58 protein-coding genes (2 of these 58 only partly in view) are annotated in these 56180 nt (G+C 62.2%); 28 read left to right on the forward strand and 30 right to left on the reverse strand.

From position 1 onward, the window contains the following. Window positions 1–260, reverse strand: partial view of a hypothetical protein gene (locus ACSW29_RS21940; RefSeq protein ID WP_448278282.1) — the beginning only. Its footprint begins 271 nt before the window's first position; only the first 260 of its 531 coding nucleotides appear in the window; it begins with the start codon at window positions 258–260; its stop codon lies beyond the left edge, outside the window. Between the two features lie 89 nt (window positions 261–349). On the opposite strand from ACSW29_RS21940, the gene ACSW29_RS21945 reads away from it, so the two are divergent. The 4 genes from ACSW29_RS21945 to ACSW29_RS21960 all read left to right on the forward strand — a co-directional run bounded on the left by ACSW29_RS21945 (window position 350) and on the right by ACSW29_RS21960 (window position 2240). Continuing rightward, window positions 350–673: a hypothetical protein gene (locus ACSW29_RS21945; RefSeq protein WP_243580680.1), complete on the forward strand. Its 324-nt coding sequence runs from the start codon at window positions 350–352 to the stop codon at window positions 671–673. A gap of 108 nt (window positions 674–781) precedes the next feature. Continuing rightward, window positions 782–1102, forward strand: a complete 321-nt coding sequence (locus ACSW29_RS21950; protein WP_042922007.1) for a hypothetical protein — start codon at window positions 782–784, stop codon at window positions 1100–1102. A gap of 105 nt (window positions 1103–1207) precedes the next feature. Beyond that, window positions 1208–1933: a hypothetical protein gene (locus ACSW29_RS21955; RefSeq protein WP_448278283.1), complete on the forward strand. Its 726-nt coding sequence runs from the start codon at window positions 1208–1210 to the stop codon at window positions 1931–1933. Window positions 1934–2021: 88 nt separating this feature from the next. After that, complete coding sequence (locus ACSW29_RS21960; RefSeq protein ID WP_147307978.1) at window positions 2022–2240, forward strand: hypothetical protein; 219 nt, start codon at window positions 2022–2024, stop codon at window positions 2238–2240. A gap of 48 nt (window positions 2241–2288) precedes the next feature. On the opposite strand, the gene ACSW29_RS21965 is transcribed toward ACSW29_RS21960, so the two are convergent. Both ACSW29_RS21965 and ACSW29_RS21970 read right to left on the reverse strand, forming a co-directional pair. Beyond that, complete coding sequence (locus ACSW29_RS21965; RefSeq protein WP_448278284.1) at window positions 2289–3407, reverse strand: hypothetical protein; 1119 nt, start codon at window positions 3405–3407, stop codon at window positions 2289–2291. 97 nt (window positions 3408–3504) lie between these two features. Beyond that, window positions 3505–4053 (reverse strand): recombinase family protein, encoded by a 549-nt coding sequence (locus ACSW29_RS21970; protein WP_448278285.1) that lies wholly within the window; start codon window positions 4051–4053, stop codon window positions 3505–3507. A gap of 205 nt (window positions 4054–4258) precedes the next feature. Between ACSW29_RS21970 and ACSW29_RS21975 the strand changes: the two genes are divergently transcribed. Beyond that, on the forward strand, window positions 4259–5413 hold the full coding sequence (locus ACSW29_RS21975) for an IS30 family transposase (protein WP_448276230.1): 1155 nt from the start codon (window positions 4259–4261) through the stop codon (window positions 5411–5413). A gap of 608 nt (window positions 5414–6021) precedes the next feature. Here ACSW29_RS21975 and ACSW29_RS21980 read toward each other — a convergent pair. Next, on the reverse strand, window positions 6022–6264 hold the full coding sequence (locus ACSW29_RS21980) for a hypothetical protein (RefSeq protein ID WP_448278286.1): 243 nt from the start codon (window positions 6262–6264) through the stop codon (window positions 6022–6024). 33 nt (window positions 6265–6297) lie between these two features. On the opposite strand from ACSW29_RS21980, the gene ACSW29_RS21985 reads away from it, so the two are divergent. From ACSW29_RS21985 to ACSW29_RS21995, 3 genes are all read left to right on the forward strand, one after another. Beyond that, a complete protein-coding gene (locus ACSW29_RS21985; RefSeq protein WP_448278287.1) occupies window positions 6298–7257 on the forward strand; it encodes a pentapeptide repeat-containing protein in 960 nt (319 codons plus the stop codon). A 519-nt stretch (window positions 7258–7776) separates the two neighbouring features. Then, on the forward strand, window positions 7777–8793 hold the full coding sequence (locus tag ACSW29_RS21990) for a hypothetical protein (protein ID WP_448278288.1): 1017 nt from the start codon (window positions 7777–7779) through the stop codon (window positions 8791–8793). A 182-nt stretch (window positions 8794–8975) separates the two neighbouring features. After that, window positions 8976–10205 carry a hypothetical protein gene (locus tag ACSW29_RS21995; protein WP_448278289.1) on the forward strand — a complete coding sequence of 410 codons (1230 nt, stop codon included), beginning with the start codon at window positions 8976–8978 and terminating at the stop codon, window positions 10203–10205. A 64-nt stretch (window positions 10206–10269) separates the two neighbouring features. Here ACSW29_RS21995 and ACSW29_RS22000 read toward each other — a convergent pair whose 3' ends face one another. The 3 genes from ACSW29_RS22000 to ACSW29_RS22010 form a co-directional block, all read right to left on the reverse strand. Further along, window positions 10270–10647: a hypothetical protein gene (locus tag ACSW29_RS22000; protein ID WP_448278290.1), complete on the reverse strand. Its 378-nt coding sequence runs from the start codon at window positions 10645–10647 to the stop codon at window positions 10270–10272. 220 nt (window positions 10648–10867) lie between these two features. Then, complete coding sequence (locus ACSW29_RS22005) at window positions 10868–11032, reverse strand: hypothetical protein (protein ID WP_448278291.1); 165 nt, start codon at window positions 11030–11032, stop codon at window positions 10868–10870. A 7-nt stretch (window positions 11033–11039) separates the two neighbouring features. Beyond that, window positions 11040–11390, reverse strand: a complete 351-nt coding sequence (locus tag ACSW29_RS22010; protein ID WP_448278292.1) for a hypothetical protein — start codon at window positions 11388–11390, stop codon at window positions 11040–11042. A 202-nt stretch (window positions 11391–11592) separates the two neighbouring features. Here ACSW29_RS22010 and ACSW29_RS22015 point away from each other — a divergent pair, with 202 nt between their 5' ends. Both ACSW29_RS22015 and ACSW29_RS22020 read left to right on the forward strand, forming a co-directional pair. Next, window positions 11593–12408 (forward strand): hypothetical protein, encoded by an 816-nt coding sequence (locus ACSW29_RS22015; protein ID WP_448278293.1) that lies wholly within the window; start codon window positions 11593–11595, stop codon window positions 12406–12408. 140 nt (window positions 12409–12548) lie between these two features. Continuing rightward, window positions 12549–12740 carry a hypothetical protein gene (locus ACSW29_RS22020; protein ID WP_448278294.1) on the forward strand — a complete coding sequence of 64 codons (192 nt, stop codon included), beginning with the start codon at window positions 12549–12551 and terminating at the stop codon, window positions 12738–12740. 38 nt (window positions 12741–12778) lie between these two features. Here the strand turns inward: ACSW29_RS22020 and ACSW29_RS22025 are convergent, their stop codons facing one another. Continuing rightward, window positions 12779–13438 (reverse strand): hypothetical protein, encoded by a 660-nt coding sequence (locus ACSW29_RS22025; RefSeq protein WP_448278295.1) that lies wholly within the window; start codon window positions 13436–13438, stop codon window positions 12779–12781. A 77-nt stretch (window positions 13439–13515) separates the two neighbouring features. Beyond that, entirely contained in the window at window positions 13516–13887 is a 372-nt protein-coding gene (locus ACSW29_RS22030; RefSeq protein WP_448278296.1) for a hypothetical protein, read from the reverse strand. 415 nt (window positions 13888–14302) lie between these two features. On the opposite strand from ACSW29_RS22030, the gene ACSW29_RS22035 reads away from it, so the two are divergent. From ACSW29_RS22035 to ACSW29_RS22050, 4 genes are all read left to right on the forward strand, one after another. After that, window positions 14303–14455: a hypothetical protein gene (locus ACSW29_RS22035; RefSeq protein WP_448278297.1), complete on the forward strand. Its 153-nt coding sequence runs from the start codon at window positions 14303–14305 to the stop codon at window positions 14453–14455. 55 nt (window positions 14456–14510) lie between these two features. After that, a complete protein-coding gene (locus ACSW29_RS22040) occupies window positions 14511–14897 on the forward strand; it encodes a hypothetical protein (protein WP_042921978.1) in 387 nt (128 codons plus the stop codon). Window positions 14898–15054: 157 nt separating this feature from the next. Next, window positions 15055–17298 (forward strand): AAA family ATPase, encoded by a 2244-nt coding sequence (locus ACSW29_RS22045; RefSeq protein ID WP_448278298.1) that lies wholly within the window; start codon window positions 15055–15057, stop codon window positions 17296–17298. A gap of 120 nt (window positions 17299–17418) precedes the next feature. Next, on the forward strand, window positions 17419–21654 hold the full coding sequence (locus ACSW29_RS22050) for a hypothetical protein (RefSeq protein ID WP_448278299.1): 4236 nt from the start codon (window positions 17419–17421) through the stop codon (window positions 21652–21654). 88 nt (window positions 21655–21742) lie between these two features. Here ACSW29_RS22050 and ACSW29_RS22055 read toward each other — a convergent pair whose 3' ends face one another. Beyond that, a complete protein-coding gene (locus tag ACSW29_RS22055; protein ID WP_448278300.1) occupies window positions 21743–22441 on the reverse strand; it encodes a DUF6338 family protein in 699 nt (232 codons plus the stop codon). 632 nt (window positions 22442–23073) lie between these two features. Between ACSW29_RS22055 and ACSW29_RS22060 the strand changes: the two genes are divergently transcribed. Both ACSW29_RS22060 and ACSW29_RS22065 read left to right on the forward strand, forming a co-directional pair. Further along, complete coding sequence (locus ACSW29_RS22060) at window positions 23074–23382, forward strand: hypothetical protein (RefSeq protein ID WP_448278301.1); 309 nt, start codon at window positions 23074–23076, stop codon at window positions 23380–23382. Between the two features lie 203 nt (window positions 23383–23585). Beyond that, window positions 23586–24017: a hypothetical protein gene (locus ACSW29_RS22065; protein WP_448278302.1), complete on the forward strand. Its 432-nt coding sequence runs from the start codon at window positions 23586–23588 to the stop codon at window positions 24015–24017. Window positions 24018–24025: 8 nt separating this feature from the next. On the opposite strand, the gene ACSW29_RS22070 is transcribed toward ACSW29_RS22065, so the two are convergent. The 4 genes from ACSW29_RS22070 to ACSW29_RS22085 all read right to left on the reverse strand — a co-directional run bounded on the left by ACSW29_RS22070 (window position 24026) and on the right by ACSW29_RS22085 (window position 28144). Beyond that, window positions 24026–24601 carry a hypothetical protein gene (locus ACSW29_RS22070; protein ID WP_448278303.1) on the reverse strand — a complete coding sequence of 192 codons (576 nt, stop codon included), beginning with the start codon at window positions 24599–24601 and terminating at the stop codon, window positions 24026–24028. Window positions 24602–24715: 114 nt separating this feature from the next. After that, entirely contained in the window at window positions 24716–25591 is an 876-nt protein-coding gene (locus ACSW29_RS22075; protein WP_448278304.1) for a DUF4913 domain-containing protein, read from the reverse strand. Between the two features lie 6 nt (window positions 25592–25597). Then, complete coding sequence (locus tag ACSW29_RS22080) at window positions 25598–27481, reverse strand: type IV secretory system conjugative DNA transfer family protein (RefSeq protein WP_448278305.1); 1884 nt, start codon at window positions 27479–27481, stop codon at window positions 25598–25600. Between the two features lie 69 nt (window positions 27482–27550). Then, window positions 27551–28144 (reverse strand): hypothetical protein, encoded by a 594-nt coding sequence (locus tag ACSW29_RS22085; protein ID WP_448278306.1) that lies wholly within the window; start codon window positions 28142–28144, stop codon window positions 27551–27553. A gap of 331 nt (window positions 28145–28475) precedes the next feature. Between ACSW29_RS22085 and ACSW29_RS22090 the strand changes: the two genes are divergently transcribed. Next, complete coding sequence (locus tag ACSW29_RS22090) at window positions 28476–29003, forward strand: SRPBCC domain-containing protein (protein ID WP_448278307.1); 528 nt, start codon at window positions 28476–28478, stop codon at window positions 29001–29003. 4 nt (window positions 29004–29007) lie between these two features. On the opposite strand, the gene ACSW29_RS22095 is transcribed toward ACSW29_RS22090, so the two are convergent. The 4 genes from ACSW29_RS22095 to ACSW29_RS22110 all read right to left on the reverse strand — a co-directional run bounded on the left by ACSW29_RS22095 (window position 29008) and on the right by ACSW29_RS22110 (window position 32388). Beyond that, window positions 29008–30408 (reverse strand): DUF2252 domain-containing protein, encoded by a 1401-nt coding sequence (locus tag ACSW29_RS22095; RefSeq protein WP_448278308.1) that lies wholly within the window; start codon window positions 30406–30408, stop codon window positions 29008–29010. Window positions 30409–30439: 31 nt separating this feature from the next. Further along, window positions 30440–30859, reverse strand: coding sequence for a DUF1622 domain-containing protein (locus ACSW29_RS22100; RefSeq protein WP_230815516.1), 420 nt, complete (start codon window positions 30857–30859; stop codon window positions 30440–30442). A gap of 51 nt (window positions 30860–30910) precedes the next feature. Continuing rightward, the gene (locus tag ACSW29_RS22105; protein WP_448278309.1) at window positions 30911–31942 is read right to left on the reverse strand and encodes an ABC transporter substrate-binding protein; all 1032 of its coding nucleotides are present in this window, start codon (window positions 31940–31942) and stop codon (window positions 30911–30913) included. 101 nt (window positions 31943–32043) lie between these two features. Then, a complete protein-coding gene (locus tag ACSW29_RS22110) occupies window positions 32044–32388 on the reverse strand; it encodes a zinc ribbon domain-containing protein YjdM (RefSeq protein ID WP_448278310.1) in 345 nt (114 codons plus the stop codon). Between the two features lie 113 nt (window positions 32389–32501). Here ACSW29_RS22110 and ACSW29_RS22115 point away from each other — a divergent pair, with 113 nt between their 5' ends. The 4 genes from ACSW29_RS22115 (at window position 32502) to ACSW29_RS22130 (ending at window position 36285) form a co-directional block, all read left to right on the forward strand. Then, window positions 32502–33131: a TetR/AcrR family transcriptional regulator gene (locus ACSW29_RS22115; RefSeq protein ID WP_448278311.1), complete on the forward strand. Its 630-nt coding sequence runs from the start codon at window positions 32502–32504 to the stop codon at window positions 33129–33131. A 32-nt stretch (window positions 33132–33163) separates the two neighbouring features. Further along, entirely contained in the window at window positions 33164–34735 is a 1572-nt protein-coding gene (locus ACSW29_RS22120; protein ID WP_448278312.1) for an MDR family MFS transporter, read from the forward strand. A gap of 17 nt (window positions 34736–34752) precedes the next feature. After that, the gene (locus ACSW29_RS22125; RefSeq protein WP_448278313.1) at window positions 34753–35346 is read left to right on the forward strand and encodes a CHAP domain-containing protein; all 594 of its coding nucleotides are present in this window, start codon (window positions 34753–34755) and stop codon (window positions 35344–35346) included. A gap of 210 nt (window positions 35347–35556) precedes the next feature. Further along, window positions 35557–36285, forward strand: a complete 729-nt coding sequence (locus ACSW29_RS22130) for an HD domain-containing protein (protein ID WP_448278314.1) — start codon at window positions 35557–35559, stop codon at window positions 36283–36285. Here ACSW29_RS22130 and ACSW29_RS22135 read toward each other — a convergent pair whose 3' ends face one another. After that, window positions 36286–36657, reverse strand: coding sequence for a cupin domain-containing protein (locus ACSW29_RS22135; protein WP_230815509.1), 372 nt, complete (start codon window positions 36655–36657; stop codon window positions 36286–36288). A 91-nt stretch (window positions 36658–36748) separates the two neighbouring features. On the opposite strand from ACSW29_RS22135, the gene ACSW29_RS22140 reads away from it, so the two are divergent. Then, window positions 36749–37567, forward strand: a complete 819-nt coding sequence (locus tag ACSW29_RS22140; protein ID WP_448278315.1) for an AraC family transcriptional regulator — start codon at window positions 36749–36751, stop codon at window positions 37565–37567. 95 nt (window positions 37568–37662) lie between these two features. On the opposite strand, the gene ACSW29_RS22145 is transcribed toward ACSW29_RS22140, so the two are convergent. Together ACSW29_RS22145 and ACSW29_RS22150 are read right to left on the reverse strand one after the other, a co-directional pair. Further along, the gene (locus tag ACSW29_RS22145; RefSeq protein WP_317827945.1) at window positions 37663–38286 is read right to left on the reverse strand and encodes a hypothetical protein; all 624 of its coding nucleotides are present in this window, start codon (window positions 38284–38286) and stop codon (window positions 37663–37665) included. Then, window positions 38283–39338, reverse strand: a complete 1056-nt coding sequence (locus ACSW29_RS22150; protein WP_317827944.1) for a LacI family DNA-binding transcriptional regulator — start codon at window positions 39336–39338, stop codon at window positions 38283–38285. The genes ACSW29_RS22145 and ACSW29_RS22150 overlap by 4 nt, the downstream gene beginning before the upstream one ends. Window positions 39339–39408: 70 nt before the next feature. Here ACSW29_RS22150 and ACSW29_RS22155 point away from each other — a divergent pair, with 70 nt between their 5' ends. Then, window positions 39409–40638, forward strand: a complete 1230-nt coding sequence (locus tag ACSW29_RS22155; protein ID WP_317827943.1) for an MFS transporter — start codon at window positions 39409–39411, stop codon at window positions 40636–40638. Here the strand turns inward: ACSW29_RS22155 and ACSW29_RS22160 are convergent. The 4 genes from ACSW29_RS22160 to ACSW29_RS22175 are packed head-to-tail and all read right to left on the reverse strand — an operon-like array spanning window position 40599 to window position 46341. Beyond that, window positions 40599–41267 (reverse strand): class I SAM-dependent methyltransferase, encoded by a 669-nt coding sequence (locus tag ACSW29_RS22160; RefSeq protein WP_317827942.1) that lies wholly within the window; start codon window positions 41265–41267, stop codon window positions 40599–40601. The genes ACSW29_RS22155 and ACSW29_RS22160 overlap by 40 nt on opposite strands. 36 nt (window positions 41268–41303) lie before the next feature. Further along, a complete protein-coding gene (locus tag ACSW29_RS22165) occupies window positions 41304–43847 on the reverse strand; it encodes a polynucleotide kinase-phosphatase (protein ID WP_317827941.1) in 2544 nt (847 codons plus the stop codon). After that, on the reverse strand, window positions 43844–45265 hold the full coding sequence (locus tag ACSW29_RS22170; protein WP_448278546.1) for a 3' terminal RNA ribose 2'-O-methyltransferase Hen1: 1422 nt from the start codon (window positions 45263–45265) through the stop codon (window positions 43844–43846). The genes ACSW29_RS22165 and ACSW29_RS22170 overlap by 4 nt, the downstream gene beginning before the upstream one ends. Before the next feature lie 38 nt (window positions 45266–45303). Then, window positions 45304–46341: an Rv2578c family radical SAM protein gene (locus tag ACSW29_RS22175; protein ID WP_317827940.1), complete on the reverse strand. Its 1038-nt coding sequence runs from the start codon at window positions 46339–46341 to the stop codon at window positions 45304–45306. A 98-nt stretch (window positions 46342–46439) separates the two neighbouring features. Here ACSW29_RS22175 and ACSW29_RS22180 point away from each other — a divergent pair, with 98 nt between their 5' ends. From ACSW29_RS22180 to ACSW29_RS22195, 4 genes are read left to right on the forward strand one after another with little or no spacing between them, the layout of a single operon-like run. Continuing rightward, window positions 46440–46805, forward strand: coding sequence for a RidA family protein (locus ACSW29_RS22180; RefSeq protein WP_230815501.1), 366 nt, complete (start codon window positions 46440–46442; stop codon window positions 46803–46805). A 54-nt stretch (window positions 46806–46859) separates the two neighbouring features. Then, entirely contained in the window at window positions 46860–47744 is an 885-nt protein-coding gene (locus ACSW29_RS22185; protein ID WP_347873108.1) for a DUF5995 family protein, read from the forward strand. Window positions 47745–47794: 50 nt separating this feature from the next. Beyond that, on the forward strand, window positions 47795–49228 hold the full coding sequence (locus ACSW29_RS22190; RefSeq protein WP_347872687.1) for a putative nucleotidyltransferase substrate binding domain-containing protein: 1434 nt from the start codon (window positions 47795–47797) through the stop codon (window positions 49226–49228). After that, a complete protein-coding gene (locus tag ACSW29_RS22195; RefSeq protein WP_448278316.1) occupies window positions 49225–50007 on the forward strand; it encodes a Fic/DOC family protein in 783 nt (260 codons plus the stop codon). Before ACSW29_RS22190 ends, ACSW29_RS22195 begins: the two co-directional genes overlap by 4 nt. On the opposite strand, the gene ACSW29_RS22200 is transcribed toward ACSW29_RS22195, so the two are convergent. The 5 genes from ACSW29_RS22200 to ACSW29_RS22220 all read right to left on the reverse strand — a co-directional run bounded on the left by ACSW29_RS22200 (window position 49985) and on the right by ACSW29_RS22220 (window position 55477). Beyond that, entirely contained in the window at window positions 49985–50350 is a 366-nt protein-coding gene (locus ACSW29_RS22200; protein ID WP_448278317.1) for an AraC family ligand binding domain-containing protein, read from the reverse strand. The genes ACSW29_RS22195 and ACSW29_RS22200 overlap by 23 nt on opposite strands. A gap of 102 nt (window positions 50351–50452) precedes the next feature. Beyond that, window positions 50453–52435 (reverse strand): 5-oxoprolinase/urea amidolyase family protein, encoded by a 1983-nt coding sequence (locus tag ACSW29_RS22205; protein ID WP_448278318.1) that lies wholly within the window; start codon window positions 52433–52435, stop codon window positions 50453–50455. Next, window positions 52432–53085 (reverse strand): urea amidolyase associated protein UAAP2, encoded by a 654-nt coding sequence (locus tag ACSW29_RS22210; protein WP_347872683.1) that lies wholly within the window; start codon window positions 53083–53085, stop codon window positions 52432–52434. Before ACSW29_RS22210 ends, ACSW29_RS22205 begins: the two co-directional genes overlap by 4 nt. Next, entirely contained in the window at window positions 53082–53915 is an 834-nt protein-coding gene (locus ACSW29_RS22215) for an urea amidolyase associated protein UAAP1 (RefSeq protein WP_448278319.1), read from the reverse strand. The genes ACSW29_RS22210 and ACSW29_RS22215 overlap by 4 nt, the downstream gene beginning before the upstream one ends. Window positions 53916–53917: 2 nt before the next feature. Then, the gene (locus ACSW29_RS22220; protein ID WP_230815494.1) at window positions 53918–55477 is read right to left on the reverse strand and encodes an amino acid permease; all 1560 of its coding nucleotides are present in this window, start codon (window positions 55475–55477) and stop codon (window positions 53918–53920) included. A 197-nt stretch (window positions 55478–55674) separates the two neighbouring features. Here ACSW29_RS22220 and ACSW29_RS22225 point away from each other — a divergent pair, with 197 nt between their 5' ends. Beyond that, a protein-coding gene (locus ACSW29_RS22225) for a TetR/AcrR family transcriptional regulator (protein WP_448278320.1) crosses the window boundary here: on the forward strand, window positions 55675–56180 show its 5' portion. Its footprint extends 226 nt past the window's final position; the window shows 506 of its 732 coding nt (coding positions 1–506); its start codon is at window positions 55675–55677; its stop codon lies beyond the right edge, outside the window.

Consider the following 56180-nt stretch of genomic DNA (forward strand, 5'->3'; position numbering starts at 1 on the left):
CACCCGTTGCTCACCACGAGGTCAGCGGACTCTCCATCGGCAGAGGGAACGGGCGTGGCCGTCGACGGCAATGCCGCGAGACGCCCGACCGTCGCCTTACTCGAATCGAGCATCGAGGCAGTCTCCCGGATGGAAACACCGCTCGCGAGCAGCACTTTGATTGCCTGCATCAGCACGACATCGCTCGCTTCTTTCGCCTGGCGGGCGGCCTGCTTCGAGGTCGACACTGCATCGGAAGCGGCTTTGAACAGCTGATTCATACCGCAACCTTACCCAAAGACGGGACGCGCAGGACCATTGAAAGCCCGGTGTGTCCCACAAGTAGGACGTTATGGGCTACTGTGGGGACATGAAAGGTAACGAACCTGCTCAACTCGACCTGTTCGACTTTCCCTCCGACGCCGATCCCGCACTCGAAGAGTTCCTCGCAGACGCCGAGACCATCCCCGCTGCGTGCGTGTGCGACAAACACGTGGGACGCATCATCTGGCTGAACAGGGCCTGCCGGATCCAGAACTGGTGCACCGAAGACGACGGGTACACCGGTCGTGCAGTCCGCATCGAAGCAATCGCCCTCGACGACAACAGCTCTCACATAGGACGTTTCCTACTGGGTAGACCGCATTCCGTCGGTCACGGAAACACCCTGACTCTCAAGCGAGAAGAACGGTGAACAACACGGTGGGCCGCTCCGCCCGCACTCTCACAACAGAACCCACATCTGTCGTAGGTGTGCCGCACAATGAGCCGACACACTCATACACAGTGCGGGGGAACGAACATGAGCATCCTGATCATCGGCGTAGTGGTCCTGGTGGCCTGGAAAATCGGATCATTCGTCGCCAGATTCCTCGGCGGTCTGCTCATCATTCTCACCATCGCCGGGCTCATCTGGGGCGGCCCCCACTTCGGGGAGATGAACGCACCGTTGGCCCTGGCAGTGGGGCTGGGCCTGTGGTTGTTCGGACACTGGTTGTTCGCAGTCAAGCACAAGGGATGGCGCAGCTCGCTCGCTCTTCGAGTTTTCAGCCTGCCTATCTTGCGCCTTCTCGCACCCGTTCCCACCAACCACATCCCTGCCCAGCCTGCCTGGGTCGACTGAGAACCGATCGACGAGCGTTGCCCCGACCACCAACCTCAGAGCACCTCAAGTCATGCCGACTACCAAACCATTGAGAAATCGCACGGAACCAGGGGGTTCACCACCATGAGCACAACACCTAAGCGCTATGTCATCGTCGATGTCGAGGGCCGCGTATGCCCCGACCAACGCAAAAGCGCCCGCGAAACCATCGACTACCGTGCCGCACGCGCACTCAATACCCAAGCCACGGGACGTACACGCTTCGGACGCACAGTCCGAACAGCACTCGCAGCCGACGGCCTCGACAACCTCATCAGGCACGCAAATCTCGACACCAAACTGTCCTGGCCCCTCTCGATCTACGAAGTCAGCGGCGACAAGGAAACCGGCGTCCCGCGCGACCCCGGACTGCGACGACTCGACGGCATCAACGTCCACCGCGAGATCCGCGCTGCCGAACTCTTCGGGCACCAAGGCTCCGACGTTGTCGACCTCATCGAAAAGCTCTACTACACAGACGACTTCGAACTAGCCAATGCGGCAGCAGCGAAGAAGTTCGACACCTTCTCCAACATTCTGGTCGAACTCCGGCCCGCGCATACCGAAGCAAAAGGCAAACTCATTTCGGCGGCCGTACAAGCTGGACTGCTCGACGAGATGCTGCTCGCGAACAAGCTCGCATCTCGGGCCGCGGGGTTACCCGTCAACTTCTTCGACACATTGACCGGATACCCGCTCACCGACATCGGTTGCGCCGCAGCAGCGATTGTCGTCTGCGATCACATCAGTGCAGCCGAACACTCAACGCTCACCGCGCCATTGAGTGCAACTCTCGCCGGGCGCCGATGATCGCGGCCCTCGGGACCTCGACGAACCGGCCAGCGTGATGGCTAAACGCGCGTCAGATATGCCGAGGTTCGCAGGTCAGGGACGTGCAATGCAAATCGAAGGGTCCGTGGCAATCCTGATTGCCGTGGCGATTTCCGGTGTTGCCCTGGCTGTAGCCGGCCCCACAAATCCTATCGGTTTCATCTTCATGACAGTCGGGGCCGCGATCGCTCTCGCTGGGGTGTACCGCGTCTGGCGTGGAACAACTTTCCAAGTCCTCGAAGAGCGAATCGGACCCAGCCTGTTCGACCCGGAGCGGTGGGACTGAACTGGAAGAAATGGAAGGAGGAACGAATTTCCTCCTTCCATTCGTCTTTTAGTCCTCGTTCTCCGTAAATTCGAGCATGACTGAAATCTCAGCAATAGACAGGTATATTGCTGACGATTCCATTTCTATCGATCCGTGAACCCAACGCGCAAAGGTTATAAGGACTCCCGCAAATCGACGAACAAACATATGTGCCCGCTCAGGATCGTCAGGGAATGCGCTTTCTTTTCCGTAGTATTCGCAAATAATGGTCAGGAGTATCCGAATTCGGTCCAAGCATCCAGGATGTGAATCCTCTGGAACGGAGGTCCATTCGTCTCGGAAATGTGCAATTGTTATGAGGGACAATACGGCGCCACAGATACCGCCGGTCACCCCTAGAGGGTCGCGGCTTCCGTTGAAGTAACCAGACATGAGAAGCGTTGCGAGCAAGTCTGCATTGATCTCGTCGCGCTGCTTGGATGACATGTCCCGGATCTCCTGGCCTACCGAGCTGGCTTTCGTCAGATCCCTTAGGGTTGTCACAACCTCCCGATCCTTCCTGGAGGTGACGTCACGCACTATGTGGTGGCTGAATTCGTGCGCGATCGTCCAGGTCTCTGCCCCGGAAATCGCACTTTCGAAAGCTTCCTTGAAATTAGCATCAGGGAAGACCATCAAGTCGTTTCCCTTCAAGGAAAGAATGCCGCCATACTTGAAGTCTTCGATACTTTGATCGAAGTGATCGCGCATTCCGGTCCATAACCGCCGTGATTCTTCTTCGGAAATCGTTTTCGCAAAATCGAGGGCCGTTATAAACCTGCCGTACATTGCCGCGTATGCGCTGAGAACTGCCGTGTATTCGTGCGATATGGCTATCATGCCGCCACGGAGATTTGTTTTAGATTCGGCCATATCCTCGTTTCGGTATGTGCGTCCTGCATAGATGTTTTTCGCTCGGGCTCGCCACTTGGGGTTCGACATCTTGACGAGCATCTTCATGGTGTTGTGTAGTTCTGGGCAGTTCGATCGACTGTCTGGAGCGCACGGTTTCCAGTTCAAAAACTCACTTGGAATCTTTCCGCCTGACTCTTTTTCGAGTTCCAGCATCTTGGGATTCGCCCAGTAGCTTATCTGCGGCTCACGGGTCTGAGCAAAAAACAGTCCACGAGAATTTTTGAGCTCCATGATGTGACGATCTTTCCGTGAGTAGGACGGCAGATTGCGACGCTACATCACAGAGACGACTGACGTTTCGTGTTCCGAAGTCCTGTGCACAAACCGTCTAGACGAGGTTGCGGTACAGGGTTGATCGAGCGACTCCGAGAGTTTCGGCAATGGAGGTCATCGAGACGCCAGCACCTTTCATCTTGCGTGCGATCGCCTTCTGCTTGTCATCGAGTACGGGCGGACGGCCCCCGGTGCGTCCCTGCCTTTTGGCTGCTTCCAGACCTGCAAAGGTTCTCTCCCTCAGGAGATTGCGCTCGAACTCGGCGAGCGCTCCGAAGATGGTGAAGATCAGCCGGCCACCGGAAGTGGTGGTGTTGATTTCTTCGGTGAGTGAGGTGAACCCGACGCCGATCGATTCGAGGTGGGCAACCGTTTCGAGCAAGTGGGGAAGGCTTCGCCCGAGTCGGTCCAAGCGCCACACTGCGAGGGTGTCGCCAGGGCGAAGGTACTCGATGACTGCGGCCAGCTGCGGGCGATCGTCTTTGGAACCGGACGCGACATCGGTCCAAATCTTGTAACAGCCCGCGGCCGTCAGAGCGTCCGTCTGCAGAGTCGGGTTCTGGTCGGCGGTCGAGACCCTGGCGTACCCCAAAAGTGTGCTCACAAGGGCACAGTGTCGCAGAACTCGACGACATGAAGTATTGAGAGACAGTTGGTTTTCGGACGGGTTTCGGGACACTCAACGATTCGATAACGAAAGGTCGACCGAACCCGCCGATGTGAGTCCGGCAGTGTCCGACAAACGAACTTGCTCTCAACAGGTCAACGCATCACTACTGGTGAGATGATGCGTGGCCGTGGAGGCGTGGGTGGGCAGCAAGGCATTGGGATTCACTGTGGAGCAGGAGAACCTGATCTGGGATCTCCACCGCCGCGGAGAATCACTAGGAGAAATCGAGCGGATCCTCGGAGTAACGATGCCCCGAATTCGTCGTTTCCTACGTGAGTCCGGCGGTATCCGACCGGTCCCACGAGCACGAAGACGCGGCCACATCACCGCCGGCGAACGAGAAGAGGTCTCGCGAGGAATCGCCGCCGGCGACAGCGCTCGGACCATCGCCGAGAAACTGGGAAGATCCCCGTCCACGATTGCACGCGAGATTGCCCGCAACGGTGGCCGTGTTGCCTACCGGGCGGTCGAGGCGGATGCAGCGGCGTACGTCCGCGCGCGCCGGCCTAAATTACCGACGCTGTCTATGCGGCCGATTCTGCGGGAAACCGTCACCGCGAAGCTTCACGAGCAGTGGTCGCCTCAGCAGATCTCAGTCTGGCTCCGACGCGAGCACCCGGACGATCCGCAGATGTGGGTCTCGCACGAGACGATCTACCGTTGCCTCTACATACCGTCACGGAAAGTATTCGACAGCACTGCATTTCACGAACTCCGCACCGATCGGCCGATTCGTCGACCGAGGGGAAAGAAACGCTCCCACGGTCGTGGGCGGATACGAAATATGGTCTCCATCGATCTTCGAGGAGCTGCGGCAAACGATCGTAGCGAGCCCGGCCATTTGGAAGGCGATCTCGTGTTCGGCATCCGGCCGTCAGCGGTGGCGACATTGGTGGATCGGCAATCACGCGTTACCCGTGTGGTGGCATTGCCGGACGGCTACCGAGCTGAGACGGTCGCGGACGCGCTAATCACCTGCCTGGGCTCGCTACCTGCCCATCTGCGTAGGTCGCTGACCTGGGACCGAGGAAGGGAAATGGCCGAGCACGAGCGCATCACCGCAGCTCTCGACATGCCCGTCTACTTCTGCGCTCCGCATCATCCGTGGCAACGCGGGACGAACGAAAATACGAATGGGCTGCTGCGTCAGTATCTGCGCAAGAACGCTGACCTGCGCACTTTCAACCAAGATGGACTGGATGCGATCGCAGCCAAGCTCAACGATCGACCTCGTCGAGTGCTTGACTGGGAGAGTCCACGGCGAAAAGAAGAGCAGGTGCTCGGCGCCATCTAAAGCAAATAGCAAACTGGAGAATCTGGCGCCTGCCCAGTCAGAGCTTGTTGTCGTTGCTGCCCGCCCAAATCGGGCTATCGGTTACCTTCGCTGCCCGCCCAAATCGGGCTATCGACTACCTTCCGAAACCTCGGCGACCCGCCGATTGAAGAAATTTTGAGCATCAACCAGTTCCAAATTCTCACAGCAACCTCCGCATAGTGTTCCACCGTCAACACTAACCGACCGGCGTGACTCTTTCGGGTATCACCGTAATGTTGGCGATGCGTTGACCTGTTGAGACCAAGAACGAATGAGAGACGACCAGAGCAAGCGCATAGCTATGCAAAGGAGTTGCACGGCGGTCGAGTTCAGGATTCTTCGGATCCGGATCTTCGAGGAGCAAAGTTCAACTCCTGGGGATGGTGACGTAGCCACCATCGGCATCGCACAATATTCGGATGACAACAGCGGGTGGGCGGTCCGAAGATTCACCAGTCGATGAATCTCCAGTTCCGTCGTCTTCATCTGAATCGGGCGGCACGAAGGTTGGGTTTCTTGTAGGCAGCGCCCTCGCGGCCGTTAGTGTTGCCCTCATTGTGTCAGGATTTGCGATCTTCTCCGGTGATTCAGGGGTCGCACAGCCTGTCGCGACAGTCCTTGGCGGCGCGGGAGTCCTCTGCGCCGGTGTTCTTACCTTCCGATCCGCCCACAACACTCGCGTCAGCGCGGAGAAAACCGCCGCGGCAGCGCTTACCCACGCCCAGACCGAACTTCAACACACGCGAACTGTCGCGGCTGAGGAGAAGGCAAGGCATGAGACGCAATTCGAGGAGCAGCGTCAGCAGGCCGAGCGGGCTCTGAGGGAACAAGCGTCGACGTTCGAACGCACCTATCAGCGAGAAGTGATCCGTGACTTACGATCCCGTTACACCATCTGTGCCGAACAACTCGCCCATGACTCCGCTGCGGTCCGACTTGCCGGTGTCTACGCCCTGGCCTCTCTCGCTGACGACTGGCAGCTGCAGAACGAACGTGTTGAAAAACAAGTCGCCATCGACCTCCTCTGCGCATACCTGCGAACTCCCAACACCCGTACCCCTAAATTGATTGCCGACGGACTGCCAGACACCGGGGAACTGGAAGTACGCAAAACCATTCTCCTCACCCTCCATGCACGGTCGACGTTGGAGATCTCCGACCCCAAAAGCTGGAAAGGCTTGGAGTACGACATAACCAATGTGGACATGATCGGTGTGAAACTGTTCAGGGCAAACCTCACCAACGCGATACTGTTCGGCGCGAACCTGACCGACGCGAACCTGAACCGCACGGTCCTCCCCGAAGCGATTCTGTATGGCGCGAACCTGACCCGCGCGCGACTGGCCGTCGCGAACCTGACCCGCGCGGACCTGAGCCGCGCGGACCTGACCGACGCGAACCTGAGCGACGCGAACCTGATCCGCGCGCGACTGGCCGTCGCGAACCTGGCCGGCGCGAACCTGGGCGGCGCGAACCTGTACAGCGCGGACCTGATCCGCGCGCAACTGGTCGAAACCAACCTGACCGACGCGAACCTGACCCACGCAAACCTGACCCACGCGAACCTGACCGACGCGAACCTGACCGGCGCGAACCTGACCGACGCGAAGCTGAGCGAAACCAACCTGACCGACGCGAACCTGACCAGCGCGGTCCTAACCCGCGCGGACCTGACCAATACCGACATGACCGACGCGGACCTGACCGATGCCGACATGACCGGTGCGAACGTCATCGGCGCGACCTTCGTCAACGTGTCATGGACATCAGCCACAATTTGGCCTGCCGGATTCACCCCACCTGAGCCGCGCGAAGAAAGGTAGCGCCACCGTCCTGTGTCTGAATCGATCGGTTGATGGGCGCGATGGCTTCGATAGGAACACTCGATCATTCTGCGGACGTCAGAGAAGGCTTGTTGCGATCACCGTTTGGACCCAAGGGCTGCAAGGATACGAAAATGAAGACTCACCGTGAGATGAGCAGTTCCTTGACCTGGCCCACCAGATAGCTGGCTCTGGGACGATGTCATGCGACAGCCTTTTCTAAGATGAGGCTCGCACTACCGCGAGGAGACCCGTCATGCTCGGATTATTCAGAAGAGGCAGCGCGCCAGTTTATGAGTGCGGGTATGCGCACCCGGATCACAGCGAGCAGCCTCACTACCACGTAGGGCATCCGCGTAAGAAGACACAGTCAATGATTAAGGGCACTGGCCCCTATGACGATGACACCCGCTACGCCAACACCGGGATTCCTCCCAACCCGCCAGGCACTGACAATCCGCCACTCGCCAGGGGGCATTAGACAAGGTATGGCAGAGCCGGCTACGCGATCCATGGCGAATGTCTCTCTGCGGCAGAGGCCGGACTCTCGGTTTCCAGGTCTATCAATCGATCGTTTTCAACCAGGTCAATGATCTCGAGGAGGTTCGGATCCCGACGAACATCAACGAATTCGAAGACGACACCGCCTTCGAGAGGTACATCCTTGCCCGCGGCTTCCCGCTGTTACCCCAGCCGCAAGGTGGGGTCGTGATCGACCTGGGTGACATTCTCTCGGCAGCGGCACAGTCGACGGCGATCAATGTTCAAGTGACGGCGGCCGACTCGTCGAGGTGTCCCGGGGACCAGTTCGGTATCAACGAGATCAGGCCGCTCGTCTTTGGGGCTGCATGGAAAGTGTTCGACCTGCTCGTCGAGATGCGCCTAGAACAGGACGGCGTACGCGAACCAAAACGGAAAAATCCCGGTTACAGCATCGCGTTCAAGACGAAATGTGCTCGTACGGAAAAGGTGTCGGCACCGCCGACCATTCAAGCCGACGTATGGGATCGGGTCATGAAGTGTTTCGACGCTACCGAGACGCTAAGGCATTCGGTGGTGCACAGGCGACTAACTGTAGATCCATCGACAGGCGACCTATGCGCAACTTCACTCCCAGGTGAGCTCGCGCCGAAGCCGCTCACTGTTGAAGAGCAGTCAGCTTTCTGCCGTCTTGCTGATGGCGTCGCGGAGGCGGTGATCCGGGGAGAGCTGCCAAATCGTACGGCGAATAACCTCAAATGGGTCCTGGATCAACTTGCCGCGCACCACAAGCAGCCATCGTTCGGCACCTCACGCACGGACGGGTTGGTTCCCCTGGTCATAGTCCGACCCTCCCAGGGACCGACGAACGACTTGGAACTCGACTTCAAGCACATACGTAACCGCGTGCGGGCCGCGGTCAAGGACGTGTCGTACTACGACCTTGAGATCCATCTGCCGGACAACAAGGTTCTCGCGGCTCCCCTTGAAGACACACCCGATGCGCGGGTCAAGCTCTCAGTCGACAACCTGCCAGATTGGCTCCGCTTGGTGTGAGGGAAATCGTGGGCGGCGATCCCCAACTGGCACCCGGCAGGGCGAGCAGTTCGTACCCCGGCCTGCGAACGGTATTCGTCGGCCGTCCCGCAGTGAGCTGACCCAGGGAAGCATCCGAAAGGAAATCTCGAAGGAAACCTCCGCCGTTGTCCCTCCGTTGGGACATGTGTAGTGTCCCTGCCATGGGACGCAGGTTGAAGTGCAGTTCGGAGTTCGCGGTCGACCGCACACCAGCGGATGCGGCACGGGCGGTGAGGCGGGCAGTCGCGTTTCGCGACGATGCAGAACGTGCTCTGGAAATAGTGCAGCTTCAGGCCGTCCGCACCTGCACTGTGCAGGGGCTTTCCGTGCGGCAAACCGCGAAAGCGCTCGGACTCGCCAAATCGACCGTCGGACGGATCAAACGCAACTTGGATGACTCCCCTCACGGGATTTGGACATCAGGTCCGCCGAGCGGTGCGGTGGCAATCGAAATTGCAAGGCGCGGAGGAGCACTCACAGCAACAGTCGGTCTGGATCACATCAGCGAGGCGTGGAAGGCGCCCGACGAAGACGGTTTCCAGCGCATACGAGATGAAATCCGGCAATCTCCCGGATCGGTCATCTCACGCCTCCCGATAGGTAGCGCGGAGTCTCCGTGGGTGGATTCGGCGACGCTGGATCTCGCGACCTTGCGAGATCATGCCGAAGCCGCCGAATGCATGGTCGACGCCAACCGAAGGTGGTGGCCCAGCCGGAATGTCCGCGATCTGCAACCGGGTGACGAGGTGCCCCGATTCCTCGGTGACTTTGAAATCAACAAAACATTCAGCTGGGTGTTCATTGAATCAGTCTCCGGTACAGGAGATTTCGGCGACAGATGCATGATGAAATTTCAAGAGCAGGACGGCACACCTGGGTCCTGGCCCGACTGCGCCTGGGATGAGCAGCAACCTGTCCGACACTGGACACGAAGTGTCGGCGGGCCATCGGGATTCATCTCCGCTGTGGCCCTGGAGCGGCTTCGCATACTGGTGACCCTTCACGGGCAGCCGGAAGCGATCGCAGCCGCGCACGCTCAAGGTCATGTACGAGCAGTCGGCCACATCGGACTGATCTTGACGCCGGAGGACACCCAGCTCGTGGCCCGTTTCGTCCAAGCAAAAAGGGACGCGACGAACGAACTCAACGCGGCGTCGACACCAGGGCGAAAAGAAGCGGCGGCGCGGAAACTACAACGACTACTCGGCGTCGAGGTTGCTTTTCCCACCGACATCGTCAAAGAGTTTTTCGGCCGCGTCAAGTCGATGGACGGTGCGCCATGGAATGAATATCTCGAAGCGGCGGCAGAATTCGGATTCAACGAGCACGACTGTCGGCAGCTCGTGGCCACCGGACGATGGATCGTCGAACATGGAAACAACGACGCGTAATCGCCTGGGCGGGCGTCGTGGCCGAAGGGGAAGAAGCAACTAGTACCTTAGCGGCGCTGGGGATTTAGGAAGCTTGTTCCCCTCGGCTCTCGGCTTCTTCGCGCATCGTCACCCGCGCCAACATTTGTTCCATCTGCGGCCACCCCAACGGCAACGCCGCGCCCTGCATTCTGATACGGATATTCCACTCCGGAGCGAATGCATCCCACAAGACCCGGACAGCAGGTGCCAACACATCGCGCTCGATCGCAACGACAGTCTCTCGGTCCCAAAGCGTTTCCCCGTCAAAAGAATCCGGCTCACCGAACACCGAGGTCAACCGATCAGGGGTGTAGCCGAGTGCAATCAAATCCGAGGCACTGAAATGTTCCTTGCTCACAAAATCCCCCACATCACGACGACCGTCAACGACCACACCATCTTGCAGCACCAGAACCCACAACCACAGAAGTCGAGTCTCCCGAGAATGTCGGACCCCCGAACTATCCTTGGTATCGCGACGAGCACCAGGTCGCCACACTGACCCGACGGAAGCGAAAGCCGACGTCCTGACCTGCAAGAAAGCCTTGCGGATCGGTCATATGTGGTGACCTGGTGCTCTTTCGTTCGAGGCCGCGGCACAGTGCCGCTGAACGGTCAGCCGAACTGCGCAGCTCCCGGATCTACTTCGGAGCGTCGCGTTCGGGCATCTTCATGATGATCAAATCTGCGCCGTCCTTGTACCGATAGGACCACTGGCCATCCTCGAGTGCGACGGTGCCGGCCTGCCCCACATCGGGTGCGTGACTCCAACTCTGAGCCTCATCAGGCTCTGCACTCTCGCTCATCGAACCCTCACTCACACGTTCCCGGTTTCGCGATCTCTCGCGCCGCATTCAGCCGAATTCCGTTTTCCAAGAATCCATCTGCCTTTTGAACGGTGCCGGTCATATCCGCAGGAAGCCCACATGCGATCGCGTACTCCACCAACTTGAGATTGGGATCCGAATACATCAACACCTGAGCCGTCACTACGACGGCGTTCCACCGCACATAGTCAGGACCGCGGCCTGTGAGGACGCCGGTGCTGCGGTTTGTATCCGTTGAGCGGTCGTGTCCCGCTCGATCGAGTCGGTACGGTGCATCCGACCAATCGTGGTTCTTGATCTCGTCCGCGAATTCTTGCGCGAGCCTACTCAATGCCATCTTTCTGTCCTCCCTACAAGGAAAACCCACCCGATCCTTCGAGCGGGGCCGAAGCGCCTCCCCGACAGAGGTGCCAACTGAAGACGGTACGCCGCGGTGCCGACATAGTTGGCGACCGTCACCGATGTCGCACATATGACATCGAACGCGTGTTCGACTACGGTAAGGGTGGGGACAGGCGACGGTAGGAGGACAGATCGTCATGACGGAACTGTCCGACCAGGTCACGCCAGTAGCGACAGCCCTCAGCAAGGCGGAAAAGCTCGAACAGCTACGCCGCAAGATGGCCTCGATCCCGGCCCGCTCGGACGGCACCGAACCAGCGACACCCTCGGTGATGCTCAAACCCGTCGGCGAGCGCGAGCCGACTCCGATCGTGGCCACGGCGCAATCGACTCTCCGGATGCTTCCGGTGCCACCGCCGCTCGGCGAACTACTTCCACGCGGAGGACTCGCACGAGGCACCGTCGTCAGCGTCTCCGGAACGAACTCCGTCCTCATCGGTCTGCTTGCATCCGTCACCGCCCACGGCGGACATGCAGCAGTGATCGGAATGCCCACTCTGGGAGTCCTTGCAGTCACGGAACAAGGCGCGGATTTGTCACGGATCGCACTTGTCCCCGAGCCTCGGGACAATGCGGTCGAGGTGGCGGCAATCCTGCTTGACGGCATTGACCTGGTGATACTCGGACTTTCCGGCGCGGCCGTCACACCGTCGAGGGCGCGAGCAGTCGTCGCCAGAGCCAGGTCCAAGGGCAATGTTCTCGTGGTCACTCAAGGGCAATGGGACGGCCCGGATCTACGGATCGAATCGAGGGTTGCCGGGTACAGCGGCCTGACTGCGGGGCGCGGGCGGGTGACTTCCGTCCAGCTCGACGTCGCGGCCCTGGGCAAGGGATTCCAACGAAGCACAGGACGGATGGAGATCCGCGAAGAGGCAGGGGTGTCAGTCTGGCGAGCAATCGCACCGACTGTCGACGCCGCACACGAGCCTGCCCCGCTGAAGAAGGCACTGTGATCAACACCGATCATTGGAACGAGCGCTGGCCGGACCACCCTGTGATCAGGACATTCGAGCCAGCGAGGCCGGTGAAAGTCGACATCGGTCGGGCGCTGCCACTCGGGCGAGGGGGAGCATCACGGGCCGATCATGTGAGTATGCGGTTGAAAACGTCCGCGCTGTACATGTCCGGATACCTCGACGGCGCTCTCAAATTTTGGGCACGGATGCACGACGGGCAGTGGCTGGCCGGGGTAACCGTGTACGTCACCGATGCGGGCGGAACCAACAGCGTCGAGATCGACATGCTCGTCACTGCAGACGCCATCACCGAAGCGCCGGCCACCTAGACCGCGAACACGTACGAATCTCCGAGCTGCCGGTTCCGTCACTGAAACAGTGGGGTGGTGACGAGCTTCAACTTGTAGTCCTGGACCTGTTGAATATCGCCGTACTCGTCCTGGGCCATGATCGTGAAGGACTTCGCCCGTCCACCTTCCATCCGCGAGTAGATGGCGAAGGTCATGAAGAGATGCCGGGGGTCCACGCCAGGATCCTTGAGGGTCCAGGTCGCAGTTCCCACCGTCGCGTCCCATCCGCTGGCGTTGGTCTTCTTCTTCTCGACCAGTGTGAAGTCGTTCAGCCGAGTCAGGCTCTGATACGCCTGTACGGTGGCCTGCTCCTCGTCCTTGGCGTACTTTTTCTCCCAGTTGTCGAAAGCGATTGCTCCGGTAGCGATGCTGCCCTCAGGAAGACCCGTCAGGTTGGAGAGAACGGGTCCCTCTGCGTCATCGGTTTCCTCATCCATATTGGAGAGGAATTGCCACCCGTCCACGAGGGGCATGAGGATCTGGGTGTCAGTTCCGGGCCATTCGAACCGCTGATAATCGACTCCAGGAAGCGGAACCAGGGTGGTCTTGTACTCGGTTGACGTGGGGGCAACGGTCGTGGCGACCGGAGCACCGGAGACCGTCCCGGTGCAGCCCGAAAGGAGCAGCACGGAGGCCAGCGCTGCCGATGCAACCAGTTGGCCCTTTTTTGGCTTCATGTCGGCGGGTTTCCCTTGTCAGTGCAGGGCGGGAAGCAACGCGCTCACCCCGCCCTGCACGTACAAAATGGACCTGGTCACCACTCCTGGACGATGTCGACGGTGCTCGTCCAGATCGCGGGGTTGTTCACGCTGAACGAGACCTGACCTTGGTGGTTGGCGGTCTCGTCGACCAGCTGGCCGATAGTGGCGCGGACGATGGTCCCGTTGTTGTAGATCGAGCCATCACCGGAATACACGCCCCAGTATTCGCCGGGGATGGCGTTGAGGAAATCAGCGGTGTTGGTGTCGGCGAGGAAACGCGTCTCGTTCTGATCGAACCGAACACCGACATAACCGTCTCCGGAATACGGCGTAGCGGCAGAAGCGGCACCCGCCCCGAGGAGAGCGACAGCACCGGCCGCGACCGGGACCAACAGCGCAGCTACAGCCATACGTGAACGGGACATGGAAACCTCCTGTGACGCGAAGGCTGCATCGGCCGCAACCAACTTTGATGTAACTGACGGTATCGCAAAAAGTGGTAACCGAACATTTGCGAAAAGATGACCTCGATCACGTTCGGGCGAAGGGGAAGTGGTACCGAAGGTTGCGCTAGTACGAATTGACTAGGTCAAAGGTCGTAGGTGCGGCGAAAATCCACTATCCAACCCGTTCGATCCCGCCGGATTGGTTGCTCTCCAGTGAATGTTGGGCACTCAATCCGGCCGGTCGGGTCAACCCCGTCTGGCGATGGCACATGTTTTCGAGGTGCTGCGGAATATGCGCGCCGATGATGACTGCGTGAAGCGTGCCTCTGAACTGCAAGAACAAAAGTGTGTACCCCCCTTTACTTGAGTCGTGTAGGGGGGTACACTTATTCTTATGACGAAGCGAACGGAACTTCTCAAAGAGATACGAGTATTCGCCAAGGATGCGGGGCTCGAGATCGATGAGACCGAAGGCGGAAATCACACCAAAGTGGTGATCGGAGGACGCGCACGGTTGTCGCCCGGGACTCGGAAATTCCCGAGTTGACCGCCAAGGCAATTCGCAAGCAGCTCGGGATGACCGAGGCACGGAAGGGGAAGAAATGAAGGTCACAGCACACGCAGTCCGATCCGGCGACTGGTGGTCGGTGGACGTTCCCGAGGTCGACGGGCTGTTCACCCAGGCCCGGCGTCTCGATCAAATCCCGGCGATGGTCGCAGACGCAGGAGAGTTGCTCACCGACATTCCTGCGGCCGAGTTCGAGGTCACCCTCGACTACGACTTCGATCCGGCCGCACGCCGCGAGATCGAGGAAGTCAAGCAGCTCAACGCAGCCGCTCAACGAGCGGTCGACGAAGCCTCGCGCCAGTCGCGTGCAGTCGTTCACGACCTTCGGCAGCGGGGTCTGTCTGTCCGCGAAATCGGCGTCATGCTGGGCATCACCCCCTCGCGGGTCTCTCAGCTCGGCAAGGACAAGGCCACGGCCTGAACCATCCGTGTGCGGCGTGGCTCGAACACTGGGCGCGCCGCACGTCACTGCGCCCTGGCGATGTGTCATCTCGCCAGGGCATCGATCCATTCGTCGGCGGTTTCCGGGAGCCAGCCGCGATTTCGCCCGACCGCTCCGTCTTCGCCGGGTAGTCGCCATGCCCAGTCCTCGACTCCGGCACCTGGACCTGGGCGCAGCCGGAGTGCAGATGCTCTGCGACCCCAAGGAAGCAGCGGACGAAGAAGCCGCGGAAACCTCCAACGAGCGACGTAAGGTCCGCGAACTCAATCTGCGCGCCGAAGCCGCCGCTGTGGTCCGCAAGGAATTCCTGGGCAAGCTGGCCTGCGCCAAGACCCCACCGAAGGCAGCAGCCCGATACGTCGCGACCATCCGGTTCGCCGAACGAGAAGGTACCGATCCCAGCAAGCGTCCCGTCCGCGAAATCGTCGGTGTCGACCCCGCACTGATGAAAGTCTGGTCCTCCCGCAGGGCCGCAATCGAGTCGCGTCGAGGCGAACTCGCCGCACAGTTCCAAGCCGACCACGGACGCGAACCCAGCTCCATCGAGGCGCTGGAGCTAGCGCAACAGGCCACCCTCGAGACCCGCGATGCAAAGCACGAACCTCGCTCGCTTGCCGAGCAGCGAGCCGTTTGGCGAGCAACCGCCTTGGAGGTTCTGGGCAGTGAACACGCGCTCTCGGAGATGATCCGAGTAGCCACCCATCCCCCACGTTCGAGCAGCCGCATTCGGACGAATCAACGGTGGATCGACCAATCCGCCGAAGCCGTCCTGGGGACCATTTCGGCGTCCCGCGCCCGGTGGCAGGAATGCCATGTACGCGCCGAAGCCGAGCGCATTGCACGCTCGGCAAACCTCAGTCGACGCAAGATGGACAAGGTTGTCGACCGCATCGTCGCCGCCGCGCTCGGACCCGAGCGATCCGTATCGCTGGGTGTCGACGAGGGGTTGTCGGACCCGGCAGAGCTGCGCCGCGCGGACGGTTCGAGCGTGTACAGCACAGCCGGAACGACGATGTACACCTCCGAAGCAATCATGGCCGCCGAAGAGCGTCTGGTCGCTGCCTCGCAGCTGATGGACGGTCGCAGCGTCGACTCGTCCACCGTCGATATTGCGTTGCTCGAGCAAGCCGCAAACGACTTCGAACTCAACGCCGGACAGGCGAAACTCGTCCGAGAACTCGCTACCTCCGGCGCTCGACTCCAACTCGCGCTCGCTCCCGCCGGCACCGGTAAGACAACCGCAATGGCTGTCCTTGCGCGCTCCTGGGAAGCGGAAGGCGGCCGGGTTATCGGTCTTGCACCGACCGCAGCATCCGCCGCCGCGCTCCGCAAGGACCTCGACGCGACTACCGACACCATGAACAAACTGACGCTTGTTCTCGAAGAACTTGCGGCAGCGACGAACAACCCGGATCAGGCCGTCGACGTACCCGAGTGGATCCAGAACATCGACGACAGCACCCTGGTCGTCATCGACGAAGCAGGCATGGCCGGCACCGCCGACCTCGACGCCGTGGTCTCGCACATCCTCGCCAAAGGCGGCAGCGTCCGACTCGTCGGCGACGATCAACAGCTCGCATCGGTCAGCTCCGGCGGCGCGTTGCGGGACATCGCACAGACCAGCGGCGCGATCACGCTCACCGACGTCGTGCGCTTCGCCGACGCCGCCGAAGGCTACGCATCGCTGGCCTTGCGTGACGGTGATCCGGCCGCGATCGGCTTCTACATCGACCACGGACGCGTCCACGTCGGAGACACCGTCGCCGCCGAAGACCTCGCCTACGCGGGATGGTCAGCGGACCGCGCCGCCGGTCTCGACGCCGTCATGCTCGCCCCGACCAGGGACATGGTCCGCAACCTCAACGAGCGCGCCCGAGCCGACCGACTCGCCCTCGACGGACGCCCCACCGGCCCCGAGGTGGCGCTCTCGGACGGCAGTTCCGCCTCGACCGGTGACATCATCACCACCCGCAAGAACAACCGTCGACTCCGCACCAGCGCCACCGACTTCGTCCGCAACGGTGACCGCTGGACCGTCACCGACGTTCGCAGCGACGGAAGCCTGCACGTCACCCACCTCGCCTCCGGACGCAAGATCACCCTGCCTGCCGGAGACGTCCGGAAGAACGTGCAACTCGGGTACGCCCGAACGATCCACGGCGCCCAGGGCATCACCGCCGACAGCTGCCACACCGTGGGCACCGGCGGAGAATCCCGCCAACTCGCCTACGTCGCACTGACCCGCGGAAAGCTCGACAACCACCTGTACCTGGCCACCGCCGGGGACGGCGACGAACACTCCGTCGTTACTCCGGACGGCATCACGCCACCGACGGCAGTGGACTTGTTCTCCCGCATTCTCGGTCGCGACGGTGCTTAAGAATCGGCCACCTCCGCTCAACGTCGACTCGAAGATCCGCACCTTCGTCTCGCCCACGCTGCCGCCGCATACGACGACGCAGTCGGGACCGCCGCCGAACACCTACTCGGCAAGAGAGCGTTGCGCCGCATCGACAAGGCCGCCGAGAAACTTGTCGCCGGACTGTCCAGCGAACCGGCATACCCGGTACTGCGAAAGCATCTCGCGATCCTGGCCGCGAACGGTGCCGACCCGGTCCAGACTCTCGAATCCGCTGCCCGAAGCCGCGAACTCGACACCGCTCTCGACGTCGCCGCGGTCCTCGACTGGCGTCTGGACCCCAGCGGCGCACACTCCGGCGGATCCGGACCGTTGTCCTGGCTGCCCGCCGTCCCGGCGAGCTTGAGCACCCACAAGAAGTGGGGCACCTACCTCAATGCGCGAGCCGACCTCGTCTCCGAACTCGCTGCCGACGTGCGCACCCGCGCCGCCGACTACTCCCCCGACAGCACTCCCCTGTGGGCGCGTGGACTTCTCGACACCGACCGAGAACTCCTGTCCGATCTTGCGGTCTGGCGGGCAGCGCATGGCGTCGAAGACATCGACCTTCGACCCACCGGACCGGATCAGTTCGCGGTCGCGGACCGCCGCGCACAGACGGTGCTGCGCACCCGAGCCGCGACCGTGCTCGGAGATCCCGCCGCCGCCGCGAAGGTGTGGGAATCGCTGGCGAACAAGGTCGAACCGCGACTGGTCAGCGACCCCTACTGGCCTGTACTCGCCGAACAGCTCAGCGCCGCACAAACTGCCGGCGTCGACGTTCCCTCCCTCGTGCGACTGGTCAGCGGCGACAAGCCGCTCCCCGACGAGATGCCCGCAGCAGCACTCTGGTGGAGGCTTTCGCGTCACCTCGACACCACCGAAACGTCGAAGGACGCGATCGGTGGCCTGGAACCTGTCTGGACACCGCACCTTCGCGAACTGTTCGGTGAGAACGCGCAACGCGTCATCGACGACGCCGCGTGGCCGCAGCTGGTCGCAGCGATCAACGCCGCAGACCCCGAGCAGTGGAACGCCGCCGACCTCCTCACCGTCGCCCACGACCTGCTCGCAGAAGCGCACGCGGACGCACCGATGCCCGCCGATCACCTTGCCGCCGCACTCGCCCGGCGTGTCGAGGCAATCGTGGAAGCGTCGACCGCCTACTCGGCTGATGACCTACCGCCCGAGCCGCTCGATCTCGACGCCGAAGAAGCCGCCGCCGCAGCGGCCGGTTCCTACGAGACCTACTTCGACGACGCCGCCGCTCTCGCGGAATTCGACGCACAAGCACCGTCGTACGAGGACGCAGGAGAGCGCACCGAATCAGACTTCGACGACGCCGCCACCACGTTTGGTGACGACTTCGGCTACTACCCAGGCGAGGAGACAGCAGCCGACCTGGAGTACGCGCCGGAGGACTTCGAGGTCGAGACGTGGACCGGCGACCCTGTCGTCGCCACCCGCTACAGCGATCTCGAACCCGCCGAACAGCTCGCTCGACTGCGCGACGACCTCGCCGCTGCCCGCGAACACAAGGACGCCCTGTGGGCTGCGATGCTCGACGGAACCAGTGAACACCTGGTGGCGGTTCTGCCGATGATCGCAGAGATCCACAGCCGCGCCGACACCCAGCGCCCCTACGCCTCCGAGGCCGCCTACGCCCATCAACGCTGGGTCGACGCCTCCATCCGCGCCGAAATCGGCGGCAACGAAGTCGCTCGACTCGGCACCGAATCCAGCGCCGCACGAGCAGAAGGAAACGACGACCTCGCCGCGGACCTGGACTCGCAGTTGGCGCTCGAACAGATCATCGCCAGCGCGGCAACCACCGAAGCCGACCGCGCCCACGCCGAATACGAACTCGCACAACAGGCTCTCGAAGACGCCGCTGGCGGCGTGACCCGAATCGTCACCTCGACCGACGCCGAGCAGGTCCGACTCATCGCCGGAGAACTCGACAACCTCGCCCTCAACGAGGCCCGCGCCACCTACCGTGCACTCGAGAACCAGGTCTGGCGTGCAGAAATGCGCGCCGCCAAGGCTCTGGCCGACGACGCCGTCGACGCCCTGTACTCCGCGCCGCTGCCCCCCGTGCGAGAGGCCACCAACCCATCCACCGACAGCGCGCAAACATCGATGGCGCCGACCGCGACCGCAGTCCTCGAACGCCCGAGCATGACCGACACCATCGAACGGTACGAGCTCGCCACCGGACGCCAAGGCGACGCCTTCGCCCGAAGCGTCCTGCACACGGCCGTCCCCGAGGACCTCGCCCGAGCCCTCGAAAACTCCGACGACTGGAACCGAGTCGCCGCCATACTGTCCCGAGTCCAGAACACCGGCATCGACGCCCACACCGCCGCAGCATCCGCCGCGACGGCCACCGCCCGACGCTTCCCCCAGACCGTCATCGACTACGCCCGCAGTACACCGACCACCCCACGACGCGACACCGCAGACCTCCTGGCCCTCCCGCTGCCGCTCCCGGCCACACCGGAATCGGATGCCGACCTGGACCGCAGCGTCCTGGACCTGCACGAACAGATCGAGCAGCAAGCACACGCCTTCGGTGAGACCGCGCTCGACGAACACCCCGCATGGCTGGACGCCGTCTCGGACACATCGACGCCGCAGGCACGGACCGTCGTCGACGCCATCGCCACCTGGCTGCACCTCAACGACGTTTCGGACACCGAGGCGGAACCATTGGCCGGCGCACACGACGACGATCGCGCCGCCGCCCGTATCCGTGCCGCCCTGACCGCACTGAACACCCCCGACATCGCGGCCGAGATGAACGCCGACCCCGCACGCCAGCTCACCAACGCCGAGCTGACCGCACGGATCAAGAAGTCCCAGGTTCGCCAATCGACCACCCGCTCCGAACTCTCTGCCGCGAAAGCGCAACTGCTGCGAGCAGAAGAACAGCCCGCCACCACCCGCGCCCACGAACACCTGCGCACCGTCGACCGCGACCTCACCGCAGTCGACCAGGCCGCACACGCAGATACAGTCCGCACGGCCGCACACGCAGAACTCGCCCAAGCGCACACCGAACTGGCGAGACTGCAACGCACTCTCGACGAGACGAGCAAGCTCTCCCCCACTCGACGGAGAATCGCCCAAGAACTCGCAGAACATGCCCCCACCGTCGACGCCGCCCGCGCAGCCGCCCGAGCAGCAGACGCCGCATGGAGCACCGCCACCTCGCAGGCCCCGCCGCGAAACCAGTGGAACAAGCTGCGCGAAACCGCAGCCAACCAGCAAGCGATCCTCGACGCGGCCGAACGTGAAGACAATGCCGCACGAACCGCTGCACAAGCACGCGTGGCCACCGCCCAACAGCAGGTCGAGACCACCGAGCAGACCGTCGACACCCTTACCGCGGAAACAACGCCGCCGGCGAACCCTCGACCCCGCCACCCAGAGCGCCGAGCAGCAATGGCGCATCACCAATCCGCCCACCCGCACCGCACCGCCCAAGAACACCCGCGGAGTGGACGCACCCGAAACCGCGCGCGATCACGGACAGGAAGGCCCGCAGCTATGACCGAGCCGATCGAAGAAGACCTCATTCGCGAGTTCACCGCGATGACACAGGCAGCGCAGCAGGCACTCATCCGCGCCTCGCGCCAGTCCGGCCGAATCCGAAGCAGGTCCACCCCAGCGGCTGTCTCCGCCCGAATCCCCACACAACATCGACGCCGCGCCACCCTCGCAGCGAAGTGGGCCGTCGCCAACTTCCGGCGAGACCGCAACCCCGACGCCGCCCGCACCGCCGACACCGAAGTTCGGAAAGAAGGGTTCCAGGTACCCGACCCGAACACAGCCGATCAGAAAGCCCTCACGCAGCAAGCCCGCGAAGCCAACGCCCGAGCAGCCGAATCCGAGCAACGCGCTACCGCAGCCGAGCAACGCGCCAAAGACACCAAAGCGGACTACGACCCGAACTTCGACACGTCACTGTCCGTGGCCGGCAAAGCAGTTGCCACGCTGGCGTTGGCATATGCAGCAGCCGAAGCCGAACAGCATTTCGCCCCCGACCCGGAGACGGAACTGGGCGTCGACCAAGCAGCAGCGTTGGACGTGCCCGCACCGGACACCGACTACGGTTTCGACCCCAACCAAGAACCACCCGTCGACATCTACGACGTGCCACCAGATTTCGACGATGCGAGCGCTGTCTCGAATGCGCCTCAATCCGAGGTCATCGCCCTCGCGCACCCCCGCGAGGTCGGTGAACTACTCAACTCCGAACCCTCGGCCGGCCCGGACAGTGGCAGTGAGCCGGTCATGGTCCCGGAGATCGACCGTGGAGCAGAAGTCGAAATGTAGCCCGGCACACGCACAAGGAACGGGGCGCGTCCTTACTGATGCGCCCCCGTTCCTGTGTCGTGCACTCACCCGTCTGTACGTTCCCTCGTCACGGCGTCGTCGGCGGTGCCGGTGGTGGTGGCGGTGAAGTGGCGTCCCCATAGGACACCGCGATCGAAACGATCTCAGGGCCGCTGAGAATCACTCGCGTCCATTTCGCATTAAGCGGTTTGATGTCCACGGTGCTGTCTTTTCTGGCTGCCAGTGGTGGTTCCAGGATGAGTTCTCGGTCTGCGAGTTCAAGGTCTGGAGAGTATTTCGCCACGCGTCCTGCCCACGTCGAACCGTTCTTGAGCTTCACCATGACGTGCACCGGCGTTGTAGGGGTGGGCCGATCGCCGCGAAGGACCGAACGCCATGCAGAGATATAGAGGATTTCGGATGAGTCTCCGCGATGGATGAACAGGTACAACAGATACGAGATCCCCAGGGAAACAACAAGGCCAAGTGCAGCCGCGAACGCTACTTCGCCGAGATGATCGGCGATGTAGACCGTCCCACCACGAATCAGCGCAGGTAGATTCGGCAGCGGATGAACACCGCATATGCCGGTGATCCAGCTGACGATAGCCAGAAGACCAAGAGCCGCAAGACTGCACACCGCCGACACCAACGCGGTCCGACTGATTTCGGTGAAGGCCGTTTCAGGTCGTTTGATGCGCTTTTTTGCACTTGCGAGGTCGTACAGCAGTCCTGGCGCGACAAAGAGGAAGAACGCCAGGACTGCGAACCATGTACTGATAGTCATCGTCAGTCGGGAATTTCGCCCCACTGCTCCGAAACCGTTTGGTTAGGTTGCGGTGGTAGTTCTTGTGCCTGCTGCACCGCGATCGGTCGTTCACCCGACAGGGAATCTATCGAGTGTGTCAATTCGTCGGTGCGCGGTCGATCGGCGGTGGAGGTGTGTTGCGGTCTAGGGAGGAACTCGGGATTCGATGCACTCTTGTTTTCAGTCACAGGTCGTGTCCAATCGCTCGCGTACCGGCACCTTTACCGGTCGCTGTGAGTTTCAGTGTGCACCACGAAGCCGACACAGACGGCGACCGCCAACGTGGAGTCGTTGCCGCTAAGCGGCGAACTGTGTCCGCGTGGCGCATGGCCAAATTCTGTGTCCGCGTGGCGCATGGCCAAATTTCGCGGTGGAACGACAATTCAGCCATGTCCAACGCGGTTTCGGGAGCACCGAATTAGATCGATAAACTCTTTCCCAACTAAAGATGCATGGCCTATGACTGCCCCTAGGTAGCATTTCAACCCGTGTCGAATTCTCAGCTCTACTTAGTGCTCGTTGGAGTTATGTCCGTTGCCATCATGGTGTACACAGTGGCTCTCTTTGCCTTGTTGAACCTCCGCAGATCAAGGCGCGAGAGGGAGCTTATGATGCGAACGATCGAAGTCGAGCGAGACTCTTTCAGGTCGGTGCTGCTCCGGCTTGCTTTGGACGCGAAAACTGATCTGTCGGTAGCGCAGACATTGGTGCCTAAGGTTGATCTCGACATGCCCGCTCGTGTCGAGCTTGTCAATAGGCTGGATTCTGCGGAAAGCCTCGTTCATGCTCAAATTGATCAGCTGATTCCGCAATACCCCACCGACACGGACGACAACGGCGAAAAACTCCGTGAAATGTTGGACCAACGGCACGCAAGCCTTGAGGGTTTGTCCCCCAGCGTTTCTCAGGAGGACAAGTGACGACTCCGGGAAAGAACAATGATGAGGAATCAGGCCACGATCAGCGCCCGCGCGTCGTGCGTGTGGCAAAAGGGCGGTTTGTTGAGTCTCCGCTGACCCCATCGGGTAAGGGCTGGGTGAGAATAGGCTCCACTGAAAGAAGACCACCGACCGCCAGTGCACACGATCGGGAGCAGGGCGAACCCAAACCACTGGTTCGGGATGTGGCGCCGGTAGCAGCAGGACTACCCAACGCCGGACCAAGCGAGAACATCGAGCTTGCGCTCGCCGAGGAACCCGCACTGCAGGGATTTCTTCCGACTGCCAGAGCCAGATTGATTGCTGTCACGGACAGGATGACCGAGTCCGTCGGCATTCGTGCTGTCGAAATCGCTCGTAAGCGTCATGCCACTGCCGTCGACCTCCAGGATGTCAACGATTCCCATGACGAGCTACTTGGCAACAAGGCTGCCCAGATGAAGTCATTTTTCATGGGCCTCGCGGGAATTCTGCTCGGTGCGGCGATCGCAACCGGGGTCGCTGTGGGGTTGATGGAACCAGGGCCGTCGCATGAGAGCTTTTGGTGGGCAGGTGTCGTGATTGTGGGCCTGGCGGGCGTGTTCACCATGTACAAGGCGTTTCCGTCTGTCCGGTAGTTGTCTTTTCAGTTCATGAGGTCGGCGCGGTGGAGGAAGGTTGTCGCTGCTTCCGCCGTCGGCAGACTACCTGCGCTGATGTCGATATTGACGCCGTTGATGGTGTTGACGTACTGCACGGAGTTGACGGCATCGCGGTACTCGAGGCGCGCGGCGGCGGTGCGTGGGGCGTTTTCGGTGATGAGTTCGGGCCGGTCCTCGTCGCGCCAGTCCTGGAGCGTCCGTTCGGCCTCGGTTGTGTTCACCCAGATGAGGTAGACGATGTTGTTGTCGGAGAGACCTCGGCTCAGGGGTGACGCGGAGGAGACGGTGCAGAAAAGGTAGAGATCGCCGGCTTCGGTGTTCGATCCTTGTGAGCAGATGCTGCTCTGGGCCAATGCTGGTGGGAGCGTGGCTGTGACGGCGTCCATCGTGATGTGTGTTCCGCCCGTCAACGGTGTAGGCGTTGGGGACGTGGGCGGGCTGTTGGCATCGATGGTTGTGTTTCCGCAACTGACGATGGCGAAAGTTGCTGCGGCGAAGGCGATCAGATGCCGGGCCCGTGTCGTTTTCACAGTTTCGGCGGGCACTGAACAGGGCGACATTTCTGCATTATTCCTCATGTGCCACAACAGGCTTCGAACGCGGTGATTCGTTCTGGCTCTTGGGCTGTATCCGCATAAGGATGCTTTTGTTTTAGATTCCGGCGCGCCACCCGATCACGTGGAAAAATGGCCAGACGGCGCTTGGATCGACGGCAGAGCACCGTGGTCCCTCCAGGTCCCGTCGCTGCTCGACCCGGACATCGGCCCGGTATCGCCGTCCAACAAAATCCGCAGGTGCGGGTCGGCGTGATGAATCCACCACGCCGACATCGCCGAACCGTCTTCGGAAGCGCGAGCGTTCTCCCATGCGTGCCACAACGTCGTCAGACGAGTGACGACCTCCCGGTATCGCCACCACCTCGCGTCCCAGATCAGTCCGCGGCCGGCGGCCGGCGAGAGGTTGCGGTTCACGACACGGGCGAAATAGCCGTTGACGAACTGCTCGACGCCCGAGAAGACGGGCTCGATCTCCTCGAATCTCCATGGCTCGTCCGGAAGTATCCCCGCAGGTGCGGGCACGGACCGTAGCGGCCCGTGCCCCATCCAGGTTCCGTCAGGCATGGCACCGGACATCGGTCCGGTTTCGCCGTCGAAGAGCACCCGCATATGAGGCTCGCAGTGCTGGATCCACCACGCGGACACGGCCGCTGCATCATCGGTGTTCGCATACGCTTCTTCCCACGCGAACCACAGTGCGGTGAGTCGTGCGACCACTTCGTCGTGTCGCCACCAGTACGCATCCCACATCAAACCCTTGCCAGGCTTGGTAGAGAGCTTGCGGTTGATGTTGGCAGCGAGGTAGTCGGTGACGAAGTCCTCGACACCGAAGTACACCGGTTCGACCTTCTCCGCGACCGGCTCCTCCGCTACCGGCTCTGCTGCAACAGGCATGTAGTCGTCTTCGAGACCATCGAGCTCGCCCAGGTCTTCGAAGCCTTCGTGGTCGTCGAGTCCGTCGTTCAAGGTTTCGAGGTCTCCGAAGTCATCCATCGGTCATCACCACTCGTACGGCTCGTCGGTGGAATCAACGTCTGCCGGAACGCTGACCGTGCCATCGAGGTCGACGTCGATCAGCCCCTCCGGATTGCCGTACTTCTCGTTCGATTCCTGAATCTTGGCCGCGTGAGGGCCGTTGAAGTAGAACGCCTTTCGGATCAGAACTGGCGGGTTCTTCGGAAATCGCACCAGCGCCCGATCGCCGGGCAGGGCGGCGAGGTCTTTGACGGACAGGATCGGTTCGGTGCGGTACGAGAGCGAGCTGCTGTTGCTTCCGGAGCCGTGGTTTCGGCTTTCCACCGGCACCTCGTGGGTGCCGACGAGATCCGAGAGCGTGCGCAGATAGTCGGTGTCCTGCACGTTGCCGCCGTAGTAGTGGATTGCACCGGCGATCATCGCGTCGGTGTCTTCCTTGCCCCACACCCGGACGCCCTGTTTCGTCGACTGCAAGAACGTGCCGAGAATGATTCCGCGGGAACCGAAGTGCGAGTACCACTTCGGAAGATCCTTCAGTGGGCAGATATTCGCAGCCTCGTCGAGCATCGCCACGAACGGAACCTTCAACCGACCGCCGCGAGACTTCAAGCTCAATTCCACCGCGCCGGCCAGAACCTGTCCGATCAACGCCGTCGTCAGCGGCGCTGTCGAGTCGGGACCTTCCATCGACAAGGCGTACAGAGTGTCGGTCGAGGACACGAACGCGATCGGATCGAATTCCGGTAGCGCGTGCATGTATTCGCCCGTCTCCGTCCGTACGCTCGCGGAATCGCTGTCCGTGGCTGAGCTGGTGGACGAATGGAGGGTGTTCTCGACGATGATCTTTCGGCGCACCGGCGGCGTGACCGCGAGCGCGTAGTCGTCGTCGGAGAGGACGTTGAGGAACCGGCGAGCCATGTCGTACAGTCCGTCGCGCTGCTTCGAGGTCAGAGCTTGAGTGTCGCGGATACGTGCAGCTGCACGACGCATTCCGGTCGATTCGAGGATGACCGCTGGAGTGGGGTCCTGGTCCCGGCCCAGCCAATCGACAACGTGAAGCAGGTCCCCGCCTACTCCAGCAGCGGCGAGGATGTACAGCGCCAGCAATTCTTGCGCCCCGCCGTCGAAGTACGCGTCGGCGCGGGCACCAGGCTCTTTCGATGCGCTGACGAAGAATCCGGCCAGTTCGCGAGCCGAGCCGAGCCGTTCGATCCTCCGCAACGGATTCCACCAGAAGTTGGTGGTTCGTTGGCCGGTCACTCCTTGCAGATCGAACAGCCACACCGTGCCGCGTTCCTCACAGATCACGCGCGTCGCCTGATAGACATCCGGCTTGTTTCCACACGTCAATGAGGCTCCAGGCGCCTCGGCGATGGTGGGAATCACCACGGCCGCTGACTTACCCGTACGTTGGCCGCCGACTCCGACAAGATTGTCTTCCCAGCTCATCCAGATCGAGGTTCTCCCCCACACCAGCGGTCCCAGTTCGATACCCGGCTTCTTGTGCGCGCTGGGGTCGGCGTCCGGGCGTAGGCGGCGGGACTTCTTTTCGGCGCCCTTGCCGGTCATTTCCACCAGCTCTCGCGGTGATGCCATGGTCCTGGCAGCATCGTCGATCTGGCGGCGGTCCTTCGGGCGCATCCGGACGACGACGACTGCGATTGCTACGACCATCACGGCGAAGATCACCATGAGCATCGTGGACTGCCACGGCCACGGCCGCCGACCGGATACGGCTTCGAGCAGCGAGGCCGGAGGATTCGGGTTGACTTCGAGTCCTGCCATCGCGCTGCCGGCGGACAACGCTCCCCATACCGTCAGGCCCAGGCCGATCACGCCTACGAGCGCGAGGACTTTGAACAGTTCGGTCCGGTTGGTGCTCGTCTTGTGCTTACGTGCTTGTGCCATGGTCGGCTCCGTTCGATCGAGTGACGGTGGTGCTCACGTCAGGTGTTCCTTGCGTAGCGGCGGTAGGGGTCAACCGGGAACGACGTTGTACGAGACCAGTCGCCATCCGGAGTCGGTGTGCTCGAGGTCCGCGCTCATCGTCTGATGTGAGTACGGCGTAGACGATCCGTCCGCGTGGAGCACTGTCTGGCGTACCTGTACGCGCCACGTCTGCTTCTCGGGAGTGCTTTGGACCGGTTCGGGTCCGACGGTGGCCGATGCCGAGATCACGTCGCCGGACTGTTTCCACAGTTGCCAGGAGGGAAGCGGGCGGATTCCTTCTGCAGGTGGCATCGACGCCTCTTTAGCCAGGTCACCGCCGAGCCACGGCAATGCCCGCCCCATGGCTGCGCCGGGTGACGGGTCGATGACGGGCTGCCAGGAGAACATCGCGGAGAGTGCGCGGCCGGCGACCGTTTCGGGTGACGCTGTCTCGGGTGTGCCGTCGTCGACGTTTACGTGAGCGTCGGTGCCGCTCACTTCCGGTGCCTGGTCTGTTCCGCATCCAGCCAATGCGATTCCCAACGCCGCGACCGAACAGGCGGCGAACGCAGTCAGCCGTGACCGGCCCCACCGTTGGGGCCTGGCGCCATTGAGTACGGCGGTGATCGGTTTGTTGGTCATCAGTTTTCACTCTTTCCGTTGCACGGCGGACCCCATAGGCCGACATGCCGAGATTGGGCATTGGTTTGTGCGGCAACGATGTCCGCGCTCTTGGCTAATGGTGTGGTGTAGTCTCACCACACCCGAAACGGAGCAGTAGCGATGTCCGAGAAATTCAAAATCCGCCGCGAGGTGGTCGTCCCCGGAACTCCCGAGCAGATCTGGACCGCCATCTCGGCCGAAACGGCCGGCTGGATGTTCTCCTCCCCTCTCGAGATCCCCGCCGACGGCGGCCGCCCGGACAGCCCGATCATCGCGATCTGGGAGCAGCCCCAGCGAACTCGCCATCCACATGCAAGGCCCCGACGGCTGGTTCAACAACCTCGAATACGTCGTCGAAGCACGCGACGAGAGCACCGCCGTTGTCCGCTACGTCCACGCCGGAGTGTTTGCCTACGATTGGGACGACCAGTACGACGGCGCGAGCAATCACACGGACTTCTACCTGCACAGTCTCGGCCAATACGTGCGGTACTTCGCCGGTAAACCCATCACCTACGCCTCAGTCGAAGGCCGGGAATCCTCTTCCTCGCCGCAAGCGATGGGAATACTTCGCAGCGCCCACGGAATCACCTCGGGCACCGCTGTCGGTGACGCCGCGTCGGTGGAAGTCCCCGGAATCGGAACCGTCGACGCGATTGTCGACTACATCAACGACTGGTTCATCGGCTTGCGCGCCGAGAACGCCTTGCTGCGGTTCTACGGCCGAAATGCCTTCGGCGGCAACGTCGACGCGGCCCACCACCTCTTCGCCGCGGATGCGGACGGTGACGCAGCGACGGCAGCGTGGCAGGCCTGGCTCGCCGGCGTGTTCGCCTGAGTCGTCACACTCCCCGCTCTGCTGACACGCGACCATTGTCGATCGCGGTCAGCAGAGCGGCGTGATCGCGAGCGTTGCGTTTGGCGTAGGCAGCGGCGAACTCCCCGATCGCGAAGTCGAATTCGGTTCGGTCACCGAGATATTCGGCGATCGCTATCCGATCGGACGAGCGAGCGTGCGCGTAGCCGAGGACCCTGGCGCACAAGCGCCCGTAGAGTTCCAAACCCTCCGGCACCATTTCTTCGATTACTGCCGACCCTTTACCGTCGCGCAGTTGGCGAATGTAGAAATCGTGCTCGCCCTCGTCGAGTCCCGGCCCTCGTTCCCAGCCGAGAAAGATGTCACTCGTCGCTTGCATCAATCGTTGCCCGTTGACGACGCGTTCCCCTTCGTTCTTGAAGGTCGGGCCGTCGACGTACCCGGACAGCACCGAGGGCTGCGCCTCTTTGACCTGCAGAATCAACGGATCGTCGTCGTCGACGCCTTTCATGAGGATCATCCACGCGCGTGTTCCGACGCTACCGACGCCCACGACTTTTCTGGCGATGTGCGTCATCTCGAAGGTGTCGAGGAGAACGCGCCGATCCCATTGCAGTGTGTCGCGATACGACCGGACACGTTGGCGCAACAGCTCCTCGATCTGCGTGAGATCGGTCCCGGCGAACAACTCGTCTGCGGGCACGATCAACGGCGGATCACTGATGAATCGTCGCCGGCCGTCGACGATTTCGGTGAACTTGCCTGCCGCCTGCACACTGTCGCGGCGGCGAGCCTTGTCCAGCGTCGCTTGTGTGCGAGCGACCATGCGCTTCTTCAGGTCGATTTGGAGAGCCTCGAGTCCGTCCTCGGGTGCGATGTGCGAGTACCAGACTGCAAGATTTCCCAACCCTGCCTGGGCGATCATGGTTTCCCGATACTCGGCCGCGCATCCGCGAACGATCTTCTTTCGCTCCTTGCCCGAAAACCCGTTGTCCTTCGCGGCGATCACCAAACTTGCCGCCAGTCGCTTGACGTCCCACTCGAACGGGCCCGGGTAGGTTTCGTCGAAATCGTTGATGTCGAACGCCAACTTCCGCTCCGGCGTTGCGTAGATCCCGAAATTGCTCAGATGTGCGTCACCGCAGAGGTGGCTGCGAAGGCCCGAATCCGGACTGCGTGACAAATCGTCGGCCATCACTAGCGCAGCGCCCCGAAAAAACGAGAATCGCGATGCTGACATCCGCCCATAGCGTATGGGTACCAGGTCCTGGACCCGGGACTGCGCCTGCACTTCCAGCAGCGAAATCGGGTCGCGGTCGCTGTCGGCGAGATCCGCCAGCGCCGCCAGCGGGGTGTCTCTACGCGCCTGACGGCCGCGGGCCCGCCGCTCGTCGACAGTGAGATGCTCGGTACGCACTGCTGTCATCTGCCCGACCTTTCACTCGCAACGGCTATCGCTACGAACTCGACGCGTCGGGCGTCGTGCGGCCTCCTGATCCGCGCGCTGCGCGTACCAGGAGTTCCGGACTTGACACCAACGCCTTGCGCCACGGAAGTACCCCGTCGATCTCGATCTGAATCGACAGGCTCAGCACGGTCCGAATCAGAACGATCATGCCCAGAACTGCGGCGTCGGTCAGCGACGGTGACGACGTCACCGTCTTCACGAGATCAGCGGCGACAAGTATCTCGAGCCCGAGAAGGATGACCGCGCCCATCGTCTCGCGCAGAGTACGAAACGCTGAACTACCGTCCCGCGTTCGACTCCATGCGCGCCCCGCGATCACGAATGCGAACATGAACCCGAGAACCATGGCGACAACACCGAGTACCTCGAACCATTCGGTGACCAGCTCGAAGAACCTGATTTTGTCCATGGTCATGATTCTCGAGGTAACTCACCGATAAGTCGAGAGGACACGACGGTGTCAGCTGAAGATCCGTTCGATGTCGTCGAGCCGCAGCTGTGTCGCGCGAGGAGAATAGCCCGAGCCCCACAGGCTGTCGTCGACGTAGTGGACGCTCCCCGAGCGGACAGCGGGAAGACGCTCCCAGAGCGGGTTCATCGCCAACTGCGCGCGGGCATCCTGCTGGTCCTGGAATGCGCCCACGATGATCACGTCGCTGGTCACCTGGTCGAGTTGCTCCGCTGTGAGTGTGCGCGTGAACTCCTCCGATGTGGCTCGATCGCCGGGGAATCCGAGAGCGTCGAGAAGAGCGTCGACCTGGTTGTAGACGACACCGTTCTCGCCGGTACGGAGGAGGGTCACCGACGGCAACGAACCGAGGGCCGAGAGTCGATTCTTGATTGCCAGGAGTCGGTCTTCCGTTCGCGCGTTCAATTCGGCTGCGGCATCTTCGCGTCGGACCGCGACGCCCATCGAGGTGACCAATTTCTTCATCTCGTCCCACGTGAGGAACCCGTTGAAGCCGGCAAACACCGGCACGCCTGTCGTAGAGAGTTCGTCGTAAGACTTTGCCGCGTAAGCATTTCCGGCGGTCAGAAGCATGACGATCAGATCCGGCGACGCGCCGATGATTGCTTCCTTGTTCCATGTTCCCGCCGTGCCGAGGTTCGGGATGTTCGCCGCCTCCGGCATCGTGCGCAACACCGCGTCACCGCTCACACCCTCGAGACCGAAGAAGCCGCCGACGATCTTCTCCGGCGGCACACCGAGGTCGAGGACCGTCGCCATGGCGCTGACGTGGGCGATGACCATTCGCTGCGGATCCGACGGAATCTCGACAATGCCCGTCTCGTCCTGCGCGGTAACGAGACCACTTGACGCCGAGCCGTTTTCGTCACTGCTGCACGCGGCAAGAAGCGTCGCTGCCGCCGCGCCGAGCCCGGCGCCGAGGAAGCCCCGGCGCGTCAGCGCATCGACGATGCGGTTCCACTGCTCGTCAGCATCGAGTTCGGGGTCTTCGAGTGCGGGGTGCAGGCAAATCGAGTTCGGCACAGTTCGGTCCATTCGTTCGAGCGGTCGAGAATCTCCTCGATTGTGGCCATCGAACAGTCGAAATTGAACAGGATTTCGAGCCGACATCTATCGCTGTCCGGTCACACCTTCTTGACGACGCTCGACTTCAATTGCATCGGTCCGATGCCGTCGACCTTGCAGTCGATGTCGTGGTCGCCGACGCCCTGGACAAGGCGGATGTTGCGCACTTTCGTACCCGACTTGATACCGGTCGGACTGCCCTTCACCTTGAGCGTCTTGACGACCGTCACAGTGTCTCCGTCCGCAAGGACGTTTCCTACAGAGTCCTTCACCACTCCCGGAGCCTCACTTGCACCATCGGCCGGTGACCACTCGTGCGCGCAGGACGGGCACACCATCAAGGCACCCATTTCGTAGGTGTATTCGCCGGCGCATTCGGGACATGGGGGCAGGGTGTCTTCCACGCGGGTCATTCTATCCAGCAGGCGCGCGATTCCCATTTTTGCACTTCATGAACCATTCTTGAGAAAAATATTGCACTCGATGAAACTTTGCACTCTGTGCAATTATGGATGAAATGGGAACCGAAACACTCGGATTGCGCGAACGAAAGCGAATTGCCACGAGGCAGTTGATCGAGCACACGGCGGTCGAACTCGTCCTCCAACTGGGCTACGACGAAGTGACCGTCGAGAAGATCTGCGAGGCCTGCAATCTGTCGACCCGCACGTTCTTCAACTACTTCCCCACCAAGGACGCAGCGATCGGTGGGCTCATGCTCGTCGTGCCGAGCGAGACGACCATGCTCACGCTCATCAGCGAGCACCCGGACGATCCGCTGCGCGGCGCCCTCGCGGTATTCGAGGTGGCGATGCAGATAGTCGACGAGAGACCCGATCTGCTCGCGCATCGACGCGAATTGTTCGAACGGCATCCCACACTCTTGCAACAGCACCTGGCTACGTTCCACGACCTGGAAGACACACTCACCAGACTCTTGACGCGCGAGCTGCGTAGGCGCCCCGACTATCGACAACTTCCGGCAGACACCGCCGCGGACGAAGCCACTGCGACGGTCATCACAGCGGGCGCAGCGATGCGCTACGTCTTCCGAAAATGGCAGGGCAGCGAACGGGCCGGCCCCAGAACCGAACTGCTGGATCCTGCACTACTCCTGATGGCTCGAATTCTCCGATCCGCGAACTGATTTCGCCAGCCGTCACTGAACTAAGGAACTTCATGTCCACTCGAGAAGCTGCGACCGTCGACCCCGACGGCGCGCACACCGACACCGACGCCGCGCCAGACAAACGGTCGATCATCCTCGTTTTTGTCGGGCTTATGATCACGATGCTTCTGGCATCGCTCGACCAGATGATCTTCAGCACCGCGCTCCCGACCATCGTGGGCGAATTGAACGGCGTCAACCACATGGTCTGGGTGACGACGGCATACATCCTCGCCTCGACCGTCATGATGCCGGTGTACGGAAAACTCGGTGACCTGATCGGCCGCAAGGGCCTCTTCATCGGCGCCATCAGCATCTTCATCGTGGGTTCGGTGATCGGCGGTTTGTCCCACGACATGACCACACTCATCGCTGGTCGCGCAGTACAGGGGCTCGGCGGCGGCGGTTTGATCCTGCTGTCACAGGCGATCATCGCCGACGTCGTCCCGGCCAGGCAACGCGGCCGGTACATGGGTGCGATGGGCGGCGTGTTCGCACTGGCTTCGGTTGCCGGCCCCCTTCTCGGTGGATGGTTCACCGAGGGCATCGGCTGGCGCTGGGCATTCTGGATCAACATCCCCCTCGGGCTCCTCGCCATCGCGAGCGCGATGGCATTTCTGCACCTGCGGAAGCCGAACCTCGGCAAGCCTCGCATCGACTATCTGGGCATGGTTCTCGTCGCGACGTCAGCGACGTGTCTGATCCTGTTCACGACCTGGGGCGGAAACACCTACGCCTGGGGATCGGCCGTCATCATCGGGCTGATCATCGGCTGCGTCGTGACGGCAGTGGCTTTTGTCTTCGTCGAAAAGCGTGCCGACGAACCGGTAATTCCGATGCATCTGTTCGCTCAGCGCAACTTCGTGTTGACCACCGCCGCCGGCCTGATCATCGGAATCGCCATGTTCGGTGCGCTCGCCTACCTGCCGACCTACATCCAGATGGTGACCGGCAAGAACGCCACCGAAGCAGGATTGATGATGATTCCCATGATGGCGGGCCTGCTCGTCGCCTCCATCGGGTCCGGCCAGCTGGTCAGCAAGACTGGCCGCTACAAGATCTTCCCCATCGTCGGAACGTCGATCGTCGCAGTTGCTCTGGTCCTGCTCTCACGTCTGACGCCCTCGACTTCGCTGCTGGTCTTCGGTTGCTACATCGCTCTCATGGGCATCGGGCTCGGCCTGGTCATGCAAATACTGATCCTGATCGTGCAGAACACCTTTCCCGCCGCTGAAGTGGGAACTGCCACTGCGTCGAACAACTTCTTCCGTCAGATCGGTGCCTCGTTGGGCAGCGCGATCGTGGGCAGCCTGTTCGCCTCGCGCCTGACCAATCTGCTGTCCGAGAGGCTTCCGGCACACGGAGGCGCAGTCGGTGGTGACGAAAACTCACTGACACCGGGAATTCTCTGGAAGTTGCCGAGCCAGGTTCGCGAGATCATCGTCGGCGCATACAACGATGCACTCGCGCCAATCTTCCTGTACCTCGTCCCCTTGGTCATCGCAGCGGTCGTCTTGTTGCTCTTCGTCAAGGAAAAGCCGCTCGCGACGACGATCGATCGATCGGCACCCCCGCTCGAGTAATTGACTATCGTGGCGTGATGTCGCACGCACCGAATACGCCCAGACGCACTCTCGCTGTTCTGGGCGCATTCGGCGTTGTAGTGGTCGTTGTTGCCTGCATGCTTTGGTGGTTCGCCCGCGGCGACGACGCCCTTGCCGGCGAGAACCTCGACTCGTTCCCCACGGTGGACCACAGCACGCTGACCGCCCAGCAGAGTGCGCTGCTGACCGTCCTCGAACAGGAATGGGCATCGGGCAGTCCTGGCACCAAATACGCCGAGGGTGTCGAAGAATCGTGGTGTGCCGATTTCGTGAGCTGGTCGATGAATCAGATCGGGACGCCCTTTTCGAACCCTAACTCCGGCTCGTGGCGCATCCCCGGGGTGTACACGCTGCAGGAGTATTACGAGTCGGTCGACGCGTTTGTCCCCTACGGTCAGGACTACCAACCGAAGGTCGGCGACACGATCCTGTACGGCGACTCGAGCCCCTTCGGCCAACACGTCAACGTCGTTCTGGTCAACGACGGCGGCACTCTGACGACAGTCGGCGGAAACGAGAACAACAAAGTCATGCTTCATCGCATAGTGCCCTCGGAAGTTCCGGGAATCGTCGGGTTCGGCGTCCTCTGAGCCACCCCCTTCCCTCTTTGCGTGATGAAACTTTATCGATGTGGGCGGCGAGATTTCCGAATTGGTTTGATCGTTGGATGGAGCAAACGGATTGACATTATTCGGATAATTCGTTGTTTCCGTCGTCGACAGATGTTACACCTAGGCGAAGGGCTGTATCTGGCAACTAGATTCGTATCCAGCTGCCCCCTACCTCAAGACAGGAATTCGATGCGCCCCGGTGAGCTGACCGCCCTCGAGCAGATGCAACTCATGGCCCGCGCGGCTGCTGCGCAGGCCATGAGTACTCCGTCGATGCTCCGACTCCGGCTCGGCCGCTACCCCACTCGGACACTCGAGCTGCGCAAACGCCCACTCCCCGACACCAAGCTGTGCACCGAAGCGCTCGATCACGCCAAAGGCTCCCTCTCCCCCGCGGTCTTGAACCACAGCTTGCGCTGCTGGATCTGGGCCGACGTCTTCGCGCAGATCGATGCGATCGAGTACGACCCAGAAGATCTCTTCACCGCGTGCGCGCTTCACGATGTCGGCTTGGGCGCAGAGGGATCGACCGCGCACGGGTTTTTCACCTCCATCAGCGCCGCAGACGCGGAAGAACTCGCGACCCGAGTGGGAACTTCGGAGAGGTCGGTACAGCGAATCGGCGACGCGATCCGTCTGCACATGGATCTGACTGTCGATCGCGATGCGGACGCCGACGCCTATCTGCTGCACGCCGCAGCACATTTCGACGTTGCCGGTCGACGTGCGCCCGAAGTATCCCGAGCAGCTGTTGATGCAGCAATCGCGGAGTACCCACGAACAGGGTTCACCGACGAGTTCGCACAGTCGATGCGGCGCGAGGTCAAGCTCCGCCCGCTCTCTCGCGCGGCGACGCTCTGGAGATCGGGCATGGCACTGCCGTTGCGAACCAATCCCCTGGATTGGAAGAGCCGGTAGCTACGTCCAGTCCTCGAGCACCGCGGTTCGTGATCCTCCGACATTCCCGGTATTCACCACGCCCACGGGTTCGATCAACATCACCTCCGCTTCCTCTTCGGCGATGGGACAATGTTCGACTCCGCGAGGTACGACAAACAGTTCGCCGGGCCCCAGCGGAACATCTCCGTCGCGCAGTTGGATTCGAATCTGCCCCTTTGTCACCAGGAACATTTCGTCGGTGTCGCTGTGGGTGTGCCAGACGAATTCTCCTTTGATCTTGACGATCTTGATCTCGTAGTCATTGAGTGACGCGATCTTCTTGGGTGACCAGTGCTCGGTGAACTGACCGAACTTCTCGCGGAGCGATATCGCTGTTGCCGAACTGTCCATGGTGTTCCTTCCTCCGGCTCGCCATCACTGCGACGACGAACCCGCACCACTCTTCGTCACCCCAGGACGGTGCGTCTTGTACGTTTCTGACATGGATCCACACGGCGCACACATCACCGCGTGGGCACCGGAACTCGAGGGAATCACCGAGGTCTTCCATGCCGATTTCGTCGGACACGCCTATCCCAAACACACGCACGATCAGTGGTCTCTCATGCTCGTCGACCGCGGAACGATTGCATACGACCTCGACCACCGAGCACACGGAGCGGCCCCTGAGATCGTGACTCTGTTGCCGCCCGGCATCGCGCACGACGGAGTCCCGGTCACCGAGGCCGGATTTCGGCAACGAATCCTGTACCTCGAAACGTCAGTTCTCGGCGAGGACTTGATAGGCCCGGCGGTGGACAGCCCTGAGATTCGCGACCCCCTGCTGCGCCACCGTATCGATCAACTGCACTCTGCACTCGGTCCGCACGGCGACTCACTCGAGGCCGAAAGTCGCCTAGGGTTGCTCGGTGAAAGATTGAACGAGATCCTCTCACCGCACGCAGATCGAGTCCGTCACACTCCCACCGTCGACGACCGCGTTGCCGATCAACTTCGAGAGCTACTCGATGCGCGACTCACAACGGGAATCACGATGCGAGAAGCGTCGAGCATTCTGCAGCGGAACCCCACGTATCTGATCAAGAACTTCGCGAAGCATTTCGGGCTTCCGCCTCACAAGTACGTAACGGGACGCCGAATCGATCTGGCACGACGCGCAATCCTGGCCGGGCGCGAATTTGCGGACGTGGCCGTCGACGTCGGATTCCACGATCAATCCCACCTGTCGCGGCACTTCGTCAAGCATGTCGGGGCGCCACCCGGCAGGTACGCACTGAACGTGGCCGGCGGAGCGCGCTAGCCACAGCACTTGGCACCGGTTTCATCGAGCAGACACTGTTTCCAGTCAGCTGGAGCCTGTGTGCACTGAAAGAAAACGGTGTCAGGTCGCAGCGATCAAGCAGCCGTCTCGAGGTCGACCAGCAAGAAGTCCTCGCGCCGCCGCCCCCATTCACGATCGGTCAGCTGATACGAGCGCAACGCACGAGGTGCACGGGCCAACTCGTAGAAGCGCTCGGAGCCAGGCACGAACTGCCTCGTAGCCCAACCCCAATCTGTGCCGTGCGGAATCTTCGGGTCCGGAAGCATGGCGGACTCCAACGACATGAGCCGCAGGCGCCGAACTATTCCGGTCGTGGCGGCATCCTCGCCGAAATCGATCCACGCCTGACGCGCGTTCGGGTCGTCACGAGCCGTTCCGGCAACTAGTTGCAACGCACCTGTGACGTCGATCCGAGAAGGCACCGGCGGGTCGGCATTGAACTTGAGTTGCAGAGCACCGGCGCGACCGATCGCCGGTTGTTCCGGCTCCCGGACATCGGTGCCGTCGCGAGGCAGTCTCCACATCAACGGTTTCGAACTCACGCGCACTTCCGCGGTCAACGCCCACGCCGGCTCGGCAACCGCCCACCGCCGCGCGCGGTCGGCATTCCACGCGAGCCCCCAACGGACCGTCTCCCCCAATTCAGGAGAGACAAACCACCGAAGACGCAGACCGTCGACGACTACCGGGCTGATCATCGCGTCGAGGTTCGCCGACGCACCGACCACTCGACCGGGTCCACCTCATCGTCGAGCCCGAGAACCACGCGAGCTGCATTGCGTCCCTGATCGAACAATGACTGGCGAACCGTGGTCAGCCCGGCCTCGGATGCGGCTGCGGTGTCGTCCCACCCGACGACCGCGACGTCGTCGGGCAGGGCGAGGCCGAGTTCACGGATCGCGTCCAGAACCCCCAGAGCCAGTTCGTCACTCATCGCCAAGATGACATCGGGCCTTCGGCTCTCGGGAACGTCGAGCAGGGACCGAGCCATCCGCGCACCCTCGCTCCGCTCGTTGACGGTGACGACCCCCACCCGCACCGAGGGCCAATCGAGGCCCGCGTCGCGGACGGCGCGCTCGTAACCCTCGAGCCGATGCCGGGATACCGGAAAGAACGCTTCACTTGAAACCACGTCCATCCGAATCTCGGACCGAAGCTCACGATCCCACGGAAGGCTGATCACCGCGGGCCGCTGCGCCCCCGACAACCCGACTACCGCGATCGCAACGGCGCCGGCAACATCGTCCATCCCGACGAGATCCACACCCTCGTGTAACGGCCCACCCTGGATGCATGCGGGTTTGCCGGTGCCGACAATCGCGTCGAGGATGGGATCGTCGAAGACGGTGGTCCAGACGACAAAACCGTCTACTGCCGCGTCGCGAACTCTGTCGACGTCTCCGGGTTTCCCCGAGTTCGGCAGCATCATCAATCCAGCATTCGCGTCCAGGCAGGCGTCGGCGACTCCCGAGAGGAATCGCCGGGCTACTGCGTCTTCGAAGGCGTACGTCAGCTTCTCGCTGAAGACGACCGCGATGTTGTTGAATTTGCCGCTCCGCAAGGACTGCGCCGCCCGGTTGGGGCCCGCGTACTCGAGCTCTTCGGCAGCGGCGAACACCTTGGCCCGCGTTGATTCCGACACGCGCTCGGGCTGCGCGAAGGAGTACGACACCGACATCACCGACACGCCTGCGGCCTTGGCGACGTCGGCCATCGTCGGTCGACTCGAACGCTGCGCACGTATGGCCATGAGCATCAGCATAGCGAGTGCAAAATACCCATTGCGCAGGTGTGTATCGATACATGTATCGTTACACAACATGACTGCTCGACTGCCGAAGGCAACCACGCTACGGCTGATGACACTGGCCGGAGCAGCCTTCGCCTACGTAACGGCCGAAATGCTCCCCGTCGGACTGCTCAGCGAAATATCGTCAGACCTCGACGTCACCGAAGGGCGTGTCGGCCTACTGCTGACCTTCTACGCATACGGTGTCGCGGCCTTGACGCTTCCGCTGATCGGAGCGGTCAAAACCTGGCCGCGCCGACGCGTCGTCGTTTTGACCGTGGCCACCCTCGCGGTGTCGCAACTGGTCGCGGCGTTGGCCGTCAACTATCCGATGCTGGTGATCGGTCGGTTGCTCTGCGCTGCGACGCACGGCGTGTTCTGGGCAGTGGTTGCGCCGGTCGCAGCGACTCTGGTTCCGCGCGGACAGCAGGGCAAGGCCATCGCGATGGTGTATGCCGGCACGTCTCTCGCTTTTGTTCTCGGAGGTCCCCTGTCTTCGGCAATCGGCCAGTCCTGGGGTTGGCGGACCGCGTCGGCGGCAATCGGTGTGGTGGCAGTGATCATCGCTTTTTCACTGCATCGTGCGTTGCCCGAAATGCCGGTCGATCAGCGGCATCGGAACAAGCGAGACAAACCGAAGACGACACCGGCGATGAAACGGGCACTCGCCGTCATCTGCGCGGCAACGCTGTTTGCCGCCCTGGGGCAGTTCGCGTCGTACACGTTCTTCACTCTTCTGGTGGAGGAAAGCCTCGGCTCGTCCGGTGGCGTCCGTACCGCGATGCTTCTGGTGTACGGCGCCGCCGGCGCCGTCGGGGTGTGGGTCGCCGGCAAGTACTACGACCGCCGACCGCGCCTCTTCACGCTCATCTCGATAGCGACGGTGGCAGGCGCGCTGGCCATTTTCTGGCTCTTGGCGCCCTCGATGGGAGCGTTCGCAGTTGTCGCCACGATCTTGTGGGGCGCGGCGTTCACCACCGTTCCGATCTGCCTACAGTCCTCGGTTCTGCGTGCCGTCCCGATCGGGACCGACCGCGCCTCGGCCGTCTACGTGGTCGTGTTCCAGATCGCGATTGCGACGGGGGCGTTGCTCGGCGCCGCTGTCGTCGACGGTGGTGGAATCTCGCATCTCGCGGGAATCGGGGTCGCTTTGATGATCGGTTCGTTGGTGATTGTCGGGTTCGGCCGACGCGCATTTCCCCGCGAACCGCAGCGGTCCACTCACTCCCCCACCGACGCGGCAGCCAGCCTCGCGTCGTAGATCAGGGTGTAGCGCCAGAACAGTCGCCTCTTGATCCGGCTATCTGGCAGATACCGGGTGGCCGCGCGCCGGATGTCAGCCATCGACTCACCTGCTTCCGCGGTGGGAGCCGTCATCGGCTTCAGTTGCTCCACCGCAACCTGTCGATGCTTGACGACGCCGACGACGGGATTACAGACGGCCGCCAACACCGACAGGAGTCCGTCGGTCACTGTCGTCGATCGATAACACCCGACTACGACGAGCCGACCGCCTGGTTCGAGCAGGCCACTCAGCCGCTTCATCGATTCTTCGAGTGGAAGATGGTGCAACGCTGCGACGACCGTGATCGCGTCGTACTTCGCCTCGGATGCAAAGTCCTCGATCCGCCGTGCTTCGATGATCACGTTCTCGTCGTCGACAAACCTTGCGCGCACGGCGGCCGACGTTGTCAGGTCGGGTTCCACACCGACCACCACGTCGAACCGCCGACGCAAGAGGTCGATCAGATTGCCGGTCCCGCTCCCCACGTCGAGAGCGCGACCGGACCTGACCCCGCGCAGATTACGTAGAACCCACCGGCCGTAGTGATCGTTGTGACTCCACGGATGGCGCCGGTTGAAACCGTCCAAGCGCGCAATCACACCCATACCCGACGGTATCAATCCGAGCCCGGGCACCGGCCGTCACAACCGCGGGTCGACCGGCTCCGATTCGAGAGCCAACACCGCGAACACGGCCTGGTGCGCTCGCCACAGCGGTTCGCGGTCGACGAGCCTGGATACCGCCTCCATGCCGAGCGCGTACTCGCGCAGCGCCATCGACTGCTTGTGTCCGAGGTTGCGGTTACGCAATCTCGCAAGCGTCGACGGTTCGAGGTAGTCGGCACCGTAGATCAATCGCAGGTACTCCCGGCCGCGGACCTTGATCCCCGGCTGAACCTTCGCGTTGTACCCCCGCGGTCCGTGAATCTGATTCGCCAGCGGTTTGACGACCATCCCCTCACCACCGTCACCGGTGAGCGACTCCCACCACTTCGTCGCTTCGGACACCGAGTCTTCGGAACCGAGATCGACGACCAGGCGACGTGTGGTGGTAAATCGACTCGGGTCGGCCGCGGCCAGGCGGTCCGAAATACCGAGGTGCCATTCGTGATCCCGTTCCCCGTACGACTGGCCCTCGGTCGCCAGAATCTGGAACGGCGCGATGGTGACGCCGTCCAGTCCGTTCGTCGGCCACACGTACCGCCGGTACGCCTCACCGAAGCGCTCGATACTCGCGGCCCGGACCGATGTCTGCTCGAACATTTCCGCCACGTCCAGACCCCGCGAACCGGCCTGCGCCAACACTGCCTCGCGGGCGGCGAGGTCAGTTCGTCCCGCCGCCGCGACCGACGCGTACTGCGAGCGCAGCAGACGTTCTGCTTTGACGTTCCACGGCAACAGTTCGCAGTCGAGGAGCAGCCAGTCGGTGCCCAACTCTTCCCACAACCCAGCGGAGGTGACTGCGGCGGCGATGTCGTCGACCAACTTCTGAGTCAGCTCGTCGTCGAAGAACTGGCGGCCGGTGCGGGTGTGCACCATCCCGGTGAGCGCATCCGGTGCGTCGAAGCGGGACTGAGCAACCGATCGATCACGGCACACGAGCACCACTGCCCGCGAACCCATGTGCTTCTCTTCGCAGATCACTGTTCCGATTCCGCCGGCCCGGTATGCGTCGAACGCGGTCGACGGGTGTTCCAGATAATCATCGGATTGGGCCGTCGCGCAGGGCGCCATGGTCGGCGGTAGGTACCGCAGCCATTGCGGCGCGACCGCGAATCGGCTCATCACTTCCAAGGCGCCGGCAGCGTTGTCGGTGCGAACGGACACTCGCCCGCGCAGTTCGGTGTCAACGCCGGTCGTTTCGAGGACGTCGGCGAGATCGAGCACGTCCGGATCGCGAGTCGGCGGAGCCAGCGGCACCACCGGCTCGTACCAAACCTGCTCCGCCGGAACCGACACGATCTCTCGTTCCGGGTATCGAAGAGCGGTGAGGGATCCACCGAAGACGCACCCGGTGTCGAGGCACGCGGTGTTGTTGATCCATTCCACCTCGCGCACCGGCGTGTGACCGTAGAGGACCATGGCTGATCCTCGGTAGTCCTGCGCCCACGGATATCGAACTGGCAAGCCGAATTCGTCCGTCTCACCGGTGGTTTCACCGTAGAGCGCAAAGCTTCGGACTCGGCCGGACGCCCTGTTGTGGTAGTCCTCCTTGAGACCGGCGTGCGCGACAACGAGTTTGCCGTCGTCCAGGACGAGGTGTGCGACGAGACCGTCACAGAAGTCGACGACGCTTTCGCGGAACTCCGCCGACTCGGTGGCCATCTGCTCGAGGGTCTCGGCGAGTCCGTGACTCGGCGTGACCTTCTTACCGCGCAGCGCCTTGACGAGTTTGTTCTCGTGGTTACCCGGAACCGCTATCGCATGTCCCGCCGCGACCATCCCCATGACCAGACGCAGCACACCGACCGAATCCGGACCTCGATCCACGTAGTCGCCGAGGAAGACGGCAGTTCGCCCTTCCGGCGGCACGGCATCGACAGCGCCGCCATCGGCCCCGTAGTCGACGGTGTAGCCGAGTTTCGCGAGCAGGCTCTCGAGCTCACTTCGACATCCGTGGATGTCGCCGATGACATCGAACGGGCCACGCTCGACACGCAGATCGCTGCGCAGCGGGCGACGCGAGAATTCGGCTTCGGAAACCGCGTCCTCACCTCTGAGGATGTGAACCGAACGGAAACCTTCCTTACCCAACCCGCGGAGCGAGCGAGTCAACTGTTGGTGCTGGCGGCGAATCACGTCGCGTCCGAACGTCCGATCAGAGCGTGCGTCGTTTCGTGCAGAGCAGACCGATTCCGGAACATCGAGCACGACTGCCACCGGCAGTATGTCGTGCTCGCGAGCCAACGCAACGAGTCGCTTGCGCGCAGCGGGCTGGACGTTGGTCGCGTCGACCACCGTGAGGCGTCCGCGTCGCAAACGCTTGGCCGCGACGAACTCCAGCACTTCGAAAGCATCGGACGTCGACTCCTGTGAGTTCGGATCGTCACTGACCCACCCTCTGAATGTGTCACTCGAGAGGGTTTCGTACTCACCGAAGTGGCGCGCTGCAAAGGTCGACTTTCCCGAGCCACTGACGCCGATGAGTACTACTAGGGCGAGATCTGGAATCTCGTACACCGTCATGACGTTCGTGCCTCCTTCGTGAAGATTGCCATCTGTGTCGGCCCGCCGAGGACCGGATCAATTGCTCCGATAAATTCGAACTCCACGGAATAGCCGTGGGCTCGGGCCGTTTCGGTTGCCCAGTCGCGGAATTGGGTTCGGGAGAACTCGAACCTGTGCTCGGGGTGCCTGAACTCTCCCGCCAATGCCGGATACAGCACGTTGTAGTCGGCATTCGGAGTAGTCAGCAGCACATACTGCGGTGCTGCGTCCACGAAGACCGATCTGACCAGCGCCGGCAGGCGCGCCGTGTCGACGTGCTCGACCACCTCCATCAGCACGGCTGCGTCGAAGCCTTTCAAGCGTGCGTCGCGGTACGTCGCGGACGACTGCATCAAAGACACACGTTCACGCTGGACGTCGGACATTTCGGTGAACTTCAATCTGCGTTGCGCCCGTGTCAGTTCGCGCGCGCTCACATCGACGCCGACAAGCTTGTCGAATCGAGCGTGCGGCATCAGCGCCTCGAGCAATTTACCTTCGCCGCAACCGATATCGACAATTGTTCTCACGTGCAGTCGCTGAAGCGTCGTCAAAACTGCGTCGACGCGAAGGCGTGCCAGCGGCGGATCCGGTCTCGGTGCTTCGATCTGCGCCTCGGCCTGTTCGGGAATCAGTCGATCGACCACCGATTCGACCAGGTCGCGTCGACGAGCCAGGTAGCGGGACATGATCAGCGCGGAATCCGGATGCGACGCCAACCACTCTCCAGCGACGCGGATCAATTTGTCTGCCTCGTCAGGTCCCACCCAGTAGTGCTTCACATCGTCGAGGACGGGCAACAGCACGTAGAGGTGCCGTAGGGCACTCTGCACCGTGTGTTCCCCGGTCAGTGTCAGCGACACGAAGTCGGAGTTTCCCCACGTCGGTAGGTGCGGATCAAGCTGCACCGGTATCGCGGTCACGTCCCAGCCCAGCGGCTCGAACAGCCGACGAGGCAATTCCGCATCGCCGCCACACGGAACCACCGGAATCGAGACGGTCAACGCTAGTTCGGCTCCGACGAGTTCCGGGTGCGACTTGCACGTTCCCGTCAACGCGGTGCGAAACAGCTTCGACAGAGCAACCGAGAGTATGGACGACGCCGCATACGGTCGATCGTTGACGTACTCCCCCAGCGAAAAGTTGTCGCCACTCTTGCCGCGTCGATACCTACTCTGCACAAGTTCGATGGGGTCGACGTCCACAATCACTGCCACAGTGGTCTTTTCGTCCGAGGCCTCCGAGTACAGAACCGTGGCGGTACCGATCGCCAAGTCGAAGCTTTGCACTCGGTCGGGATGTTTGTGCAGCAGGTAGCTCAACGCAGTCGCATCAGGAGTCTGCGAGGTCGGGGTGGACGTCAGTGTGAGTAGCACCAGGCGAATGTAGCCCGGCAGACGTCCGGAGCGCCTCCGATTTACGCGCCCCGCAGCAGTCAGAACAAGGTAAGAGCTGCTCCCGCACCCACCAGTTCACGCGGCGCCTCGCGCGATTGCTTGCCAGATGCATTGACGTCTCGATGCTCCGAACGACCACCCAACCCATGACGCTCGACCAGTGGCTCGACGCGGGTTGCGAGCCAACGCTTGTATTCGGGAGTGACATACGCGCCTCGCCCGTACAGCTCGCGGTAGCGACGGATGAGTGCCGGATGTTCCTGAGCAAGCCAATTCATGAACCACCCCCGAGTACTGCCGCGCAGGTGCATCGGGAAGACTGTCACACTCGTCGCACCGGCTTCGGACAGTGCCTCGAACAGACCGTTGAGGTGACTGGTGGAATCGGTGAGGAACGGAATGACCGGCGCCACCATCACATTGCACGCGAATCCCGCGTCGGTGATGGCGCGGATCATCTCGAGGCGCGCCCGCGGCGACGGGGTACCAGGCTCGATCTGCTTCTGAAGTGCGGCGTCGTTGATCGCCAACGACACTCCGATGCCGACGTCGACCTGCGCCGCCGCCATCTTCAACAGTGGCAGATCCCGTCGCAGCAGAGTTCCCTTCGTCAGGATCGAGAAGGGAGTTCCCGATTCGGTCAACGCGCGAATGATGCCGGGCATCAAGCGGTATCGCCCCTCGGCTCGCTGATAGGGATCGGTGTTGGTGCCCAGTGCCACCGCCTCCCGTTTCCAGGACTTTCGCGCCAACTCCTTGCGGAGCACCGCGGCGATGTTCGTCTTCACGACCACCTGGGAGTCGAAATCCGCGCCCGCATCGAGGTCTAGGTACTCGTGACTCGGTCTCGCGAAGCAATATCGGCAGGCATGTGAGCAACCTCGAAAAGCGTTGACGGTGAAGCTGAACGGCAACGTCGAATCTTCGGGCATCTTGTTGAGCGCGCTCTTGCAGAGCACCTCGTGAAACGTGATTCCCTCGAACTCCGGAGTCTGCACGGAGCGAACCAACCCGGCCCGTTCGAGTCCGGGTAGCGCTCCGTCATCTGCATCCAATGCCTGACCCGACCACCTCATAGCCCCAAGTCGAACACTTGTTCTAAGGTATGTCAAGATGGAGCAAATACCCGACCGTGCCTCACCACGGCCGGGAAGCTGTTGGCAGAATTCGGTGCATGTCGAACAGAATCAATATTTCGTCCGGTTCCGAATGGGAACCCAAGATCGGTTACTCCCGCGCCGTGCGCATCGGCAACCAGATCGCAGTATCCGGCACCACCGCTCCTGGTGAGACCCTCACCGATCAGACACGCGCAGCGCTCGAAACGATCAAGGCAGCACTTGCCGAGGCCGGCGCCTCGCTCGACGACGTCATCCGCACTCGCATGTACCTTCGTGACATGACGCAGTGGGAGCAGGCTGCTCTCGCCCACGGTGAAGTGTTCGGCGAGATTCGTCCCGCCACGACCATCCTCGAGGTCAGCTCGCTGATCGACCCCGCTCTGCTCATCGAGATCGAGGCCGACGCGGTCATCAGCTGATCACCAATCCGAACGTTTGTGACAGTGGGCGCCTAGTCTGAGCCGATGAAACCGATGCGGCTGTATCCGTTGACGCTCGCGCTCGGCATCACCGTCACTTTCCTCTCGCCCGGTTCTGCACTCGCAGATCCGGGCGAGAGTCTTTCGACGGCTTGCGGCAGCCCGCTGAGCAATGCCGAGGTGGATCGGATTGCCGAACTCAGCGATGTGACGACGCTGAACGGTGCCGGACTACCTCGCCTCGAGACCGCTGTCGAACGTCATCGGGAAATCACGTCGATCCTCGTCTCACACCACGATTGGCGAGGCCTGTTCTCTATCGGCCTCGATGCTGTCGAGCATGAGGCGGTAATGCCGCTGCAGCGAGATCCCGCAGCTTTCGACAATGACGAATGGGCCCATTCGGTCAGCTATGAATTGCTACGCAGGTACCTGGTGAACGTCCACGCTGAGTTCACGGGTACCCCCACCGATCCGGCGTGGAGCAACTATTTCACTCTGACGCGTCAGTGCGGCGCCAGTCCCGCGCGGGTCGCCATGGCCGGCTACAACGCGCACCTCACCGTCGACCTCGCTCATGCCGTCGCCACATCCGGAACCACTGCGGAGGATGTTCCCGATTTCTACAAGATCGTCGATTCCATTGCCGTCAAGGGTGGTTCGATCGTGACCCTCACCAAGGCCGAATACGACGCAGACCTCGGGCCGCTCTGGCGGTTCTACTTCGTCGGCGAAGGACTCGACCGTTTGGCCGGAAACTCGCAGCCCTCGGAACTGCTGCTCCGCGCAGCCGACAGCGGATACAACACCATCACACTTGCCAACGGGTTCGCCCTCCAGAATCCGCAGACCCGTCCTGGCGCCGAGCAGGAGATCGACGCACTCTGGCGCACCACGGATTCGGCGCTCGACGTACTCGCACGACTCGGCGGTCTGTGACTTCTCACCCTCTGCCGACCTGAAACGGACACACCTGAGACAATGACCCCATGACTGGGCACTCGGCGGGGCAAGGCATGCAGAGTCCCGCCATGCGCCGGGTACGAGACCTGTTGCGCGGACCCGCAATTGTCTGCAGCGAACAGGCCACCATCCGTGAGGCCGCGAAGTTGATGACCGACGCGGGACGCCGCGCTGTTGTGATCCCGACGGAGACAACCGGTTTCGGAATCTTCACTGAAGGTGACTTGCGAGCTCGCGTGGTAGTCGGTGGCGTCGACAGCAATCAGCCGGTTTCGACGGTGATGACGCCGTCTGCGGTGACAGTCGACCCTGATCGACTGGGCGCCGACGCGGTTACCGACATGCTCGAGTACGGATTACGCCATCTCCCGGTGGTGACCGATGCAGGCACGTTGATGGGTGTGCTCGAACTCAGTGACCTCCTGACTTCGGCCACCAATCAGGGTTTCGAACTGCGAGCAGCACTCGCCACGGCGGAAGACGACGCGCACCTCATCGAAACCGCCCGTGCCGTACCGGTTCTGGTGACGGAGTTGGTGGCGTCGCGGGTCTCACCGCTCGACATCGGCGCGACGCTCGCCGTGCTGATCGACGTCACAGTCAGGCGAGCCATAGAGTTGGTGGTTGGCGGTGACGAACGACCGGATTTCGCGTGGCTTTCGCTCGGCAGCGTCGCGCGGCGTGAAGCGCTCCCGTCTTCGGATATCGACAGCGCGCTGGTGTGGGGCGGTGAATCCCATCACGAGGGTGCCGACGCGGCGAAGCGCATCCACGACATCCTCGATCTCTGTGGGTTCCCGCGAGACACCAAGAACGCCGTCGCCACCCAGGCCAGATTTGCTCGAACGCTGCCACAATGGCGCACTGCGCTGCGCAAATGGGTCTCCAATCCGTACCAGGACCAAGCGCTGGTCATGTTGTCGATGCTGGCGGATGCCCGCGTCGTCGCGGGCGACCCGGCGCTGGATCCTCGCCCTGCAGCGTTGGATCAACTGAGACTGCATCCGGCCGTGATGCGTGTACTACTTCGCGAAGCGGTCGGCGACAAGGCAAAACTTCATTCATTCAAGGACGTGATGACGCGTCGGACCGGAACTGTCGACCTCAAGGCCAGCGCAGTCCAACCCATCGTGAACATCGCTCGATGGGCGGGGATTTCCGTGGGCGCCCGCACGAGTTCGACGCTCGAACGACTCAAGGCTGCAGCGGGGAGCGGTTTTCTACTCGACGACGACGCCCAGGTGCTGATCGAGTCTTTCGAGGTGCTGCAGCAGATTCGCGTCCGCCACCAGACCGATCAGTTCTCCGCGGGTAGGCCACCAACCGATGAGGTCGTGATTTCCGAACTCACACCGCTCTCACGCAGCTTGCTGAGCAACGCGGTGCGCGAGGTAGCAGGTGTGCAGCGACGCCTCGAGTACGCCGCGTCCGCGTCGGCGCTACCCGACATCGACCCGTGAATCGCACTGCGCTCGAACAGGTTCTGGCCGCGGAACGGCTCGAAGGCTGGGATCCGAGCGATGAGCAGATCGCGGAACTCGAAGCCTTCCTGATCGGGATGCTTTCTCGGCGTGAGTATTTCGAGCAGGAGTTGGCGCGGGCCGTCGGCCTCTCGTCAGCGATTCCCCCGCGGATCCGCTGGCGGCGATCAGCGCCGTACGTCTATCGCGGTACGTCGGTACTCAAGAACAACTTCGACGTACGAGATCCCGCGGCATTGCAGTCGCTGGAATTTGCGGCGACTGCACTGCGCCTGGGCGAGGCACATCTCGGAGGCGAACTGGTACCGCACACAGGCGACACTGTCGAACTTCTACTCCTTCACCAGCATGTTTTCCAAGACCTGTACCAGTGGGCCGGCTACATCAGAACCGTCGACATCAGGAAGGGCGCGGCCACCTTTGCTCCGGTTTCCGCGATCCGGAACTACCTGTCCGAGGTGGAAGAGATCATCGCCGCCGTCGACTGGGCCACGCTCGATCAGGGCGCTGCGTCGTTCGCGCTCGCGTCGGTGTACTCGACGCTCAATCATGCCCACCCGTTTCGGGAAGGAAACGGGCGAACCGGAACCCTCTTCCTGCATCGACTCGCCGCCGACACCCGGTATCAGCTCGACTTGTCGCGGGTGAGCAGAACCGAGTGGGAATCCGCGTCGAGGGATTCTGCGCCTTTCCGGCCCACCGGGACCCCGTCGCCTCGCCCGTTCATCGATCTGTTCAATCGCGCTCTGACTCGCTGACGAGCCCGGTGAACGGAGCGCCGCTTTGCACTATCACCACAAGCATCCCGTCATCCGAACCGGACTCGTGGATCTCGCCGGGGCTCCACAACACTGCCTCGCCTGACGCCATCGAGACCCGTCGACCGTCGTCTTCGGCTACCCAGCCCGAGCCGTCCACGACGACGAACAACTGCCAGAGGTTCGCAGAATGCTTCCCCAACAGGCTGTTCGGCCGACACCACGCGAAGTGACTCCTGAATTCTCCACCGTCCACCGAACGGGCGAGCTGCATCATGGTGATGTTCCGGCTGCCGTACTCGTCGGCGTCCAGGCTTCCTTGGGGCAGTGTCACGAATCGCATGTCTGAGTGTCGCTCACCTCGTCGACCTTCACAATGACCAACGATGACAACCACCGCGGACTGAACACCTTTACTGCTGAGAAAAGGGTGCGCACTCGACCATCAACCGGGCAGCGCGAACTCCCCCGCATCCGACCAGCGCTGACGCTCCGCCCCGAACGCGACGGACTGCGTCGCGCGGAACTCCTCGATCGAACGCGAGTTCGACGCGAGGAACTCCTGATGCTCGGCCAGCGAGAAGCTTCCGTCCTCGATCTCGACTCCCCCGCCGCGGCCGGCGGCGGTGTCCGCGCGCAGATCCATCAACTCTTCCGGCTCGACGGGATACCAGGAGATCCGGTCGAAGAATCGCAGTAGCCAGGGAGTGCCTTCCTCGAACGGGCCCGACTTCGCGGGGTGGCGGTGATTCCACACCTGCGTCGTACGTCCGACGAACTGGTACCCACCTGGGCCTTCCATGCCGTAGATGCAGAGGTAAGCCCCACCGATCCCGACGGCGTTTTCCGGGGTCCAGGTGCGGGCAGGGTTGTACTTGGTCGTGACCAAGCGATGGCGCGGATCGAGCGGCGTCGCGACCGGCGCTCCGAGGTAGACGTCGCCGAGGCCGAGCACCATGTACTCGGCGCCGAAGACGGTGTCGAACACGTCGTTCACGGATTCGAGACCGTTCATCCGGCGGATGAACTCGATATTCCACGGGCACCACGGCGCATCGGCGCGAACGCCGTGCATGTACCGCTGGATCGCTTCGCGGGTTGCCGGGTCGTCCCACGACAGTGGCATCCGTACAGTGCGACTCGGCACCACGAGTTCGTTGGCCGCGGGCAAGGTGTCCTCCGCCTCGGCGAGCATTCCCATCAGTTTGCCGACGGGCAGGACGTCCGGGTCGACGCGGACCTGCAGGCTGCGGATTCCCGGGGTGAGATCGAGTAGTCCGGCCGGTTTCTCGAGTTCGAGTCGCTGATGCAGCGCGTGTGCACGCGCACGCAGGGCCAGATCGAGATTCATGTCGCCGTATTCGACCAACACGTTGTCGTCACCCGAGCGGCGATATGTCACCGGGGTGTCGCCGTCGCGGCGGGCGATGACGCCGTCGTCGCCGTCACCGCCGGTGGAATGCACAACCGAACTGGAGGCTCGACGCGATACTCCCAGGTCACGGCGCGAGGCCGCCCGTTCGGCACGAACCGGTACGAAGCGAATCTTGTTGCCGGGAGCCAACTGTCCGAGCTTCCATCGATCGGCGGAAACGACCGTGATCGGGCAGACGAAGCCGCCGAGGCTCGGTCCGTCGGGTCCGAGGAGGATGGGTGTGTCGCCGGTGAAGTCGAGGGCACCGATCGAGTACGCGTTGTCGTGAATGTTCGACGGGTGAAGGCCCGCTTCGCCCCCGGTGGTTCGAGCCCAGTCAGGTTTCGGCCCGACCAACCGGACTCCGGTGCGGTCGGAGTTGAAGTGGACCTCGTACTCGGTCGCGTACAGCGTGTCGATGTCGGAGCGGGTGAAGAACTCCGGTGCCCCGTGCGGGCCCTCGGTCACCGCGAGTTCCCAGCACGTGTGTATCGCCGGAACATGCTCGGCGGGAACAGCTCCCGCTGCGCCGGTCGCCTGTCCGAGTTTGAGAACGTCTCCTGCACGCAGGGTCCGGCCTTCGTGTCCACCGAACCTACCCAGGGTGAAGGTCGAGGCGCTGCCGAGATAGTCGTCGGTCTCGATTCCGCCCTGTACCAGTACGTAGATGCGCAGTCCCGGACCGCTGACCGTTCCGACGTCGAGCACCGCTCCAGCGGGGACGAAAACCGGTCGCCACTGACCGTGTGTGACGCCGTCGACGGTTACCGACACCGGGGCGCCTGTGACGCACACCGTGGTGTCTTCGTCAAAGGTCATCGCAGGTCCAGCCATTGCACATTCGATTCCCGGAGCACCTTCAGGATTTCCGAGTGCGGTGTTTCCCAACCGAAACGACAGGTCGTCCATCGGGCCCGATGGTGGGACTCCGATCTGCCAATATCCGACCCGTCCGGGATAGTCCTGAACCGTCGTCAGCATTCCAGGACGCACGATGGTCAGCTTTGCGTTCATTCGTCCGCTCCCGGCCGTGTGACGATCATGCGGACTGCCGTCGGATCGAAGCCGTTGCACGGGTTGTTGATCTGCGGGCAGTTGGACACGAGGACAAGCGCGTCGCGTTCGGCACGCAACGCGAGCCGCTTTCCCGGCGCCGACAGTCCGTCGACGATGCCGAGCGTGCCGTCGGGGTCGACCGGGACATTCATGAAGAAGTTGATGTTGGACACCAGGTCCCGTTTACCGAGCCCCCATTTGGCGCCCTCTACGAGGAAGTTCTCGACGCACGCGTGCTGATGCTTGGTGTGGTGGCCGTATCGCAGCGTGTTCGATTCCTGAGAGCACGCGCCGCCGACTGTGTCGTGGTTTCCGACCTCGTCCGCAACAAGTGTCATGAGCGGAGTTCCGTCGTCACTGCGGAGCACGGAGCCTGTGGTCAGGAACAGATTCCGCTGGGCGGCGACAGTCGCTGCTGCCGAATACCGAACGCTGTGATCGTCACCGGCGTAGACGAGTGTGTCGACGGCTTGATTTCCGTGCAGATCGACGATGGTCAGGACGTCGCCGGCACGAACGAGCGCTGACCACGGCCCGAACGCGTCAGCGATCTCGTCGAGGATCACCGTTCCGGGAACGAGGGCGGGGACATCCAAAGTGGTGGTCATGCGATCTCCTCCAGGTTCGAAGCTGTCCAGGCGTCTTCGGTATTGAGCACTGCGCGTTGATATTCCGGCCCGCGATCGACAAGGCTGTCGAGTTCGTCGGCCGCATTCCACGCGAGGACTTCGAGGGACGTGGTGGGAAACTCCGACGCCGGGTCGAGTGGGTGTGCGGTGTTGGCGATCATCACGATGACGGGCAGGTGGATCAGAAGGTCAACCGTTGCACCTGCTCCGGCGGATCCGGTGCTGGTGAGAGCGCCGTCGGCCTCGACGCGCACACCGTGGAAGAACGACAACGGAGGCGCTATGTCCCGCGGCCCGAGTCCGTTCTTCGCGGCAGCCACGGTGAAAAGTTCGCGTCCGGCGGGTGAGGCACTGTGCAACGAACCCTGACCGTATTTCGCCTCGTTGGTGGCGCGCGATGTCGTTCCACAGAACGCGTCGTGGTGACCCGAGGTGTCTGCGACGACGGTCGCGAGTACTCGCCCCTGATCGGAGAGCAATGGGTGCCCGACGCCGAGATAGGCCTGCCACGGAACCTTGACCGTATCGGCGACGTTGAGTCGCTCCCAGGGAGCGTCGGCGCGGTAGAGCAAGACGTTTGCGCAGGCGCTGCCAGCGATGTCGCGAAGTCGCAATCGCGTTCCACGGGAGAGAACCTTCGTCGTGTATCGCCCACCCGGTACGGTCTCAGCCCAGGTCAGACGCTTCGAGGCGACGTCCTGGGGTGGGTTCGGCCAACGAGTTGCAGGCAAGACGGGCATGGAATCGGTGATCGTTCTCGCTTGGGACCGGGCATGCTCGCGGGCTCCGGCGGTGGTCTGGGTAGTCATGGTCAGGCTCCGATCGTGACGGGATTCGGGGTGGCGCGGCCGCGCGGGAAGCAGGCGACTCCCAGCCCCACGACCAGCGCTATCGTGATGGGCGCGGCCCACTGCAGGATGGGATATTCGCCGGTGGGATTGAAAATCTCGGCCCGCGGCCAGGACAGGTTGATCACCATCAGTGCGCCGTACACCACCGCGGCGATGTTGACCGGGACTCCCCAGATACCCAGGGAGAACAGCTTTTCACCTTCGGCATCGAACTTGGGGCCGGCAGCGGTGCGCGGCCATCCCTTGAGCCGCTGAGCCAACAGCGGCACGGTCACCATGAGATATGCCAAGTAGATCAAGATGATGCACACGCTGGACAGGGTCGCGAAAATTGCCGAGTTGCCCACGTTGACGGCCAGAACGGCAATGCAGATCAGGCCGATGAGGATGGACGGTGCGATAGGTGTTCCGGTGCGGGGGTTCACCTTTGCCAAGATCGGCGAGGCGGGCAGACGCCCGTCGCGGGCCATGGAGAACATAAGCCGTGATGCAGCAGTCTGAATTGCCAAGGTGCATACGAACACTGCGATCGAGACGTCGATCAGCAGCACAGTGCCCCACGGCGAACTCAGGATAGACGTCAGTACGTACGGCAAACCTTCGGTGGCCAGGCGGCCGTCGGTGAGCGAAGGCGCCGCCATCAATGCGCCGAGGATCATCAAGCCGCCACCGAGTGCGGAAGCGGAGAGTGCAAGACGGATTGTGCGAGGTGCAACGCGTCGGGGATTGCGAGTCTCCTCGGCCAGTTCCCCTGCCGACCCGAAGCCCACCATGACGTAAGCGGCCATCAGTCCGGACATGATCCACGCCCAGGCGTATCCGGGCTGACCCCCGGCACTGCCGGTGTCGAAGACGACGTCCGGTCCCCGCTGAGCGTGGGTGAAGAACATCCCGACCACAGCGATGACTCCGACGATTTCGCAGGTCACACCGATGTTGTTGATACGCGACATCCAGTTGACGCCGATGCAGTTGATGAAGGTGGTCAGAACCAGAAGTACCGATCCGAGCAGCACCGCATTGGCGGCACCACTCGAGGAGGTGAGTGCGCTGTCCTCGCCGATGATCTGGAACCCGCTCCACACATTGGGGAGCACGACCTGCAAGGCGATCGCGGCAGCCGACGCGGTGACGATCTGAGCGAGAATCATGAACCACCCGGCGAACCAGCCGACGATCTCACCGCCCATCCGCCGCGACCACTGGTAGATGGCACCCGAAATCGGATATCTGGCAGCAAGTTCCGCAAAGTTGAGAGCGACCATGAACTGACCGATGAAGACGACGGGCCAGGTCCAGAAGAACGCCGGTCCCGCGAAACCGAAACCGAGACCGAATAATTGGAAGATCGTCGTCAGAATGGAGACGAAGGAGAAGCCCGCGGCAAACGACGCGAACTTTCCCAGCGATCGATGCAGCTGCTGCTCGTAGCCGAACTCCGCGAGGTCGCCGTCGTCGTGAGGTGAAGATGCGAGCGCGGATGCGGTTGTGGGCTGCGCAGCCGGGGTGGTTGCACTCAACGGCGTACTCCTTCGGCGTAGCGATTCAGAGGCGAATAACTGTCGATTGATAGTTTTCGCGAAATCCACTCGCCGCAGGTGACGCCCGCGTATACGATTCGCCTGATTCTGTAACAGGCTCGTTGAGTACGTTTCGAGCACGTGACCGAATGCTCACAGCGGCGGCCACCCCGCATGTAAGGCCGCAGCCTGCCACTATGGAAGGCGTGACCAACGCCGGCCCCGGACGACCCCGCCTCACCGCTCGCCGACGCCCGGGTGGCACTGCCCGGGCGGAGATCTTGGATGCAGCCGCTGAACTGTTCACCACCCGTGGCTTCGCCGCGACGTCGACGCGCCACATCGCCGAAGCAGTCGGGATGCGTCAGGCATCTCTGTACAACCACTTCGCCACCAAAGACGACATCCTGGTTGCGCTACTCGCCGACACGGTGACTCCGGCGCTCGACTTCGCAGAGAATCTCAGGCCGCTCGACGCCTCACCCGAGGTGAAGCTGTACGCGCTTTCACACGTCGACGCGGCGCAATTGATCACCGGACGGTGGAACCTCGGCGTCCTCTATCTCTTGCCGGAACTGAGAAGCGACCGGTTCATGTCGTTCCGAGCCGATCGCGATCGGCTTCGCGAGCAATACCGGGTACTCGCCCAGGCGGTGCTCGACGCGATTGACGATCCGGCTTCAACTCATTTGGTCGAACTTCC

The sequence above is a fragment of the Rhodococcus sp. GB-02 genome (assembly GCF_053470465.1).

Bases quoted from the DNA above. Each gene is read 5' to 3' on its own strand.
- ACSW29_RS22015 (WP_448278293.1), top strand. From the start codon at position 11,593: ATGACGGAACTGTCCGACCAGGTCACGCCAGTAGCGACAGCCCTCAGC.
- ACSW29_RS22165 (WP_317827941.1), bottom strand. From the start codon at position 43,847: ATGACGGTGTACGAGATTCCAGATCTCGCCCTAGTAGTACTCATCGGC.
- ACSW29_RS22130 (WP_448278314.1), top strand. From the start codon at position 35,557: ATGCGCCCCGGTGAGCTGACCGCCCTCGAGCAGATGCAACTCATGGCC.
- ACSW29_RS21965 (WP_448278284.1), bottom strand. From the start codon at position 3,407: ATGGAGCTCAAAAATTCTCGTGGACTGTTTTTTGCTCAGACCCGTGAG.
- ACSW29_RS22140 (WP_448278315.1), top strand. From the start codon at position 36,749: ATGGATCCACACGGCGCACACATCACCGCGTGGGCACCGGAACTCGAG.
- ACSW29_RS21990 (WP_448278288.1), top strand. From the start codon at position 7,777: ATGTCTCTCTGCGGCAGAGGCCGGACTCTCGGTTTCCAGGTCTATCAA.
- ACSW29_RS22155 (WP_317827943.1), top strand. From the start codon at position 39,409: ATGACTGCTCGACTGCCGAAGGCAACCACGCTACGGCTGATGACACTG.
- ACSW29_RS22145 (WP_317827945.1), bottom strand. From the start codon at position 38,286: ATGATCAGCCCGGTAGTCGTCGACGGTCTGCGTCTTCGGTGGTTTGTC.
- ACSW29_RS21995 (WP_448278289.1), top strand. From the start codon at position 8,976: ATGGGACGCAGGTTGAAGTGCAGTTCGGAGTTCGCGGTCGACCGCACA.
- ACSW29_RS22200 (WP_448278317.1), bottom strand. From the start codon at position 50,350: ATGCGATTCGTGACACTGCCCCAAGGAAGCCTGGACGCCGACGAGTAC.
- ACSW29_RS22185 (WP_347873108.1), top strand. From the start codon at position 46,860: ATGCGGCTGTATCCGTTGACGCTCGCGCTCGGCATCACCGTCACTTTC.
- ACSW29_RS22045 (WP_448278298.1), top strand. From the start codon at position 15,055: ATGCCCAGTCCTCGACTCCGGCACCTGGACCTGGGCGCAGCCGGAGTG.
- ACSW29_RS22005 (WP_448278291.1), bottom strand. From the start codon at position 11,032: ATGAGCGAGAGTGCAGAGCCTGATGAGGCTCAGAGTTGGAGTCACGCA.
- ACSW29_RS21950 (WP_042922007.1), top strand. From the start codon at position 782: ATGAGCATCCTGATCATCGGCGTAGTGGTCCTGGTGGCCTGGAAAATC.
- ACSW29_RS22040 (WP_042921978.1), top strand. From the start codon at position 14,511: ATGAAGGTCACAGCACACGCAGTCCGATCCGGCGACTGGTGGTCGGTG.
- ACSW29_RS22085 (WP_448278306.1), bottom strand. From the start codon at position 28,144: ATGACCAACAAACCGATCACCGCCGTACTCAATGGCGCCAGGCCCCAA.
- ACSW29_RS22010 (WP_448278292.1), bottom strand. From the start codon at position 11,390: ATGGCATTGAGTAGGCTCGCGCAAGAATTCGCGGACGAGATCAAGAAC.
- ACSW29_RS22055 (WP_448278300.1), bottom strand. From the start codon at position 22,441: ATGACTATCAGTACATGGTTCGCAGTCCTGGCGTTCTTCCTCTTTGTC.
- ACSW29_RS22190 (WP_347872687.1), top strand. From the start codon at position 47,795: ATGACTGGGCACTCGGCGGGGCAAGGCATGCAGAGTCCCGCCATGCGC.
- ACSW29_RS22150 (WP_317827944.1), bottom strand. From the start codon at position 39,338: ATGGCCATACGTGCGCAGCGTTCGAGTCGACCGACGATGGCCGACGTC.
- ACSW29_RS22035 (WP_448278297.1), top strand. From the start codon at position 14,303: ATGACGAAGCGAACGGAACTTCTCAAAGAGATACGAGTATTCGCCAAG.
- ACSW29_RS22090 (WP_448278307.1), top strand. From the start codon at position 28,476: ATGCAAGGCCCCGACGGCTGGTTCAACAACCTCGAATACGTCGTCGAA.
- ACSW29_RS22020 (WP_448278294.1), top strand. From the start codon at position 12,549: ATGCGGTTGAAAACGTCCGCGCTGTACATGTCCGGATACCTCGACGGC.
- ACSW29_RS22095 (WP_448278308.1), bottom strand. From the start codon at position 30,408: ATGACAGCAGTGCGTACCGAGCATCTCACTGTCGACGAGCGGCGGGCC.
- ACSW29_RS22100 (WP_230815516.1), bottom strand. From the start codon at position 30,859: ATGGACAAAATCAGGTTCTTCGAGCTGGTCACCGAATGGTTCGAGGTA.
- ACSW29_RS22070 (WP_448278303.1), bottom strand. From the start codon at position 24,601: ATGTCGCCCTGTTCAGTGCCCGCCGAAACTGTGAAAACGACACGGGCC.
- ACSW29_RS22215 (WP_448278319.1), bottom strand. From the start codon at position 53,915: ATGACTACCCAGACCACCGCCGGAGCCCGCGAGCATGCCCGGTCCCAA.
- ACSW29_RS22175 (WP_317827940.1), bottom strand. From the start codon at position 46,341: ATGAGGTGGTCGGGTCAGGCATTGGATGCAGATGACGGAGCGCTACCC.
- ACSW29_RS22060 (WP_448278301.1), top strand. From the start codon at position 23,074: ATGCGAACGATCGAAGTCGAGCGAGACTCTTTCAGGTCGGTGCTGCTC.
- ACSW29_RS22080 (WP_448278305.1), bottom strand. From the start codon at position 27,481: ATGGCACAAGCACGTAAGCACAAGACGAGCACCAACCGGACCGAACTG.
- ACSW29_RS22120 (WP_448278312.1), top strand. From the start codon at position 33,164: ATGTCCACTCGAGAAGCTGCGACCGTCGACCCCGACGGCGCGCACACC.
- ACSW29_RS22205 (WP_448278318.1), bottom strand. From the start codon at position 52,435: ATGAACGCAAAGCTGACCATCGTGCGTCCTGGAATGCTGACGACGGTT.
- ACSW29_RS21945 (WP_243580680.1), top strand. From the start codon at position 350: ATGAAAGGTAACGAACCTGCTCAACTCGACCTGTTCGACTTTCCCTCC.
- ACSW29_RS21960 (WP_147307978.1), top strand. From the start codon at position 2,022: ATGCAAATCGAAGGGTCCGTGGCAATCCTGATTGCCGTGGCGATTTCC.
- ACSW29_RS22115 (WP_448278311.1), top strand. From the start codon at position 32,502: ATGGGAACCGAAACACTCGGATTGCGCGAACGAAAGCGAATTGCCACG.
- ACSW29_RS21955 (WP_448278283.1), top strand. From the start codon at position 1,208: ATGAGCACAACACCTAAGCGCTATGTCATCGTCGATGTCGAGGGCCGC.
- ACSW29_RS22180 (WP_230815501.1), top strand. From the start codon at position 46,440: ATGTCGAACAGAATCAATATTTCGTCCGGTTCCGAATGGGAACCCAAG.
- ACSW29_RS22160 (WP_317827942.1), bottom strand. From the start codon at position 41,267: ATGGGTGTGATTGCGCGCTTGGACGGTTTCAACCGGCGCCATCCGTGG.
- ACSW29_RS22125 (WP_448278313.1), top strand. From the start codon at position 34,753: ATGTCGCACGCACCGAATACGCCCAGACGCACTCTCGCTGTTCTGGGC.
- ACSW29_RS22210 (WP_347872683.1), bottom strand. From the start codon at position 53,085: ATGACCACCACTTTGGATGTCCCCGCCCTCGTTCCCGGAACGGTGATC.
- ACSW29_RS22025 (WP_448278295.1), bottom strand. From the start codon at position 13,438: ATGAAGCCAAAAAAGGGCCAACTGGTTGCATCGGCAGCGCTGGCCTCC.
- ACSW29_RS22135 (WP_230815509.1), bottom strand. From the start codon at position 36,657: ATGGACAGTTCGGCAACAGCGATATCGCTCCGCGAGAAGTTCGGTCAG.
- ACSW29_RS22075 (WP_448278304.1), bottom strand. From the start codon at position 25,591: ATGGATGACTTCGGAGACCTCGAAACCTTGAACGACGGACTCGACGAC.
- ACSW29_RS22030 (WP_448278296.1), bottom strand. From the start codon at position 13,887: ATGTCCCGTTCACGTATGGCTGTAGCTGCGCTGTTGGTCCCGGTCGCG.